At 52.3% G+C, this 41,208-nt stretch carries 31 protein-coding genes, 1 tRNA gene and 1 pseudogene (1 of these 33 cut by a window edge); 13 read left to right on the forward strand and 20 right to left on the reverse strand.

Features of this window, described 5'->3' with window-relative positions:
* The 8 genes from ACLJPQ_RS01740 to ACLJPQ_RS01775 form a co-directional block, all read right to left on the reverse strand.
* Positions 1–175, reverse strand: the 5' end (the start) of a protein-coding gene (locus ACLJPQ_RS01740) for a ComEC family protein (RefSeq protein ID WP_080184696.1). Its footprint begins 2,090 nt before the window's first position; 175 of the gene's 2,265 nt are visible here — the first part of the coding sequence; it begins with the start codon at positions 173–175; its stop codon lies off the left edge, out of view.
* Positions 176–404: 229 nt separating this feature from the next.
* Positions 405–689 carry an integration host factor subunit beta gene (gene ihfB / locus ACLJPQ_RS01745; RefSeq protein WP_000167332.1) on the reverse strand — a complete coding sequence of 95 codons (285 nt, stop codon included), beginning with the start codon at positions 687–689 and terminating at the stop codon, positions 405–407.
* A gap of 155 nt (positions 690–844) precedes the next feature.
* Positions 845–2,518 (reverse strand): 30S ribosomal protein S1, encoded by a 1,674-nt coding sequence (rpsA, locus tag ACLJPQ_RS01750; RefSeq protein WP_000140324.1) that lies wholly within the window; start codon positions 2,516–2,518, stop codon positions 845–847.
* A 113-nt stretch (positions 2,519–2,631) separates the two neighbouring features.
* Positions 2,632–3,315, reverse strand: coding sequence for a (d)CMP kinase (gene cmk, locus ACLJPQ_RS01755; protein ID WP_000125007.1), 684 nt, complete (start codon positions 3,313–3,315; stop codon positions 2,632–2,634).
* A gap of 172 nt (positions 3,316–3,487) precedes the next feature.
* A complete protein-coding gene (locus ACLJPQ_RS01760) occupies positions 3,488–4,249 on the reverse strand; it encodes a M48 family metallopeptidase (protein ID WP_000792301.1) in 762 nt (253 codons plus the stop codon).
* A 142-nt stretch (positions 4,250–4,391) separates the two neighbouring features.
* A complete protein-coding gene (aroA, locus tag ACLJPQ_RS01765; protein ID WP_080184697.1) occupies positions 4,392–5,675 on the reverse strand; it encodes a 3-phosphoshikimate 1-carboxyvinyltransferase in 1,284 nt (427 codons plus the stop codon).
* A 70-nt stretch (positions 5,676–5,745) separates the two neighbouring features.
* Positions 5,746–6,834, reverse strand: coding sequence for a 3-phosphoserine/phosphohydroxythreonine transaminase (gene serC, locus ACLJPQ_RS01770; RefSeq protein WP_000079591.1), 1,089 nt, complete (start codon positions 6,832–6,834; stop codon positions 5,746–5,748).
* Between the two features lie 185 nt (positions 6,835–7,019).
* Positions 7,020–7,712, reverse strand: a complete 693-nt coding sequence (locus ACLJPQ_RS01775) for a DUF421 domain-containing protein (RefSeq protein WP_000642866.1) — start codon at positions 7,710–7,712, stop codon at positions 7,020–7,022.
* Between the two features lie 136 nt (positions 7,713–7,848).
* Between ACLJPQ_RS01775 and ycaO the strand changes: the two genes are divergently transcribed.
* From ycaO to pflB, 3 genes are all read left to right on the forward strand, one after another.
* A complete protein-coding gene (gene ycaO, locus ACLJPQ_RS01780) occupies positions 7,849–9,609 on the forward strand; it encodes a 30S ribosomal protein S12 methylthiotransferase accessory factor YcaO (protein ID WP_080108363.1) in 1,761 nt (586 codons plus the stop codon).
* A 404-nt stretch (positions 9,610–10,013) separates the two neighbouring features.
* The gene (gene focA, locus ACLJPQ_RS01785; RefSeq protein WP_000642539.1) at positions 10,014–10,871 is read left to right on the forward strand and encodes a formate transporter FocA; all 858 of its coding nucleotides are present in this window, start codon (positions 10,014–10,016) and stop codon (positions 10,869–10,871) included.
* Between the two features lie 59 nt (positions 10,872–10,930).
* Entirely contained in the window at positions 10,931–13,213 is a 2,283-nt protein-coding gene (pflB, locus tag ACLJPQ_RS01790; RefSeq protein ID WP_001292799.1) for a formate C-acetyltransferase, read from the forward strand.
* 71 nt (positions 13,214–13,284) lie between these two features.
* Here pflB and sopD2 read toward each other — a convergent pair whose 3' ends face one another.
* Entirely contained in the window at positions 13,285–14,244 is a 960-nt protein-coding gene (gene sopD2 / locus ACLJPQ_RS01795; RefSeq protein ID WP_076937365.1) for a type III secretion system effector SopD2, read from the reverse strand.
* 131 nt (positions 14,245–14,375) lie between these two features.
* On the opposite strand from sopD2, the pseudogene ACLJPQ_RS01800 reads away from it, so the two are divergent.
* Positions 14,376–14,713, forward strand: a pseudogene (locus ACLJPQ_RS01800) (cytoplasmic protein).
* Between the two features lie 118 nt (positions 14,714–14,831).
* Positions 14,832–15,629: a pyruvate formate lyase 1-activating protein gene (gene pflA, locus ACLJPQ_RS01805; protein ID WP_000067928.1), complete on the forward strand. Its 798-nt coding sequence runs from the start codon at positions 14,832–14,834 to the stop codon at positions 15,627–15,629.
* A 291-nt stretch (positions 15,630–15,920) separates the two neighbouring features.
* Here the strand turns inward: pflA and ACLJPQ_RS01810 are convergent, their stop codons facing one another.
* The 10 genes from ACLJPQ_RS01810 to lrp all read right to left on the reverse strand — a co-directional run bounded on the left by ACLJPQ_RS01810 (position 15,921) and on the right by lrp (position 31,569).
* Positions 15,921–17,342: an APC family permease gene (locus tag ACLJPQ_RS01810; RefSeq protein ID WP_001134264.1), complete on the reverse strand. Its 1,422-nt coding sequence runs from the start codon at positions 17,340–17,342 to the stop codon at positions 15,921–15,923.
* Positions 17,343–17,559: 217 nt separating this feature from the next.
* Positions 17,560–18,708 (reverse strand): MFS transporter, encoded by a 1,149-nt coding sequence (locus ACLJPQ_RS01815; protein ID WP_000109271.1) that lies wholly within the window; start codon positions 18,706–18,708, stop codon positions 17,560–17,562.
* Positions 18,709–19,057: 349 nt separating this feature from the next.
* On the reverse strand, positions 19,058–19,921 hold the full coding sequence (locus ACLJPQ_RS01820) for a dimethyl sulfoxide reductase anchor subunit family protein (RefSeq protein WP_079898309.1): 864 nt from the start codon (positions 19,919–19,921) through the stop codon (positions 19,058–19,060).
* Between the two features lies 1 nt (position 19,922).
* Entirely contained in the window at positions 19,923–20,540 is a 618-nt protein-coding gene (gene dmsB / locus ACLJPQ_RS01825; protein WP_000213069.1) for a dimethylsulfoxide reductase iron-sulfur subunit DmsB, read from the reverse strand.
* Between the two features lie 10 nt (positions 20,541–20,550).
* Positions 20,551–22,995, reverse strand: coding sequence for a dimethylsulfoxide reductase subunit A (dmsA, locus tag ACLJPQ_RS01830; protein WP_000850262.1), 2,445 nt, complete (start codon positions 22,993–22,995; stop codon positions 20,551–20,553).
* 237 nt (positions 22,996–23,232) lie between these two features.
* Positions 23,233–24,525, reverse strand: a complete 1,293-nt coding sequence (serS, locus tag ACLJPQ_RS01835) for a serine--tRNA ligase (RefSeq protein ID WP_080185203.1) — start codon at positions 24,523–24,525, stop codon at positions 23,233–23,235.
* A 258-nt stretch (positions 24,526–24,783) separates the two neighbouring features.
* Positions 24,784–26,127, reverse strand: a complete 1,344-nt coding sequence (gene rarA / locus ACLJPQ_RS01840) for a replication-associated recombination protein RarA (protein ID WP_000067784.1) — start codon at positions 26,125–26,127, stop codon at positions 24,784–24,786.
* A 9-nt stretch (positions 26,128–26,136) separates the two neighbouring features.
* A complete protein-coding gene (lolA, locus tag ACLJPQ_RS01845) occupies positions 26,137–26,748 on the reverse strand; it encodes an outer membrane lipoprotein chaperone LolA (RefSeq protein WP_001519746.1) in 612 nt (203 codons plus the stop codon).
* 142 nt (positions 26,749–26,890) lie between these two features.
* Positions 26,891–30,940 carry a DNA translocase FtsK gene (gene ftsK / locus ACLJPQ_RS01850; protein ID WP_138010006.1) on the reverse strand — a complete coding sequence of 1,350 codons (4,050 nt, stop codon included), beginning with the start codon at positions 30,938–30,940 and terminating at the stop codon, positions 26,891–26,893.
* A 134-nt stretch (positions 30,941–31,074) separates the two neighbouring features.
* Positions 31,075–31,569, reverse strand: coding sequence for a leucine-responsive transcriptional regulator Lrp (gene lrp / locus ACLJPQ_RS01855; protein ID WP_000228469.1), 495 nt, complete (start codon positions 31,567–31,569; stop codon positions 31,075–31,077).
* A gap of 546 nt (positions 31,570–32,115) precedes the next feature.
* Between lrp and trxB the strand changes: the two genes are divergently transcribed.
* From trxB to infA, 5 genes are all read left to right on the forward strand, one after another.
* Entirely contained in the window at positions 32,116–33,084 is a 969-nt protein-coding gene (trxB, locus tag ACLJPQ_RS01860) for a thioredoxin-disulfide reductase (protein ID WP_000537406.1), read from the forward strand.
* 113 nt (positions 33,085–33,197) lie between these two features.
* Entirely contained in the window at positions 33,198–34,964 is a 1,767-nt protein-coding gene (gene cydD / locus ACLJPQ_RS01865; RefSeq protein ID WP_080185200.1) for a heme ABC transporter permease/ATP-binding protein CydD, read from the forward strand.
* Entirely contained in the window at positions 34,965–36,686 is a 1,722-nt protein-coding gene (cydC, locus tag ACLJPQ_RS01870; protein WP_001202256.1) for a heme ABC transporter ATP-binding protein/permease CydC, read from the forward strand.
* A 44-nt stretch (positions 36,687–36,730) separates the two neighbouring features.
* Positions 36,731–37,435 (forward strand): leucyl/phenylalanyl-tRNA--protein transferase, encoded by a 705-nt coding sequence (gene aat / locus ACLJPQ_RS01875; protein ID WP_001241650.1) that lies wholly within the window; start codon positions 36,731–36,733, stop codon positions 37,433–37,435.
* Between the two features lie 311 nt (positions 37,436–37,746).
* Positions 37,747–37,965, forward strand: a complete 219-nt coding sequence (gene infA / locus ACLJPQ_RS01880; protein WP_001040187.1) for a translation initiation factor IF-1 — start codon at positions 37,747–37,749, stop codon at positions 37,963–37,965.
* A 90-nt stretch (positions 37,966–38,055) separates the two neighbouring features.
* Here the strand turns inward: infA and ACLJPQ_RS01885 are convergent, their stop codons facing one another.
* Positions 38,056–38,967 carry a LysR family transcriptional regulator gene (locus ACLJPQ_RS01885; RefSeq protein WP_000597928.1) on the reverse strand — a complete coding sequence of 304 codons (912 nt, stop codon included), beginning with the start codon at positions 38,965–38,967 and terminating at the stop codon, positions 38,056–38,058.
* A 108-nt stretch (positions 38,968–39,075) separates the two neighbouring features.
* Between ACLJPQ_RS01885 and ACLJPQ_RS01890 the strand changes: the two genes are divergently transcribed.
* From ACLJPQ_RS01890 to ACLJPQ_RS01900, 3 genes are all read left to right on the forward strand, one after another.
* Positions 39,076–39,936, forward strand: a complete 861-nt coding sequence (locus ACLJPQ_RS01890) for a pirin family protein (RefSeq protein ID WP_000809969.1) — start codon at positions 39,076–39,078, stop codon at positions 39,934–39,936.
* Positions 39,937–39,955: 19 nt separating this feature from the next.
* Positions 39,956–40,633, forward strand: a complete 678-nt coding sequence (locus tag ACLJPQ_RS01895; RefSeq protein WP_000097893.1) for a hydrolase — start codon at positions 39,956–39,958, stop codon at positions 40,631–40,633.
* Between the two features lie 148 nt (positions 40,634–40,781).
* Positions 40,782–40,869: transfer RNA gene (locus ACLJPQ_RS01900), tRNA-Ser, on the forward strand.
* The last annotated feature ends 339 nt before the right edge of the window (positions 40,870–41,208 follow it).

Consider the following 41,208-nt stretch of genomic DNA (forward strand, 5'->3'; position numbering starts at 1 on the left):
ACATGAAAAAGAGCAAGGTTAATGCCGCGTAGCGCGCATAGTGATGGGGTATGAGGCAAAGCAAACATGCCAGACAAAACAGCACCGCGAGAATCCACGTGTCAGGTAATACTGGCAATATCATGAGCGGAAGTATGCCGCATACTACGCATACGCTGACCGTCGTTATCTTCATAGACACCTCCCTGTGCGGGAAAGTGTGCAGGTTCAGGACGCCATTGTCTGGAGGGGATTTTGTGCTATACGGCGCGGATTCCAGGTTTTTTACCTGATAAATGTAAGACGCAGCAAAAAATGCGAAACGTTTTCCAGTTTTCGGTCGAATAGCGTTTGCGCCTGACGGCGTATAAATGAAAAAAGCACCCTGACGGTGCTTTTTTCGGGTTCAAGTTTTGCGTTAAAACTTAACCGTAAATATTGGCGCGATCGCGCAGTTCTTTACCCGGTTTAAAGTGAGGAACGTATTTTCCTTCCAGTTCCACTTTATCGCCGGTCTTGGGGTTACGTCCGGTACGAGGCGCGCGGTAATGCAAAGAAAAACTGCCGAAACCGCGGATTTCAATACGCTCGCCCTGCGCAAGAGTCGAGGCCATATGCTCCAGCATCTCTTTTACCGCGTCTTCAACCGCCTTAGCGGGAATGTGAGATTGCTGGGTTGCAAGTCTTTCAATCAATTCTGACTTGGTCATGATTCCTCCGGTTCCTTAAAGGCAAATTGGCTGCAGCCGTGAGATTGATTAAGGGCGGCCGTAGCCGCCCTTAGTGCTTGATTACAGGCCGAAACCTGCAATCTGTCAAGTAATCTCGTTATACTTCGGACTAAAAGGCCCGAAGTTTCAGAGGATTACTCGCCTTTAGCTGCTTTGAATGCTTCAGCCATTGCGTTGTTAGAGAAGTTTGCATCTTCCTGTTTGTTAACAGTTGCGATGGCATCTTTCTCGTCAGCTTCGTCTTTCGCACGAACAGACAGGCTGATTGCGCGGTTTTTACGATCAACGCCGGTGAATTTAGCTTCAACGTCGTCGCCAACGCTCAGAACCAGAGTCGCATCTTCAACGCGGTCACGGGATGCTTCAGAAGCACGCAGGTAACCTTCAACGCCGTCAGCCAGTTCTACGGTTGCGCCTTTAGCGTCAACTGCAGTGACTTTACCGGTTACGATAGCGCCTTTCTTGTTCAGAGCAACCCAGTTGTTGAACGGATCTTCGGCGAGCTGTTTAACGCCCAGGGAGATACGTTCACGTTCTGCGTCAACCTGCAGAACAACTGCAGCGATTTCGTCGCCTTTTTTGTATTCACGAACTGCTTCTTCGCCTGCAACGTTCCAGGAGATGTCAGACAGGTGAACCAGGCCGTCGATGCCGCCGTCCAGGCCGATGAAGATACCGAAGTCAGTGATAGACTTGATTTTACCTTCAACGCGGTCGCCCTTGTTGTGGGTTTCTGCGAACTGCTGCCACGGGTTAGATTTGCACTGCTTCAACCCTAAGGAGATACGACGACGTTCTTCGTCGATATCCAGAACCATCACTTCCACTACGTCGCCAACGTTAACCACTTTGGACGGGTGGATGTTTTTGTTGGTCCAGTCCATTTCGGAAACGTGAACCAGGCCTTCAACGCCTTCTTCGATTTCAACGAAGCAGCCGTAGTCGGTCAGGTTGGTCACGCGACCGGTCAGTTTGGTACCTTCCGGATAACGTTTAGCGATAGCAACCCACGGATCTTCGCCCAGCTGTTTCAGGCCCAGGGATACACGGGTACGCTCGCGGTCGAATTTCAGCACTTTCACGTTGATTTCGTCGCCAACGTTCACGATTTCGCTCGGATGCTTAACGCGTTTCCAGGCCATATCAGTGATGTGCAGCAGGCCGTCAACGCCGCCCAGATCAACGAATGCACCGTAGTCAGTGAGGTTCTTAACGATACCTTTAACTTCCATGCCTTCCTGCAGGTTTTCCAGCAGCTGATCGCGTTCTGCGCTGTTTTCGGATTCGATAACGGCACGACGAGAAACCACAACGTTGTTACGTTTCTGGTCCAGCTTGATTACTTTGAATTCAAGCTCTTTGCCTTCCAGGTGCAGAGTGTCACGCACCGGACGAACGTCTACCAGAGAACCCGGCAGGAACGCGCGAATACCGTTCAGCTCAACAGTGAAGCCACCCTTAACTTTGCCGTTGATAACACCGGTAACAGTTTCAGCATCTTCGTAAGCTTTTTCCAGCGTGATCCATGCTTCGTGACGTTTAGCTTTCTCACGAGAGAGCAGAGTTTCACCGAAGCCGTCTTCTACTGCATCCAGAGCAACGTCAACTTCGTCACCAACCTGGATTTCCAGTTCGCCCTGGGCGTTTTTGAACTGCTCAGCCGGAATGGCAGACTCAGATTTCAGACCGGCGTCAACCAGTACTACGTCTTTGTCGATAGCAACAACAACACCACGAACGATGGAACCCGGGCGGGTTTCGATTTCTTTTAAGGATTCTTCAAAGAGTTGAGCAAAAGATTCAGTCATGTTTAATCTTCAGGTTTCATATTTAACGTCCACCTGGCTCCGTGCCGGATGGGGTTGTTTAACATACCCGCTGTCAATCCTTTGCAACGGGGGTACTACAAATTCGGTCGCATTTAAGCGAGAGCCAATTTTTGGCGCGCATATTGTAACGCTTTTTCAATCACTTGCTCAATGCTTAATCGGGTAGAATCCAAAACTAATGCATCAGCAGCAGGAACTAACGGCGCTACAGCGCGATTACGATCGCGATCGTCGCGTTCCTTGATCTCGGCCAAAAGGCGTTCAAAGTTAACACTAAAGCCATTCTCCTGCAACTGTAGCATACGTCGATGCGCACGTTCCTCCGAGGAGGCGTCAAGGAAAATTTTTACCGGCGCATCCGGGAAGACCACGGTCCCCATATCGCGTCCATCGGCGATTAAACCAGGCGCTTCGCGGAATGCACGTTGGCGGCGAAGAAGCGCTTCACGCACGCGTGGGAATGCCGCCACCTGGGATGCCGCGTTCGCGACTTCCTGCGTACGGATTTCGCCGCTAACGTCCTCGCCTTCCAGGATAACTTCCAGGTTGCCGTCCGTTGAGACGAAACGCACGTCCAGATGGGACGCCAGCGGCACCAGCGCATCTTCAGAGGCGAGATCGACATGGTGGTGCAATGCCGCCAGCGCCAGTACGCGGTATATCGCGCCGGAATCCAGCAGATGCCATTGCAATGCTTCCGCCATTGCTTTGCACAAGGTGCCTTTACCTGCACCGCTTGGGCCATCAATGGTTATTACCGGGGCAATTGCCGTCATCTTTATCTCCTTAAACAGGCGTACCGTTAACGTAAACGCCGCGCATTATACGCGCCAACGCTCGCGACCGTTAACGTTGCGTGCAAAAACCAGTTTTGTCTGTAATCAGATGCGGAATAATTGCGCAATTATAGCGGGCTGGCGAGAAACCAGCCCGAAAGATGACAATGATTTACTTTTTATCTTCGGCAATTCTGTCGCGCATATGCTGCGCGCGATCGGCTGAGGCCGGGTGGGAGTCCATCAATGATTTTGCATGACCTGCGTCCATTGTGGCGAATTTATCGAATGCCGTGACTAAGCCCTGGGTGTTAATCCCGCGTTTTTTCAGCAGATCGTAAGAGAAGTCATCCGCATCCGACTCCTGACTGCGAGAAAACGCCGAATTGATGACGCCTTCCGCCAGATCGCCCAATTGAGACTGGGAAAGCTGCGCTGCGACGCCGCTGGTGGCGGAAATCGCATCGCGAGCCGCCAGCGTGGCATAGGCGGTCTGCATTGCCTTGCGGGAGTGCCCTAAAGAGACATGGCCCAGTTCATGGCCCAGTACGCCTTCAATTTCATTATCGGTCATCAGATCCATCAGGCCGGAGTATACGCGAACGCAACCGTTCGCCATCGCCCATGCGTTGATATCGCTGGTCATATAGACTTTATAGCTAACCGGCGTACCGTCAATGTTGTTACCCAGCGCTTTGGCGATTTTGCTCAGACGTTTGGTGTATTTGCTTTTCGAACCTGCCAGTTGATTCTCGCTGTCCATTTGTTTACAGGCATTATTAGATAATGCCTTAACATCCGCATCGGACAGTGTGGCGGCTTTGTAGGCTGACATGCCTGAACTGGCGATTAAATTGCCATTCACGCCATTTTTACATCCTGCCAGTAGCGTGGCGGAAATCGCCACCGCCAGTAGTAATGATTTATTTTTCATACTAATCTTCCGTTGATAACTATTATAAAAAACACATAAATCAATGTGTTAAATCATCAACAAATTAGCATTAGTCATAATTATAAAAATAGTGCGAATACGGACTCGGCGCGCCAGCCCGTCGACTGGCGCAACAGAAGACTTAGGCAGGCGTACTCATTCGCGCCAGTTGTTCGAAATAATCAGGGAACGTTTTTGCAGTACATTTAGGGTCCAGGATCGTGACTGGCGTATCGGACAGTGCGACCAGTGAGAAACACATCGCCATACGGTGGTCGTTGTACGTGCCAATATCCGCGTGTTGGAGCTTCGCCGGCGGCGTGATACAAATATAGTCGTGCCCTTCTTCGACTTCAGCGCCCACTTTACGTAGCTCGGTCGCCATCGCGAACAGGCGATCGGTTTCTTTCACTCGCCAGTTATAAATATTGCGCAACGTCGTGGTTCCTTTCGCAAACAACGCCGTGGTGGCAATCGTCATCGCCGCATCCGGAATATGGTTCATATCCATATCTATGGCGTGCAATTCGCCGCGCGTGCAGGCAATAAAATCATCGCCCCAGGTAATGGTCGCGCCCATTTTCTCCAGCACATCGGCAAAACGAATATCGCCCTGCATACTTTTGCGGCCAATCCCGGTCACTTTTACCGTGCCGCCTTTTATCGCCCCAGCGGCGAGAAAATAGGACGCTGACGAGGCATCGCCCTCGACCAGATAGCGACCTGGAGAGTGATACTGTTGACCGCCCTTCACGACAAATTGTTGGTAGTGATGGTTCGCTATCTCCACGCCAAAGGTTTTCATTAAATTTAGCGTGATATCGATGTAAGGTTTTGATACCAGTTCGCCTTTAACGCGAATAATTGTGTCTTTAGGGGCCAGCGGCGCCGTCATCAGCAGAGCGGTCAGGAACTGGCTGGAAACGCTACCATCAACCTCAATGTCGCCGCCGGTAAAACCGCCGCGCAGACGCAGGGGCGGATAGTTTTCCTGCTCCAGGTAATCAATATTCGCCCCGCCCTGACGCAGCGAATCAACCAGATGGCCTATCGGACGCTCTTTCATACGCGGTTCGCCGGTTAACACTATCTCATTTTGCCCCAGACATAGCGCTGCCGCTAACGGACGCATCGCGGTTCCGGCATTACCGAGAAACAGTTCCAGAGCGCCTGGCGCACGTAATGCGCCGCCATTACCCGTGATATCACAGCGGGTGCGATCGGCAGAAAGGGTGTAATTGATCCCCAACGCGCTCAGGGCATTGAGCATATGGCGGACGTCATCGCTATCCAGCAGATTCGTCAGAACGGTTTTACCACAAGCTAAAGCCGCCAGGAGCAAAGCACGGTTTGAAACACTTTTGGAGCCAGGTAAATTAATGGCGCCATCGACCCGCGCGATGGGTTGTAACGTCAGGGATTCCATGAAACTCAACTCTCAAAAAACAGAAATAAAAACCCCACAGACTGGCCGTGGGGATGAAAAAAGAAACGTATTAGCCGTGGCGACGCTCAAAATCGATCATGAAATCGGTCAGCGCTTTTACCCCTTCAATCGGCATGGCGTTATAGATAGAGGCGCGCATACCGCCAACAACACGGTGCCCTTTTAAGGCGTGCAGACCGGCGGCGAAAGACTCTTCCAGAAAGACCTTGTCCAGCGTATTGTCCGCTAACTGGAACGGAACATTCATCCGCGAACGGTTGGCCTGTGCGACATCGTTACGGTAGAAATCGCTGTTATCAATCACACCGTACAGCAACTCCGCTTTTTGCTGATTGATTTTGTGCATCGCCGCCACGCCGCCCTGCGCTTTCAACCATTTGAACACCAGACCGGAAAGATACCAGGCGAAAGTCGGCGGCGTATTAAACATCGAGTCGTTATCATTCAGGACGGTGTAGTCGAGGATGGACGGGCAGCTCTCATGCGCCTTGCCTAACAGATCCTCCCGGACGATAACCAGCGTCAGTCCTGCCGGACCGATATTCTTCTGCGCGCCAGCATAAATTACGCCATAGCGAGAGACGTCCAGCGGCGCAGACAGGATGGTAGAAGAAAAGTCCGCCGTGACGACCACCTCCGGGCCAAAATCCGGCGTTTCATCGATGGCGATGCCGTCAATGGTCTCATTCGGGCAATAGTGCAAATAAGCGGCATTATCGGAAAGCTGCCACTCGCGCATCGGTTTTACGGCACGTTTGCCGTCCACGGTGATTTTGGCGTCGATAATCTGCGGCGCACAGTATTTTTTGGCTTCTTTGATGGCGCTCGCCGCCCAGTAACCAGCATCGACATAATCCGCCGTGGTTTTATCGCCCAGCAGATTGAGCGGCACGCCAGCAAACTGCCCGCGACCGCCGCCGTGACAAAATAAGACTTTATAGTTGGAGGGGATATTAAGGAGATCGCGAAAATCCTGCTCCGCCTCTTCAGCGACCTGGATAAACTCTTTGCCTCGATGGCTAATTTCCATTACCGACGTACCAAGACCGTGCCAGTCACGCAGTTCCTGTTGCGCCAGTTTAAGTACTTCCGCCGGTAGCATCGCCGGACCTGAACTAAAATTAAAGACCTGAGCCATTTCCCCTCACCACGCTGCATTGTTTCCTGCCTGACAGACATCAGGCAAACGTTATTCATGTGAATATCGGTTTTATCATTCAGTGACACGCGCCGCAATGGGTAAAACAATGCGAGGAGAAAATGCGGCATGCGTCACACAACAGAATCTTCCGGATTAACCGTATAAATCCGATATTTTCGCTGTTAAACAACGCGTTTAGCCCGGCTTGCCTTCGTCCATTCTGGATTTGCGCAGCGCGGACATAATTGCTTTTCCCCGGCGTTCATGCGTATCACTTCACTGCAACGTACGCAGGCATAGTCGCCAGCCTCCGGCGCCACGATAAAGCGTGGCGTACAGTGCTCAGGAAGAATGCTTAACCCCGGCTTAACGTCTTTATTTTCAAAGAAATAGACGCTGATTTGTCCGTTTGTCTCCAGGATGGCCAGTCTGACCTGCCCCAGTTGCTCAACGCCATTCAAGCGAAGCTCCATAAAAAACTCAAACTCCGTCATGTTTGAGCGCTGCAGTTTTTCCCACGCCAGTTCGCCGTCTTCAACAATGACCACCGACTTGCCTTCCAGCAGATCTTCCAACTTTTCACTATGCGCCATCAGCCACATGACCAGGCGATAGAGCAGCGCCAGGGTGATGAATACCACCAGAACAGGGAGCATCGGAACGTCATCATAAAACGCGACGTCGCCTGCCGCCGACCCCAATGTCAAAATGATCAGCACTTCAAAAAGCGACATTTGCCGTACGCCGCGTCGTCCTGTCACCTTTAAGAAAAGAAACACCAGAACAAAGGTGTAAAAGCTACGCAGCGCCACTTCCCCCAAAAACGCTACCGGCACGTTATCCAGCGCCATTCGTTGCAAATCAAATGCTTTCATTTTTTATGCTCTTCCTGTGAATTCCAGTGTAAAAGCATAGCCAATACTTTTATTTCCGCCGATGTCCCGGCGAGATAGCGCCCGTCACATAAAACCCGTATCATTGCGCGCTTTCCGTACGACAAAAGTGATTTTCATGACGCAAACATTTATTCCCGGCAAAGACGCCGCGCTGGAAGACTCCATCGCCCGCTTCCAGCAAAAGTTACTCGACCTCGGCTTTCACATCGAAGAGGCCTCCTGGCTGAACCCGGTGCCAAACGTCTGGTCAGTGCATATTCGCGATAAAGAGTGCGCGTTATGCTTTACCAACGGAAAAGGCGCGACCAAAAAAGCGGCGCTGGCCTCGGCGCTGGGCGAATACTTCGAGCGTCTGTCAACCAACTACTTTTTTGCTGATTTCTGGCTTGGCGAAACGATCGCCAACGGGCCATTCGTGCATTATCCGAACGAAAAGTGGTTCCCGCTGACTGAAAATGACGACGTACCGGAAGGCTTGCTTGATGCCCGTCTGCGCGCGTTTTACGATCCGGAAAATGAACTCACCGGAAGCCAGTTAATTGATCTTCAGTCCGGCAATGAAGCACGCGGCGTCTGCGGCCTGCCATTTACCCGTCAGTCCGATAACCAGACCGTGTATATTCCGATGAATATCATCGGCAACCTGTACGTCTCTAACGGAATGTCCGCCGGCAATACGCGTAATGAAGCCCGCGTTCAGGGACTGTCGGAAGTCTTCGAGCGTTATGTGAAAAACCGCATCATTGCGGAAAGTATCAGTCTGCCGGAGATTCCCGCAGAGGTGATGGCGCGTTATCCGGCGGTAATGGAGTCAATCGCCACGCTGGAAGCCGAGGGTTTCCCGATTTTCGCCTATGACGGCTCGCTGGGCGGTAAGTATCCGGTTATCTGCGTCGTGCTGTTCAACCCGGCTAACGGTACCTGCTTTGCTTCTTTTGGCGCCCATCCTGACTTTGGCGTTGCGCTGGAACGTACAGTGACCGAGCTACTCCAGGGACGCGGTCTGAAAGATCTTGATGTCTTCACCCCACCAACGTTCGATGATGAAGAAGTCGCGGAGCACACTAATCTGGAGACCCACTTCATCGACTCCAGCGGCCTGATTTCCTGGGATCTGTTCAAACAGGACGCCGATTACCCGTTCACGGACTGGAGTTTTTCCGGCACTACCGAAGAAGAATTCGCCACGCTGATGGCCATCTTTGCTGCTGAAGATAAAGAAGTTTACATTGCCGATTACGAGCATCTCGGCGTATACGCCTGTCGTATTATCGTACCGGGAATGTCTGATATTTATCCTGCCGAAGATCTGTGGCTGGCCAACAACAATATGGGTAGTCATCTTCGTGAGACTCTGCTTTCGCTGCCCGGTAGCGTCTGGAATAAAGAAGACTATCTCAATCTGATTGAACAATTGGATGAAGAAGGTTTTGACGATTTCACCCGCGTGCGTGAACTGCTGGGTCTGGCGACCGGAGCGGACAATGGTTGGTATACACTGCGCGTCGGCGAATTAAAAGCAATGTTAGCGTTAGCGGGCGGCGATTTGGAGCAGGCGCTAATCTGGACAGAATGGACGATGGAGTTCAATTCGTCGGTCTTTAGCCCGGCACGCGCAAACTATTACCGTTGCCTGCAAACGCTGCTGCTCCTGTCGCAAGAAGATGCGCGTCAGCCGCTGCAATATCTCAATGCTTTTATAAAAATGTATGGCGCAGAGGCTGTAGAAGCCGCCAGCGCCGCGCTTAGCGGTGAAGCGGCTTTTTATGGACTACCGGCTGTCGACCACGATCTACAAGCGTTCCCGGCGCATCAGTCCTTGTTAAAAGCGTATGATAAATTACAGCGCGCGAAAGCGGCATACTGGTCAAAATAAGGCCATATGAGTGACTTAGGGTAGGTTTACCCTCTCGGCTGCGTTATATTACGGGGCGCCTTTACGGCCCCGTTTTATTTATTTTCGCTAAACGGCGAAAAATGTAATAACAAGGTTAAATATTGGTTGTTGATATTAAATTAATTGACATAGTGATGTTACTTCATTTGTTGATTACTCCATATTAATTAACCGTGCAGCAGGAGGAGCCAGGAAAAAATTCAACTCTATTTATAATTTTTAAAATTTATTTTTATTAGGATAATCAAAAAGTTACACCGTAATTGCATAAAAGCCATGCGACTTACGGGCCTATAAGCCAGGCGAGATATGATCTATATCAAATTCTCATCTATAATGCTTTGTTAGTATCTCGTCGCCGACTTAATAAAGAGAGAGTTAGTGTGAAAGCTGACAACCCTTTTGACCTTTTACTCCCTGCAGCAATGGCCAAAGTGGCTGAAGAAGCAGGCGTCTATAAAGCAACGAAACATCCGCTTAAGACTTTCTATCTGGCGATTACCGCCGGCGTATTCATTTCAATTGCCTTTGTTTTTTATATTACTGCGACAACCGGTACTGGCGCGATGCCTTATGGCATGGCGAAACTTATCGGGGGTATCTGTTTCTCTTTGGGACTGATTCTCTGTGTTATTTGCGGCGCTGATCTTTTCACCTCTACTGTTCTGATCGTTGTAGCTAAAGCTAGCGGTCGCATCACCTGGGGGCAACTGGCTAAAAACTGGTTAAACGTCTATTTTGGTAACCTGATTGGCGCTCTGCTTTTCGTGTTACTGATGTGGCTTTCCGGCGAGTATATGACTGCCAACGGTCAATGGGGACTTAACGTCCTGCAAACCGCCGACCACAAAATGCACCACACTTTTATTGAAGCTGTCTGCCTCGGTATTCTGGCGAACCTGATGGTTTGTCTGGCCGTGTGGATGAGCTACTCAGGTCGTAGCCTGATGGACAAAGCGTTCATCATGGTACTGCCCGTCGCCATGTTTGTCGCCAGCGGTTTTGAGCACAGTATCGCAAACATGTTTATGATTCCTATGGGTATTGTAATACGCGATTTCGCTACACCGGAGTTTTGGACCGCAGTCGGTTCGTCTCCGGAAAGTTTTTCTCACCTGACCGTGATGAGCTTCATCACTGATAACCTGATTCCGGTCACGATCGGTAATATTATCGGCGGCGGTTTGTTGGTCGGGTTGACATACTGGGTCATTTACCTGCGTGGTAACGAGCATCATTAATCTGTTGATGCCCATTACACGCAGTAAATAAAAAATCCACTTAAGAAGGTAGGTGTTACATGTCCGAGCTTAATGAAAAGTTAGCCACAGCCTGGGAAGGTTTTACCAAAGGTGACTGGCAGAATGAAGTAAACGTCCGTGACTTCATTCAGAAAAACTACACTCCGTATGAGGGTGACGAGTCCTTCCTGGCTGGCGCTACTGACGCGACCACCAAGCTGTGGGACAGCGTAATGGAAGGCGTTAAACAGGAAAACCGCACTCACGCGCCTGTTGACTTTGACACCTCCGTTGCTTCCACCATCACTTCTCACGACGCTGGCTACATCAACAAAGCGCTTGAGAAAATTGTTGGTCTGCAGACTGAAGCTCCGCTGAAGCGTGCGATTATCCCGTTCGGCGGTATCAAAATGGTTGAAGGTTCCTGCAAAGCGTACAATCGCGAGCTGGACCCAATGATCAAAAAAATCTTCACCGAATACCGTAAGACCCACAACCAGGGCGTATTCGACGTTTATACTCCGGACATCCTGCGTTGCCGTAAATCCGGCGTTCTGACCGGTCTGCCGGATGCGTATGGCCGTGGCCGTATCATCGGTGACTACCGTCGCGTAGCGCTGTACGGTATCGACTACCTGATGAAAGACAAATTCGCACAGTTTACGTCTCTGCAATCCGATCTGGAAAACGGCGTAAATCTGGAAGCGACTATCCGTCTGCGTGAAGAAATCGCTGAACAGCACCGCGCTCTGGGTCAGATCAAAGAAATGGCGGCTAAATACGGCTGCGATATCTCTGGTCCGGCGACTAACGCTCAGGAAGCAATCCAGTGGACTTACTTCGGTTACCTGGCTGCGGTTAAATCTCAGAACGGCGCAGCAATGTCCTTCGGTCGTGTATCCACCTTCCTGGATGCGTACATCGAACGTGACCTGAAAGCAGGCAAAATCACCGAGCAAGACGCACAGGAAATGATTGACCACCTGGTCATGAAACTGCGTATGGTTCGCTTCCTGCGTACTCCTGAATATGATGAACTGTTCTCCGGCGACCCGATTTGGGCAACCGAATCTATCGGTGGTATGGGCGTTGATGGCCGTACTCTGGTTACCAAAAACAGCTTCCGCTTCCTGAACACCCTGTACACCATGGGGCCGTCTCCGGAGCCGAACATCACCGTTCTGTGGTCTGAAAAACTGCCGCTGAACTTCAAGAAATTCGCCGCTAAAGTCTCCATCGACACCTCTTCTCTGCAGTACGAGAACGATGACCTGATGCGTCCGGACTTCAACAACGATGACTACGCTATCGCATGCTGCGTAAGCCCGATGATCGTTGGTAAACAAATGCAGTTCTTCGGTGCGCGTGCAAACCTGGCGAAAACCATGCTGTACGCTATCAACGGCGGCGTTGATGAAAAACTGAAAATGCAGGTTGGTCCGAAATCCGAACCGATCAAAGGCGATGTTCTGAACTTCGACGAAGTGATGGATCGCATGGATCACTTCATGGACTGGCTGGCTAAACAGTATGTCACCGCGCTGAACGTTATCCACTACATGCACGACAAGTACAGCTACGAAGCCTCTCTGATGGCGCTGCACGACCGTGACGTTATCCGCACCATGGCGTGTGGTATCGCAGGTCTGTCCGTTGCTGCTGACTCCCTGTCTGCCATCAAATATGCGAAAGTTAAACCGATTCGTGACGAAGATGGTCTGGCTATCGACTTCGAAATCGAAGGCGAATACCCGCAGTTTGGTAACAACGACGCTCGTGTAGATGACATGGCGGTTGACCTGGTAGAACGTTTCATGAAGAAAATTCAGAAACTGACCACCTACCGTGGCGCTATCCCGACACAGTCTGTTCTGACCATCACTTCTAACGTTGTGTATGGTAAGAAAACCGGTAACACCCCGGATGGTCGTCGCGCTGGCGCGCCGTTCGGACCAGGTGCTAACCCGATGCACGGTCGTGACCAGAAAGGCGCTGTCGCTTCTCTGACCTCCGTTGCTAAACTGCCATTTGCTTACGCGAAAGATGGTATTTCTTATACCTTCTCTATCGTTCCGAACGCACTGGGTAAAGACGACGAAGTTCGTAAGACTAACCTGGCAGGTCTGATGGATGGTTACTTCCACCACGAAGCGTCCATCGAAGGCGGTCAGCACCTGAACGTCAACGTCATGAACCGTGAAATGCTGCTGGACGCGATGGAACATCCGGAAAAATATCCGCAGCTGACCATCCGTGTATCTGGTTACGCAGTACGTTTTAACTCCCTGACGAAAGAACAGCAGCAGGACGTTATTACTCGTACCTTCACGCAGACCATGTAATGGGTTTGACTGAAATTACGCCATAAAAAGCGTACAAAAAAGGCTCCATATCAGTGGGGCCTTTTTAATTTTTATAAAAGCATATTTCGACAACCAGAATTTTTACTTATAAATAAAGTGTTATTATGTGATCTATATATTCTTCTCAGAATAGCATCAATTTCTCTTTTATTATTTTGATACTCCTCATAATCCTTATTTAATGCATCAGAAAACAGCATGGTGTTAGCTTCTGTAAAATCACATGACAATGACGGTATATATCCATGTAGCAGATAAATAAGTGTTGGATGAACCATATCAAACAAGACTTCTCCCTCTAATTCCCGGTAACCTATTTTACAAAATTGGGTAGAAATCTCAAAAGACCCCATTTGAAGACAACGTAGTTTATTCTTCTCATCCTCAGTAAGCGTACCATTCCATTCAACACATGCCATTTTTCGATTTTCTCCAGATCGCATAAGCTTATAAACTTCATCCCTAATTTCATCATCCTCATTAACTTTCTGCCTAAGGTCAAAAGCAAAGTTTTCTAATAATTCTGGATAGCAAGCAATTTTTTCTCCATACTTAATACATGCTTTAAAAAACAACTCTTCCTCATCTTCTTCCATCACTTTAAAAATACAGTTTTCTGAAACGTTGAGGATACGATGCAAATTACATTTATCAATAACCCTGCCATCAATCTCAAATAAAACTTGTGTCTGACTCACATCAAAACGCATAACAAAGCGGTCTTGTTGAGATGGATTAGCATATTGTTTTAATTGTGCAAAGGCATATATCTTCTCCATGCCGATTGTATCAACATTAAGTTCAGCTTGATTTTCACGTTCACATCCATGGATGAGTGTATATAATACCTCCAGCACCTCTCTTTTTTTGTGTGTTCTGAAGTAGTCCTTAAATCTATCCCATAACCCCATGTATAGCGCTTCTTCTTTATTAGGACTCATCAAACGGGCTAGCCGTGAAGCATTAACTTCATAGTTATGACGATTACCAAAACTTAACGTAACTGGCATAATAACTCCCTTGATTATTTACCGCGAAAGCAAAATCCAATCCGTTGCTCTCATTTTTTTGATTAAAACCACACTCTATTTAAGAGATTGAATCAGCCTGGGTTTAGAAATGACATCAGATTTACACCTGATTGCGCGTTGAATGCGACGCCAGGCGCTGTACAGCGCATAACGTTCTTTGGACACATCTGAATTATGTTGAGAATTATTTTCGTTCTGACCACAACAAAACGGCGCCAACCATTCGAAAAAAGAGGCGGATCATAAACAGCAAAACCAGGACGCTATGGATGATACACTTACAGTATGTATTGCGGTTGAGGCGTTAAACAGAGGTACCGGACTGATGAATGAGCCACAATTTCTGGCGGTGCGAGTTATGCAGCATAGATTTGCCGTATATTTTATACTGAATAGAGGTAAAATAGCTCCATTGCAGCACATTCTGGAACAGCCACACATTCTGTAGTCCAAAATTTACGCTCGCAGTACCGCTTTTTTACAGGATGCAACCCCCTTACCAGGGTGCTCAACATGCCCGGAATGTGTCCATAAACCCCATGTTATTTAGAGCTAGCCGAAGCGATATGAGTAACTTAACCGATTGTATTACAAATGAAAGTGTTGCAGTAACTGCTGATAAAAAGCCGGTTATTGGTCGCATTCACTCCTTTGAGTCCTGTGGCACCGTTGATGGCCCAGGCATCCGCTTTATTACCTTTTTTCAGGGCTGCCTGATGCGCTGCCTGTATTGCCATAACCGCGACACATGGGATACGCATGGCGGTAAAGAAATCACCGTTGAAGACTTAATGAAAGAGGTGGTGACCTATCGGCATTTTATGAATGCTTCTGGCGGCGGCGTGACGGCATCCGGCGGCGAGGCCATTTTGCAGGCAGAATTTGTACGCGACTGGTTTCGCGCCTGTAAAAAAGAAGGTATCCACACCTGTCTCGACACCAACGGCTTTGTGCGCCGTTATGACCCGGTAATTGATGAACTGCTGGACGTTACCGATCTGGTGATGCTCGATCTCAAGCAGATGAATGATGAGATCCACCAGAATCTGGTCGGTGTCTCTAATCACCGGACGCTGGAATTCGCGCAGTATTTATCAAAGAAAAATGTGAAGGTCTGGATCCGTTACGTTGTCGTTCCCGGCTGGTCTGACGACGATGATTCCGCGCATCGCCTGGGCGAGTTTACCCGCGATATGGGTAATGTCGAAAAAATCGAACTGCTGCCCTATCATGAGCTGGGCAAACATAAATGGGTGGCAATGGGCGAAGAATATAAACTGGATGGCGTGAAGCCGCCCAAAAAAGAGACTATGGAGCGTGTAAAGGGTATTCTTGAGCAGTATGGTCATAAAGTAATGTATTAATCGCCTGCTATCTTACCCGCTTTTAAACGGCTGCCCATGAGGGTAGCCGTTTTGCTGTCTGGATAACGCTCTTACCGCTAAAATACCCGACCCCGCCGTCAGACAGGCCTGGTTAACAATATTGCGCTTACCAGGTATCAAATACAGAGTCGCTTATCTGCTGCTGGGTTGAAGGTCTGACAACTATTGCTGACCCGGCACCTGTTAATACCGTGGTCTCCGCCTGGAACCCAGGCACCTGTAACCTTAAAAGGCGCTCGCCTGGCAGGAGCGCCGTGGAAAAGAACGTCGTTATGTGTTTCTACGCGCCAGCAGTGGGAAAATTAATCCCAACCCGACCAGGACAAAAGGCGTCACGATGTTCAACGTCAGCTGGAATGTCCACTCCGGCGTGAACGCCTCCATTTTGGGGAAAATACCGGTAAGGCAGGCAAACGCGGTGAAGGCAAAACACCATATTCCCACAGTTAACGCCAACGCCCGGTTGCGAATAAACACATATTCAGGTTTATACTTTTGCGCCAGTCGAATGACGGCAATAAAGGCGACAAATACCCACAGATAGCGCAGCGGCATAACAACTGAGTTGAGATTAAGCAGCCATTTGTACAGGTTGTTCATATCGCCGATGCCAAGCGTTGGCAACATAATCAAGATAGCGACCAACACTAATGTCAGCAAATAACCGTTAACTGGCGTACCTGAAGCGTTAGTACGACATAAGCGCTGCGGGATATATTTACTGTCTGCATCACCCAGTAAGACTTTCAGTGGCGCATCAATAGAAAACACCAGCGCGGCGATTTGCCCCAGAGTATTGGCAATGGCATAAATCACCATTAATGAATTACCCATATGGTAATACTCACCCAATTTCTGGAATGCATAATATTGCCCATTGGTCATTAAATCGTCAGGTATATGCCGGGAATCAAACATCATTCCCATCGCCAACGAACCGAGGATAGCGCAGACCGCAACCATGACGGCTAAAAAGAGCATCCCCTTCGGAAATTCTTTTCCTGGATTCCGCGTCTGGTTGACATAAGGCGAGATCTTCTCTGCCCCACCAACCGCAAAGACCAACATAGAGATGGTGGTGATATAGGTAAAATCGATATGAGGAATAAATGACTGCCAGGTGATGTTAGTGGTCGCAATTTCAACGTTTGTAATTGCTGGCGCGGTCACTGCCATCACAACATATAAAATTGACATGATAAACATGGCAATCCCGGCCACAGACCCAACAACCTTTAGCGATTTCATCCCCCTGGAAGCAACCCACATAAAGAAAACAAACAATGCCAGCGTCAGCCCCTGCAAGGCAACGACGGTATATTCTTTTATCAACGAGCCGTCGCCTTTTAAAGCCCATCCCAATGCAATGAGTATCGCCTGCGGCTTTTGCGCCAGGTAGGGAATATGCACGACCCAATAGGTCCATGCCGCAAGGTAAGCCAACCCCGGCCCCATCGTATGCTTAATCCAGGTACTGACGCCCCCTTTTCCCTCTTTGAAGGTTGAGCCCAGTTGCCCCACGATTAAGGCATAAGGAATAAAATAGAGCGCAAAAATAAACACCCAGGAGAAGACAACCACTAACCCCTGGTTAGCATAGTTATTGACAACATTGCCGAATCCCCAAACGGTAATAAACGACATCAGGGCGATGTTGTACCATCGCAACTGTTTTTCCTGCACATTCGGCATAACGCGATCCTTCGTGAACACAATGCTATTACTATAAATGAAGCGGGGGATTATGCGCGGTAAAGACGAAGAGAGAAAATAGAGGAGCGCAAAATTATAACCTTCGGCACATTTTATTTTTCAGTAAAGCAAGAAAATTATGCAGGTCAATTATTTTACGTAAAACATAAACAAAGAGTATGCAAGACTCACGTCCTGCATACGATTCAGAGAACAGTCAGATGTGGGCGACAGGATTAGGCGTCTGGCCGGCGTTACGTAACAGCATCAGCAGATAAATAAACGATACGCTGGCGATCATAATAAACAGCAGATTATCTGAATAATTCTGCATTAACATCGCAGCAAAAGACGGCCCCAACAGGCTCCCTACCGTATAACTTAACAACAGCGCCTGGTTCATTGCCACAAGCTGGTGATGTTCGACTTTTTCACAGGCCCAGGCCATTGCGACGGGATAAAGCGTAAAACCCGCCGCCCCCAGAATAAACAGAGCTGGCGCCATCGCCGCCTGGGTTAACATGGCAATACTACCGAGTATGACAACGAATACCTGTACGCGTAATACCAGCAAGCGACCAAATTTGTCCGCCAGACGTCCCATTGGCCATTGCCCCAAAATACCGGCGCTCACCAGCACCGCCATCCAGAAACCGATGCTGGCGTTAGCCATCCCCTGATGCTTCAGATATAACGGCATCAGACCATATAATGAACCAAGAACAATGCCGGAAATAATACAACCATTCACGCCAAGACGCGCCTGGCGTAGCTTCAGCATGGCGCTAATAGAAGAGGAATGACGCGCCTGCGTTTGCTGATTTACAATCCGGGTAAAGAGTAGCGGCAGAATTCCCGCCAGAATCATTCCGGTCACCCAGGGAAGGACGTGCAGCAATTCACCAGATACTTTACTGACCAATAATTGTCCAAGGAAGGTCCCCATGTAATAGACCATCATATAGGCAGCCAGCAGGCGCCCACGATTATGCGAGGTTCCGCTGCACATCAACGCGCTTTCGACAACCACCCAAATCATGGCGCAGCCGATACCGGCAATAAAACGCCAGCTCATCCAGCTCCAGAACCCCACCATCACCCCCAAACCGACACAACCCGCGGCGAAGATCAGCGAGGCAAGATAATAGCTACGGTTAAACCCAATGCGTTTAATTAAATACCCGGTAAATAACGTCCCGACCAGATTGCCGGTAAAATAAGACGAGCTGACCATCCCCACCTGCCAGGTCGGAAGGTTTGCCTGAGCAAGCCACAGCGGCACAAGCGTATTCAGTACCGCAATGGCCAGGGTCAACAAAAGTAGCCCGCACAGCAAAAGCATGACGGGACGGGTATAGGTGGACATGAATAAAAACCGTGAGGAAGTTCAAATTTCATGCGCATCATGCCATCGCCAAAAACATTGTCAATCGGCTCCGCATGGGCGATCCGCAAGTTTTGAGACTATCGATTTGATTTACTTATTCTGTACGTGAATATATTGAAAGACTAAAAATTCATCCCCTTGTTTTTATTGATCTAACCCGCAAAATCGGCGTTTTGTTCAGTCGAAAAATTTCATGGTTCCTTTAGCTTCGTTTTCTTCTCTATGGATTTATATGCGCCTTCTCCGCCCCGGTTATATTCCTTAGATTGATGGCGGCTAAAGACGTATTCGGCCTGCACGTTCTGCAGGCCGAATGCGCGTCAACGCGTTAGCTGGCTACCGCCATGCCCACGGTCATATGCAGCCCATAGAATACGCCGCGGCCAATCAATTCCCCCGCCAGCATCAGAATGAAGGCGACAGAGAGCAACGGTACCGCAGGTTGATACCCTTTTAACTGTGGCACAATCCAGCAGCACAACGCCGCCGCAAGCAGCACCATACGCCAGGCCATCAGCGAGCCATAATCCGGCACCAGAGCAGACGCCTGCTGAATGGAACTGTGAATCGTCGCCAGTTCCGCGCCCTGCATGGCCACCATAATGGCAATAACCACCAGCGCCAGCACCGACACCGCAGGCAACAAACGCATCGCCCAACCGTTCACGCCTGCGATGCGCAGCAGCAGATAACCCAGTAGCGGGCCACCCATAAAGAGCGTCAGGAAGAAGCCCAGCGGCGTCCAGACGCTATACCAGGTCGGTACTGTATCGATGCTGTTATAGACGCGTACCATCATCCAGACGAAGACGACGCCCAGTACCATCGTGATAATCAGCCAGAGTGTGCGCAGTGCCGGCGGCAGCTTTTTCAGTACCGCCAGCAGCCAGCCAATCCCGCCGACCGCAAAAAACACCGAGCCGCTGGCAATTTCATTGCTCAGTGCGGAAGCACCCACGCGGTTAAGCGAGTTAAACGCGCGCATCGGCGAGCCCAGATGCAGCATCGAGGCGATAAAGCCAATCCCCATCAGCACCCACAGACCAAACATACAGGCGATCACCCGCTGCTGCGTTTCCGCGCGCAGGCCGCCCTTCATCAGCGCCAGAGCCAGAACAATAAAACCACCGGCCACGCACTGACCAAAGACCGTGAAGATCATCAACGGCCATTCATGCCATCCACTTCCCATCTTATACCTCCTTCGGATTGGCCAGATAACCGGTAGTATCCCCGGTCGGGCGGCTGTTGGCGTTGGGTTTAATCACAATATTCGGCTTCGTGAAATGCGCGCGCGGCAACGGCGCGACGGCAGCCAGCTCACCGTGTTTTTTACGCAGTTCGTCTATCGGGCCAAAATCCAGCGCCCGCAGCGGGCAGGATTCCACGCAAATCGGTTTCTTGCCTTCCGCCACCCGGTCATAACAGCCGTCGCACTTGGTCATATGACCTTTGGCCGCGTTGTACTGCGGCGCGCCGTACGGGCAGGCCATGTGGCAGTAGCGGCAGCCGATACAGACCTCTTCGTTCACCACCACAAAACCGTCATCGCGCTTGTGCATCGCGCCGCTCGGACAGACTTTGGTACAGGCCGGGTCTTCGCAGTGGTTACAGGAGATGGAGAGATAGTAGGCAAAGACGTTCTGGTGCCAGACGCCGTTATCTTCCTGCCAGTCGCCACCCGCATACTCATAAATGCGGCGGAAGCTGACATCCGGGGTCAAATCTTTGTAGTCCTTGCAGGCCAGTTCGCAGGTTTTGCAACCGGTGCAACGGCTGGAATCAATAAAAAATCCATACTGGGTTGTCATCGGTTACTCCTTACGCCTTTTCAACCTGAACGAGGTTCGTATGTGACGGGTTCCCCTTCGCCAGCGGAGAAGGACGTTGGGTCGTCAGTACGTTAATACATCCGCCCTGATCCACGCGTTTTGCATCCGGGTCATACCATGCGCCTTCTCCCAGGGCGACCACACCCGGCATCATGCGCGGCGTCACTTTAGCCTCGATATGTACTTCGCCGCGATCGTTGAAGATGCGGACTTTATCGCCATTGTTGATACCGCGTTTCTGCGCATCCATTGGGTTAATCCACATTTCCTGGCGACAGGCGGCTTTCAGTACGTCTACGTTGCCATAAGTGGAATGCACACGCGCTTTATAGTGGAAACCCGTCAACTGCAGCGGGAATTTATCCGTTAGCGGATCGTTATAGTTTTCAAAACCTGGCGTGTAGATCGGTAATGGATCGATCACGTCGCCTTCCGGCAGCTCCCAGGTAGCGGCGATATCCGCCAACGCCTGTGAATAGATTTCAATCTTGCCCGATGGCGTTGTAAGTGGATTCGCTTGCGGATCTTCGCGGAAGTCTTTATAGGCGACATGGTGGCCTTCGGGGTCACGCTGTTTGAAGATGCCTTGCTTACGGAACTCCTCAAAGGTGGGCAGATTCGGAATGGATTTACGCGACTGTTCGTACAGATGACGCATCCACTCTTCTTGCGTCCGTCCTTCGGTAAACTGTTGTTCCACGCCAAGACGTTTCGCCAGTTCGCTGGTCATCTCATAAATCGTCTTACACTCGAAGCGCGGTTTAATTGCCTGGTCAGTGAAGATAACGTAAGACATGTTTCCGCAGGAGGCATCCAGCGCAAAGTCCATCTGCTCAGAAGCAGTGCAATCCGGTAACAGAATATCGGCGTATTTTGCCGACGAGGTCATATGACAGTCGATAACGACGATCATTTCGCATTTCTTGTCATCCTGCAGGATTTCGTGGGTGCGGTTAATCTCAGAGTGCTGGTTAATCAAACAGTTGCCAGCATAGTTCCAGATCATTTTAATCGGCACGTCCAGCTTATCTTTCCCCCGCACGCCATCACGCAGCGCCGTCATTTCCGGGCCGCGTTCAATGGCATCGGTCCACATAAACATGGAGATGCTGGTTTCAACCGGGTTTTCTAACGTGGGCATACGTTCAAATGGCAGGGCATAAGACCCTTCGCGCGCGCCGCTATTACCTCCGTTAATCCCAACATTACCCGTCAGGATCGCCAGCATCGAGATGGCGCGCGTGGCGATTTCTCCATTAGCATGACGTTGTGGTCCCCATCCCTGGCAAATATAGGCGGGTTTAGCGCTGCCGATTTCTCGCGCCAGCTTAATAATGCGATCCGCCGGGATACCGGTAATTTGCGCCGCCCACTCCGGCGTCTTCGCGATACCGTCTTTACCCTGGCCCAGAATATAGGCTTTGTAGTGACCGTTTTTCGGCGCGCTGGCAGGCAAGGTTTTTTCGTCATAACCAACGCAATATTTATCCAGGAACGGCTGATCGACCATGTTCTCGGTGATTAAGACATATGCCAGACCATTGACCAGCGCCGCATCGGTACCTGGACGAATCGGAATCCACTCATCTTCGCGACCGGCGCCGGTGTCGGTGTAACGAGGATCGATAATGATCATCCGCGCGTTTGATTTCTGCCGCGCCTGTTCAAGATAATACGTTACGCCGCCCCCGCTCATGCGGGTTTCGCCAGGGTTATTACCAAACAACACCACCAGCTTACTGTTTTCAATGTCGGATGGACTATTGCCATCCGCCCAGCCGCCATAGGTGTAGTTCAGACCCGCTGCGATTTGCGCGGAAGAGTAATCACCGTAGTGGTTAAGATAACCGCCGCAGCAGTTCATCAGACGAGCGACCAGCGTTTTTCCCGGCGGCCATGAACGTGTCAAAGTGCCGCCCAGCGTTCCCGTGCCATAGTTCAGATAAATGGACTCGTTGCCATACTCTTTGATAAGACGCTGCATATTGGTGGCAATGATATCGTAGGCTTCGTCCCAGCTAATACGCTCAAATTTACCTTCGCCGCGCGCGCCGACGCGCTTCATCGGATACTTGAGCCGATCCGGGTTATAGACGCGACGACGCATAGAACGACCGCGCAGGCAGGCGCGAACCTGGTGCAGGCCATCGTAATCATCGTTTCCGGTATTATCCGTTTCTACATATTTGATTTCGCCATCCACAACATGCATACGTAGCGGACAACGGCTGCCACAGTTTACCGTACAGGCGCTCCAGACGACTTTCTCGTCGGTTTTCGTCGGGCTTATCGCCTCTGCGGCGTTAGCGATGCGGGTAAATGGCAGGGTAAATGCGCTACTGGCCATCGCCAGGCCGCCTATCGCGGTGGTTTTGACTAAACCACGACGGCTCACCTCGGCTGCCAGCACGGCATCAGGGATCTTAGTTTTCATAAGGGCTCACTCTGCTGCTCACAATAAAAAAAACAATAAAACGATGTATAGAATTTTATATAGCGATAGCATCGCTATAAAGTCTGATATATATCGAAAAAGTAGAAAAATAGTGTTAAAAACTGACCTTCATTCGAAATCAGTATTACCCCTAATAGGGTAGGGATTATTGTCCGGTATCAAACTGGCATAAAAAAAGCGCCCGAAGGCGCTTTTTAGAAGAGGAGAAAGCGAGGATTAGCCGATATATTCCAGTCCGTTCATGTACGGACGTAATACTTCCGGCACTTCAATGCGGCCATCAGCCTGCTGATAGTTTTCCATCACGGCCACCAGGGTACGACCTACCGCCAGACCAGAACCATTCAGGGTATGGACCAGACGGGTCTTTTTGTCGGACTTGCTGCGACAGCGTGCCTGCATACGACGCGCCTGGAAGTCCCAGACGTTAGAGCAGGAAGAGATCTCGCGGTAGGTATTCTGCGCCGGAACCCAGACTTCGAGGTCATAGGTTTTGCAGGCGCCGAAGCCCATATCGCCAGTGCACAGAATGATTTTACGATACGGCAGTCCCAGTAGCTGGAGCACTTTTTCCGCGTGGCCGGTCATCTCTTCCAACGCAGCCATAGAATCTTCCGGGCGAACGATCTGCACCATTTCCACTTTGTCAAACTGATGCATACGAATCAGGCCACGGGTATCACGACCATAAGAACCTGCTTCAGAACGGAAACAAGGCGTATGCGCCGTCATTTTAATCGGCAGCTGATCTTCGTCGATGATTTCATCGCGTACCAGATTGGTCAGCGGAACCTCCGCCGTCGGGATCAAAGCATAGTTGCTGCTGTCTGCTTCTTCTTCCAGCGGACGGGTATGGAACAAGTCGCCTGCGAATTTCGGCAGTTGACCGGTGCCATACAGCGTGTCGTGGTTAACCAGATACGGCACGTAGTTTTCGCTATAGCCGTGCTGTTCCGTATGCAGATCCAACATGAACTGCGACAATGCGCGATGCATACGCGCAATCTGTCCTTTCATCACCACAAAACGGGAGCCGGTCAGCTTAACCGCGGCGGCAAAATCGAGGCCGGAGTGCATTTCCCCTAAGGTGACGTGATCGCGGATTTCAAAATCAAACTCACGCGGGGTACCCCAGCGGCTGACTTCAACGTTGTCGTTTTCATCTTTACCTACCGGCACTTCAACCGCAGGCAGGTTTGGGATGGTCAGCGCGATATCGCGGATCTCCGCCAGCAAGGTATCCAGCTCGGCTTTCGCCGCATCCAGCTCTTCGCCCAGTTTATTCACTTCCAGGCGTAAAGGCTCAATATCTTCCCCGCGCGCTTTCGCCTGGCCGATGGATTTCGATCGAGAATTACGCTCCGCCTGCAGGTTTTCCGTGTTGACCTGCAAAACTTTACGACGCTCTTCAAGAGCGCGCAGCTTATCTACATCCAGCTTAAAGCCCCGGCGTGCCAGTTTTTCAGCGACTGCGTCTGGCTCATTACGCAGCAGATTGGGATCGAGCATGCTTATCCTGTGCTTATCGAATAATAAAAGGAAACGCGATCAATTGATGATCGCCTCTGATTGTATTGATGAACGTAAACCGCGTTTACGTAATAGCGACGTTTTCGCCTTACCTGACCGACGACAGCAACAACGCATCCATTGCGCTATACCCGCGGACCTCATAAGCAACGTGCTATCAGGCATAACGAGATTCATCATCAACGCCATGATACCTGGAGCATCATATTTAGAGATAACCTTACCGCAACGTTTACACTAGCGGTAGCGTTTTGTGGGGCTATTTTGATCCTGTTCAGCCAGCCAGGCGAGCTTTTCGCCAATCTTGCCTTCCAGACCACGATTTGTCGGATGATAATAGCGCGTTTGCGCGATTTCCGGCGGGAAGTACACTTCACCCGCAGCATAGGCATTGGGCTCATCGTGGGCATAGCGGTACTCCTGACCATACCCCATCTCTTTCATCAGTTTGGTTGGCGCATTACGCAGATGGACAGGAACGTCATAATCAGGACGCTCGCGCGCGTCGGCCAACGCAGCCTTAAAGGCGGTATAGACGGCGTTGCTCTTCGGCGCGCAGGCGAGATAAACGATAGCCTGCGCGATCGCCCTTTCGCCTTCAGCCGGGCCAACGCGGGTGAAACAATCCCATGCGGCAATGGCGACCTGCATCGCGCGCGGATCGGCATTACCCACATCTTCCGAGGCAATCGCCAGGCAGCGACGCGCCACGTACAGCGGATCGCCTCCCGCGGTAATGATACGGGCATACCAATAGAGGGCGGCATCCGGCGCGCTGCCGCGCACTGATTTATGTAAGGCGGAAATAAGATCGTAGAAGCGATCGCCTTTGTTATCAAAACGCGCGCTGCGCTCGCCGGCGATCTCGGCCAACAAGGCGGGCAATAAAACGCGTTTGCCGCTGTCATCCGCCTCCGCCATATCAGCCATCATTTCCAGCGTATTTAAGGCGCGCCGCGCGTCGCCATTGACCAGCTCAGCAATCGCTCGCCGTGTCTCATCCGGTAACACGATATCCTGATCGCCGTAACCACGCGTTTTGTCCTGCATCGCCTGGTCCAGTACTTGCTCAATATCGTCAGTGGTCAACGATTTCAGCAGATAGACCCGCGCTCGCGACAATAGCGCCGAGTTCAGTTCAAAAGAGGGATTTTCCGTGGTCGCGCCGATAAAGGTGATAGTGCCATCTTCGATATGCGGTAAAAAGGCGTCCTGCTGGCTTTTGTTAAAGCGATGCACTTCATCGACAAACAGGATGGTACGGCGACCAGCATTACGATTCTGGCGGGCGCGCTCGATAGCTTCACGAATCTCTTTTACCCCAGAAGTGACGGCGGAAATACGCTCGACATCGGCGCTGGCGTAGCGGGCGATCACTTCAGCGAGCGTGGTTTTCCCCGTCCCTGGCGGCCCCCATAAAATCATGGAGTGCAGATGCCCGGCCTCAATAGCGCGAGGCAACGGCTTACCTGCGGCCAGCAAATGCTGCTGGCCGATATACTGCGCTAAATTTTCCGGCCGCATTCGCGCGGCCAGCGGTTGAAACGTATTATCAGAAAAATCGAGCGACAGATTGCTCACTCATCGCCTCTACTTACGTTGGTCGTCTATCGTTACCCCTTGCGGCGGAGTAAACGTAAATTTTGACGGATCAACAGCGCCGTTTTGCTGGGATTTTAGCTGATAGGCGCTACGCTGATCGTCTTGTTCTACGGCGCTAAACTGGTGGATAGTCCCGTCGCGTCCCACATTGATGGTGAACTGTTTCAGATTGCCGTTGCTGGCTTTCGGCGTCAGCACAAAATTATCGCCATCCTGCTTAATATTATATTGCTGCCAGTCGCTGGCCTGGTTGCGGGCAATCAGCATAAACGGTGTATTTCCGGTGGCATCTTTCAACCACGTGGCGGTAGCCTGTTCTACAAACGGGTTATAGAACCATAACGTTTTGCCGTCAGAAACCAGAATACTCTCGTCAGGTTGCGTCATATGCCAGTTGAATAGATTTGGCCGCTTAACCCATAAATCCCCCTGTCCCTCCTGCACCGCGGCACCGCTGCCATCGGTGACTTTTTGAGTAAAGGTGGCATGAAAGCTGCTCACTTTATCCAGACGGCTTTTCAGAGAGCTGGCGGCGTCAGCCCATACGCTGCTGGCTACAACGCTTGAAAGTAATGCACAGGCGATTGCCATTTTTTTCATCATTATTCCTCAGGTTTCGACACTCCCGACCAGGAGCTCCTTTTGCTTTCTATTCCAGGCCAAAAATCAGCATGAGGAAAGAAGAAAATACTGAATTTTGTTGCCGGATGGCAGCCTGCACAGCGCCATCCGGCTTACAGGTTTACTCAAAAGGCGGCGGAGCCAGCACTTCACGATTACCGTTATGCCCCTGAGCGCTGACAATACCCTGCGCTTCCATCTGTTCGATAATACGCGCCGCACGGTTATAGCCGATGCGGAACTGACGCTGAACGCCGGAAATGGACGCTTTACGCTTCTGGGTGACGAAATTAACGGCCTGATCGAATAGCGCATCTAATTCTTCGCCGCCGTCAAAACCGCCACCGCCACCTTCGCTTTCGCTGTCGGAGGTAATGCCATCCACATATTGCGGACGACCGCGCGCTTTCCAGTCCTGCACCACCGCATGGACTTCCTGGTCACGCACAAACGCCCCATGGACACGTACCGGCATGGTGGAGTTTGGTCCGGAATAGAGCATGTCCCCCATTCCCAATAGCGACTCAGCGCCACCCTGATCAAGAATGGTGCGGGAGTCGATCTTACTGGATACGGTAAAAGCGATACGGGTTGGTATGTTGGCTTTAATTAAACCAGTAATCACATCGACCGACGGACGCTGCGTCGCCAGTACCAGGTGAATCCCCGCGGCGCGCGCTTTCTGCGCCAGACGCGCGATCAGCTCTTCAACTTTTTTACCGACGGTCATCATCAGGTCGGCAAATTCATCAACCAGTACCACGATATACGGCAGTTTTTCCAGAACCGGATGCTGAACATCCATACTGTCGCCCGGCTTCCAGTACGGGTCCGGAATCGGACGCCCCATGCGGGCCGCTTCGGCGATTTTCTCGTTATACCCAGCCAGATTACGCACGCCGAGCGCGGACATCAGCTTATAGCGACGCTCCATCTCATTGACGCTCCAGCGTAACGCGTTAGCCGCGTCTTTCATGTCGGTAACAACTTCCGTCAGCAGATGCGGTATACCTTCATAGACCGAGAGTTCTAACATTTTCGGGTCGATCATGATAAAGCGAACGTCTTCCGGCTGCGCTTTATACAGCATACTGAGGATCATGGCGTTAACCCCGACCGACTTACCGGAACCGGTCGTACCGGCCACCAGCAGGTGAGGCATTTTCGCCAGATCCGCCACTACCGGATCGCCCGCGATATCCTTACCTAACACCACGGTAAGCGGCGACGGATTCTCGCGGAATTTGGCGTTATCCAACACTTCGCGCAGATAAACGGTTTGCCGTTTCTTGTTCGGCAATTCCAACCCTACGTAAGGTTTGCCTGGAATGACTTCCACAACACGTACGGCTACCGTTGACAAGGAGCGCGCCAGATCCCGGGAAAGGTTGGAGATACGCGCCGCTTTAACGCCCGGGGCCAGATTCAGTTCAAAGCGAGTAATGACCGGGCCTGGCGAATAGTTCACCACATCAGCTTTAATGCGGAAATCCGCCAGACGCGCTTCAACCAGACGCGCCATTTGTTCCAGCGCAAAGGTATCTACCGGTTCAACTTCGCTCGGCGGCGGCGTCAGAAGATCTAACGAAGGCAGCGGCGTCGTCGGACGCTGTAATGGACGACTGTCGCCGTTACGCATCAACAGCGGGTGGATCAGGCTGTCTTGCGGCGCTGTCGGCTGTTGCGGCTGCTGATACTGCGGTTGCGGCGCTACCGGCTGTTGCGGCTGCTGATACTGCGGCTGCGGCGCTACCGGCTGTTGCGGCTGCTGATACTGCGGCTGCGGCGCTACCGGCTGTTGCGGCTGCTGATACTGTGGCTGCGGCGCTACCGGCTGTTGCGGCTGCTGATACTGCGGCTGTGGCGCTGTCGGTTGCTGCGGCTGCGGCGCTACCGGCTGTTGCGGCTGCTGATACTGCGGCTGCGGCGCTACCGGCTGTTGCGGCTGCTGGTACTGTGGCTGAGGCTGCGGCGCTACCGGTTGCTGAACAGGCGTTGACTCGGGCATGACACCCGGCGTGAACAGCGGTTCGTGCGGACCTTCATCAACCAATACTTTCATTGGCGAGAAATCCAGATCGTCCAGTGAGAACGGCTGCGCGCCAGCGGGTTGCTCGCCGGAATAGCGCTGCTGTTGCGAAGCGGCAAACTGGCGGGCTAATTCAGCTTCCGCAGCGGTATCGTCATCTTCTGTCTGTTGAGTATCATGCTGATACGTCTCACCATAACGATGCTGCTGCGACTGCGCAAACTGACGAGCTAACTCGTCCTGATGCATTGCATCTATTTCTTCATCTGTTAGCTGCGCGCCCGTCTCGTACTGATTGCGCTCCGCCTCGCGGGCTTTTTCTTCTGCAATCCTCTGTGACGGCAGCTTAATACCGTACGATGCCAGTTCCCGTCGGGTCGGCACGCGAACGCGGTTCGGACGCGGCAGTTGCGGACCAATCCCCTCTTTCACCTGCGGACGCGGCGCGCCGCCGGTAGCCAGACTAAATGCAGGCGCAGCGGCCGCGGCGCCTGCTGCCAGGGCGCCACTCTTAATACCTGCGTCAAGCGACGCGGCGGCGGCTACCGCTTCCACTGGCGGTATGGACGGCGCGACAGATACCGTAGGTTTGACCGGCACGTTCTCTTTTACCGGCTCCGGAATCGGTTGATACCATGCCGCCAGTTGTTCGCGCTCACGGGCGCGTTTCTCTTCCACCTCTTCAAAATAGTAAAGCGGAGGACGGGCAGGTCTGGTCTCTTCTGTGTCAGGTTCAGGCTCGGTGGCAACCGGCTGTTCGATAACCGGCGGCGGCATGTGAGAAGGTTCAGCCGCTATCGGCTCCGGCTGATGGGTCGGCTCCGGCTGCCAGTGTTGTTCGGCATCCGGCGCCTGCCATTGCGGCTGTGTTTCCTGCGGCGCAAGAGAGTCATATTCTGCTGCGGTCGCTGGCGTCGCGGCGTATTGCGGCGCGGAAGCGACAGGCACAGGTTGCTGCCACGGCGCACTTTGCGCCTCCTGCGGTTGAGCATATTGCGGATGCGGCTGATACCCCTCCGGCGCAGGCGCGATAACCGGTTCGCCGGTTTGCGGCCCCGGTACGGGCTGCCACTCCACGGTCGGTTGCGCGACAACCGGCTCAGCCCCCGGCATGGGCGGCGTTTGCATTATGGGATCGGCGGACGCTGCCCACGTCTGGGTGACGGCAGTTGCGGCCGCAGCGGCGGCGACCGGTTCGGTGACAGAATGGCCGTTTAACAGCGGATCATATTCATCATATTCCGGCTGCGTCGCACGGTTGCCCGAAAACAGAACGTCGTCCGGATCGGCAGCGACGCCGCGCGCACTATACTGAATGTCCTCGTCATCATCCATCCGTTTGCCGGAAAAGAGCGCGGCATCGGTCTGACGGCCCCGTGGATTGCTGAATTTTTCAGCCAGTCGCTTACGACGCGCCAACGCGCCGCGCAAAATACGCGCCCGGCGAGATTCACGCTGCACGCCGTCGGTTTCTTCATCGTATTCGTCATCATACTCTTCGTCGTCAACCCACGTATCATCACGCCGGGTACGGTTGCTGGCGAAGGTCAGTATATTAAGCAGCCAGCCGCCTAATTTTTCGGCGATACTGACCCAGGACCAGCCGGTAAAGAGCGTCAGCCCGGCAGCCCAAATACAGAGAAGCATTATCGTTCCGCCGCTACTATGCAACAACGGCTGCAGCGTGGTGCTTAACAGGCTGCCAATTACGCCGCCAGAGGCGAAATACCAGATATCGTCAGCATTAATGGCCGCCAGACCGCAGGAAGTGAGAATCAGCGCCAGCACGCCGATAAGGCGTAGCGACACAGCAAAATAGTCGATGTAATCATCCGTAGACTGATGACGCCACGCAAACCAACACCCGCCGACAATAATGACAGGGATGGTGTAGGCCATTACGCCAAAAATAAAGAACAGTGTATCGGCCAGCCACGCGCCCGGCGCGCCGCCTAAATTATGGATGGGTTCATGCCAGGCGGTTTGCGACCAACTGGGGTCCGAAGGGTTAAAGCTCAACAAGGCCGCCATCAACCAGACGGCAAAAAGGGCAATAAGTATCAACAACGCTTCCAGAAGTCGGCGCCCGCTGCTTAACTTCGTCAATGTGACGTCTTTGTCTTCAGTATATTCCTGGCTCAAAAAAGGCTCTCCAGGTTCCAGGCTTTTCCCGCCCGATGCTAAAACGGACAACAGCACCGGGTTGCCCCGGCACTGTTGCTGTATGGATTAACAGGAGTGTAATCAAACTACGGCGATTTTGCACCTGTTCCGTGTTAGCGTGTCTTAATAACCAGACGATTACTCTGTTTTACCTCTTCCATCACTACGTAAGTTCGGGTGTCGTTCACACCTGGCAAGCGCAGCAACGTCTCTCCCAATAGTTTTCGATACGCTGACATATCCGGTACACGGGTTTTCAACAGGTAGTCGAAATCGCCGGAAACCAAATGACACTCCTGAATCTCTTCAAGCTTTTGCACGGCGGCATTAAACTGTTCAAACACATCCGGCGCGCCGCGATTTAAGGTAATCTCAACGAATACCAGAAGTGACGCATCCAGATAATGCGGGTTCAACAGCGCCGTATAGCCCTGGATAAACCCCTGTCGCTCCAGCCGACGCACACGCTCAAGGCAAGGTGTCGGCGAAAGTCCTACTCGTTTAGAAAGCTCGACGTTGGAAATACGCCCATCCTTTTGCAGTTCATTAAGAATGTTACGATCGATACGGTCGAGATCTTTGCCAGGGCGCTTCTTGCTATCTACCATTATTATTGTCTCTCTGTATTCCTTCCCTACTCCTGCCTGACTCTACTCACATCACTGTTCAGAGTCGCTGCCCATCACAATAGACCGAAACCCAGAGGGATTAACGGCGCGCAATGCCTGGTCTATGGTGAGAAGACCGTTGCCTCGCGGCAGCTATCGACATCACGAATGGCGTCTGTCCACGCCATGCGTAGATTTCACTAGCCCGGTAAACATGGTATTTACATGCATGATTATGCAGCACATACATAACACAGTTTTTTTCTTCCTCGAATGTTTTCGCAAAACAGCAGGTGATTGTCAAAGCAAAACATCGATTTTTAGTACAACATGCCAGTTATTCATTAGAGAGGGCGGTAAACTGTCATTTCGTCACCTTATAAGTTACCGATTTTAATTAAAGTTTGTGATGATAACGCCGCTGTCGCGGTCGTTCATCGGTTCATGCTATTACACATATTGTTAACAAAATCGTTATGCTCTTTTTTTACGTCTGTAAATTCCCTACAATTCTGCTCATTGTCTGCCAACAACTATGGGGATCTCATGGGCACGACCAAACACAGTAAGCTGCTTATTCTGGGCTCAGGACCGGCGGGATATACCGCGGCGGTGTATGCCGCGCGCGCAAATTTACAGCCGGTACTTATTACCGGTATGGAAAAAGGCGGTCAACTGACTACCACGACGGAAGTGGAAAACTGGCCCGGCGATCCAAACGATTTGACCGGCCCGCTGCTAATGGAACGCATGCATGAACATGCGGCAAAATTTGAAACCGAGATAATTTTTGATCACATCAACAAAGTGGATCTGCAAAATCGTCCGTTCCGTCTGACAGGTGACAGCGCAGAGTACACTTGTGATGCGTTGATCATTGCGACCGGCGCTTCCGCGCGCTATCTGGGGCTGCCATCGGAAGAAGCCTTTAAAGGGCGCGGCGTTTCCGCCTGCGCAACCTGCGACGGTTTCTTCTACCGCAATCAGAAAGTGGCGGTGATCGGCGGCGGCAACACCGCGGTTGAAGAAGCGCTTTATCTGTCCAACATCGCTTCGGAAGTGCACCTTATCCATCGCCGTGACGGTTTCCGCGCTGAAAAAATCCTCATTAAGCGCCTGATGGATAAAGTCGAAAATGGCAATATCATTCTGCACACCAACCGGACGCTGGAAGAAGTGACCGGCGATCAGATGGGCGTCACCGGTCTGCGTCTTCGCGACACGCAGCAGAGCGATAATATCGAGACGCTGGACATCGCCGGACTTTTCGTAGCCATCGGTCATAGCCCAAACACGGCGCTCTTCGAAGGCCAGCTTGAGCTGGAAAATGGTTATATCAAAGTTCAGTCCGGCACCCATGGCAACGCCACACAAACCAGCATCCCTGGCGTATTCGCGGCGGGTGACGTTATGGATCATATTTACCGTCAGGCGATCACCTCTGCAGGTACGGGCTGTATGGCGGCGCTGGATGCTGAACGCTATCTCGATGGTCTGGCCGACGCGAGCAAATAGTTTTTACAAATCAGTAACAAAAGTAAAAAAGGCGACTATAAGTCGCCTTTATTTTTGCGTCGTTGTAACATTGCCCTGCCTGAAATTCCAATAACTCACCTGCTAAGCGTGCAATGAATAAAACCCGTCAAAAAGAGCTGACCCGCTGGTTAAAACAGCAAAGCGTAATCTCCCAACGGTGGTTGAATATTTCCCGCCTGTTGGGGTTCATGAGTGGCGTATTAATTGTCGCTCAGGCCTGGATCATGGCGCGTATCCTGCAACATATGATCATGGAGAACATTCCACGGGAAGCGCTGTTGCTCCCTTTTATCCTGCTGATACTGGTCTTTGTCCTCCGCGCCTGGGTGGTGTGGTTGCGCGAGCGCGTCGGTTTTCATGCCGGACAACATATTCGCTTTGAGATCCGCCGTCAGGTGTTGGATCGTCTGCAGCAAGCCGGCCCAGCCTGGATTCAGGGCAAGCCCGCCGGTAGCTGGGCGACGCTGGTGTTGGAACAGATTGACGATATGCATGACTATTATGCGCGCTATCTGCCGCAAATGGCGCTTGCCGTTTGCGTACCGCTCTTAATCGTGGCGGCGATTTTCCCGTCAAATTGGGCGGCGGCGCTGATTCTGCTGGGCACTGCCCCGCTCATTCCCCTATTTATGGCGATGGTGGGGATGGGCGCGGCTGACGCCAACCGCCGCAATTTCCTGGCGCTTGCCCGGCTAAGCGGCCATTTTCTTGACCGTCTGCGCGGGATGGAAACGCTGCGAATTTTCGGTCGTGGAGAAGCGGAAACCGAGAGCATTCGCGCAGCATCGCAGGATTTTCGTCAGCGCACGATGGAAGTACTGCGCCTCGCATTTTTATCTTCCGGCGTGCTGGAATTTTTCACCTCGCTTTCTATTGCGCTGGTCGCCGTTTATTTTGGCTTCTCTTACCTGGGCGAGCTGAACTTTGGTCATTACGGTACCGGTGTGACGCTCGCCGCCGGGTTCCTCGCCTTGATCCTCGCGCCGGAGTTTTTCCAGCCATTACGCGACCTCGGCACGTTTTATCATGCTAAGGCGCAGGCGGTTGGCGCGGCGGATAGTCTGAAGACGTTTCTGGAAACGCCCCTCGCCCACCCGGCGCGCGGCGAAGTTGAGCTGGCGGAAAACGAGCCTGTAACCATTGACGCAGTCAATCTTATTATCACCTCGCCAGAAGGCAAAACGCTTGCCGGGCCGCTGAATTTCTCATTAGCGGCAGGAGAACGCGCCGTCCTGGTAGGACGCAGCGGTTCCGGTAAAAGCTCTCTGTTGAATGTATTATCCGGTTTTCTCTCCTATCAGGGATCTTTGCGTATTAACGGTGTCGAGCTTCGCGATCTCTCGCCGGAATCCTGGCGCCAGCATCTCTCCTGGGTTGGGCAAAACCCGCAATTACCTGCGGCGACGCTACGCGAAAATGTATTACTGGCGCGCCCGGAGGCCAGCGAGCAGGAACTTTATGCCGCGCTTGACGCCGCATGGGTAAGCGAGTTTTTACCGCTGCTGCCGCAAGGAGTAGACACCCCGCTCGGCAATCATGCCAGCAGACTTTCCGTCGGCCAGGCACAGCGTGTAGCGGTCGCCCGTGCGCTACTTAATCCCTGTCAACTGCTACTGCTGGATGAACCGGCGGCAAGCCTGGACGCTCACAGCGAGCAACGCGTCATGCAGGCGTTAAAAGCGGCGTCAAAACGCCAGACCACATTAATGGTGACGCATCAGTTGGAAGATCTCTCCGACTGGGACGCTATCTGGGTTATGCAAGATGGCGCGATTGTCGAACAAGGCAGTTATGCCGAACTCAGCGCCGCCAACGGCGCTTTTGCGACGTTATTGGCTCACCGTCAGGAGGATATTTAAATGCGCGCGCTACTCCCTTATCTGACGCTTTATAAACGCCACAAATGGATGCTAACGCTGGGAATTGCGCTGGCAATCCTGACCCTGCTTGCCAGTATCGGGCTGCTGACGCTTTCCGGCTGGTTCCTGTCCGCGTCCGCTATCGCAGGCTTCGCGGGAATTTACAGTTTTAACTATATGCTCCCGGCGGCCGGCGTGCGCGGCGCGGCCATTACCCGTACCGCTGGTCGTTATTTTGAACGTCTGGTAAGTCATGACGCCACGTTCCGCGTGCTGCAACATCTGCGTATTTATACCTTTAGCAAACTTTTACCGCTCTCCCCCGCGGGTCTGGCGCGATATCAGCAAGGTGAACTGCTGAACCGCATCGTTGCCGACGTCGACACGCTGGACCATCTCTATTTGCGCGTCATCTCCCCGCTGGTCGGCGCTTTTGTAGTGATTATGATTGTCACCCTGGGGCTTAGCGTTCTCGACGTGACGCTGGCGATCACGCTGGGCGGCATTATGCTGTTGACGCTGTTTATTATGCCGCCGGTGTTTTATCGCGCCGGCAAAAATACCGGCCAAAATCTGACGCATCTACGAGGTCAGTATCGCCAACAGCTCACGTCATGGTTACAGGGCCAGGCGGAACTCACCATTTTTGGCGCCAGCAAACGCTATCGGGCGCAAATGGAAGCCACCGAATTACAATGGCATGAGGCCCAACGCCGACAGTCTGAACTAACCGCCTTATCGCAGGCGTTAATGCTGCTGATTGGCGCGCTGGCGGTGATGTTAATGTTGTGGATGGCCTCCGGCGGCGTTGGCGGCAATACGCAGCCCGGCGCGCTCATCGCGCTGTTTGTCTTCTGCGCGCTGGCGGCTTTCGAGGCGCTTGCGCCCGTTACCGGCGCATTCCAGCATCTGGGGCAGGTTATCGCCTCTGCGCTTCGTATCACTGAATTAACGGAGCAAAAACCGGAGGTGACCTTTCCGCAGGCAGAAACTCCCGCGCCGGAAAAGGTCACACTCACCCTGCGGGACGTTTCGTTTCGTTATCCCGACCAGCCGATTAATGCGCTCAATGCCCTCTCATTACAGGCTAATCCTGGCGAGCATGTCGCTATTCTGGGGCGTACCGGCTGCGGAAAATCAACGCTGTTGCAGCTACTCACCCGCGCCTGGGACCCGCAACAAGGCGAAATTCTGCTCAACGATCTTCCGCTATCCTCGCTGAGCGAATCCGCCTTACGCCGGACTATCAGCGTGGTGCCGCAGCGTGTCCACCTGTTCAGCGCCACGCTGCGTGATAATTTATTACTGGCGGCGCCCAATGCCAGCGACGAAGCCCTTTCCGACATGCTGCGTCGCGTCGGCCTCGAAAATCTGCTCGAAGATAGTGGGCTTAATAGCTGGCTCGGCGAAGGCGGTCGCCTGCTATCCGGCGGCGAACTTCGTCGTCTGGCCATCGCCCGCGCGCTGTTGCATGATGCTCCGTTAATGCTGTTGGATGAGCCCACTGAGGGGCTGGATGCGACCACCGAGAGCGAAATGCTGGAATTACTTGCCGATGTGATGCGCGAGAAAACCGTCCTGATGGTGACGCACCGTTTGCGCGGCCTGGCCCGTTTTGATCAAATCATCGTAATGGACGACGGGCGCATCATTGAGCAAGGCACTCATGCAGAATTGTTAGCCGGACAAGGGCGCTATTATCAGTTTAAACAACGTCTGTAAGCTATTATTGAACGATCCGACTTGCGTACTGGAGTTTCGCCGTCATGCGTCTGGTTCAGCTTTCCCGACATTCTATCGCCTTCCCTTCGCCGGAAGGCGCTTTACGCGAGCCTAACGGTTTACTGGCGCTGGGCGGCGATCTCAGCCCTGCCCGGTTGTTAATGGCCTACCAGCACGGGATTTTCCCGTGGTTTTCGCCGGGCGACCCGATTCTGTGGTGGTCGCCCGATCCGCGCGCCGTGCTGTGGCCTGAAAAGTTTCACCTCAGTCGCAGCATGAAGCGCTTTCACAACGCATCCCCTTACCGCGTGACGCTCAATTACGCTTTCGATCGGGTCATTGATGGATGCGCCAATCACCGTGACGAAGGCACCTGGATAACGCGTGGTATTGAGGAAGCCTATCGCCGATTACATGAATTGGGCCACGCGCACTCCATTGAAGTGTGGCGCGATCGGGAACTGGTCGGCGGGATGTATGGCGTCTCGCAGGGGGCGCTGTTTTGCGGCGAATCGATGTTTAGCCGCCAGGAGAATGCCTCTAAAACCGCACTGCTGGTTTTTTGCGCTGAATTTACCCGTCACGGCGGTAAACTTATTGATTGTCAGGTACTTAATAGTCATACCGCCTCGCTCGGCGCCATTGAAATTCCACGTCGTGACTACCTCGATCACCTCGCGGCCTTACGCCAACAGCCGCTGGCCTCCCGTTTTTGGGTGCCGCGGACATTATTTTTGCCCCGGAAGTGAATGTTTTCGGCACATTTTTTATTGGGGTGTTATAATTGCTGCCGCAGAATTGGTTTAGCTCATTATCCCGCAGCCCGTTGTCAGGTAACGCCCATCGTTTATTTCACCGTTCCCTTATATGTTGCGCTTATGTCGATACATCAGGCGGTAGTATCAGGGAAAAGGTGTATAACGCGGCGTTGTCGTGTGTCGCGGAATCATGTGCTAAACCTGGTTTGCTGTGTTTTAAACGCACAAATCTTTACTTATCAAAAGAAGTTCGGCATTATCTTGCCGGTTCAAATTATGGTAGTGATACCCCAGAGGATTAGATGGCCAAAGAAGACAATATTGAAATGCAAGGTACCGTTCTCGAAACGTTACCTAATACCATGTTCCGCGTAGAGTTAGAAAACGGTCACGTGGTTACTGCACACATCTCCGGTAAAATGCGTAAGAACTACATCCGCATCCTGACGGGCGACAAAGTGACCGTTGAGCTGACCCCGTACGACCTGAGCAAAGGCCGCATTGTCTTCCGTAGTCGCTAATTGTCTCCTCACGCCCTGAAGGGCGGCTGGATAAAAGGTCGGTTTAACCGGCCTTTTTTGCGTCCATTAAGTCGATGAATGACGAGCAGGTTACTCTTCCACCATCCGCGCATACTCTTCCGTCAAAAAATCGACCAACGCGCGTACGGAAGGTAATAATCCTCGCCGGGATGGGAACACAGCATGAATAACCTCCCGCCGGGGCTCCCACTCTTCCAGCACCGCGACCAGTTCACCGGCGGCCAGTTGTTCTTTCACCATTAAGACAGGTAACTGCACAAGCCCCACGCCCGCCATCGCCGCCTCGCGTAGCGCCAACATGTCGGTGGTAATCATACGCGGGGTAAAATGGACTTCCGCACGCGCGCCCTGCGGGCCGTAAAGTTCCCAGCGGTGGATATGCTTGCCGGATGCAAGACTTAGCCCTGGCCAATGGCTCAACTCCGCCGGCGCGGAAGGGATTCCCATCCGTGCGATAAGATCCGGGCTGGCAAACAGGCGATGCCCTCTGTCAGCCAGGACGCGCATCACCAGGTCGCTATCCTCAAACGGGCGCGGCCTGACGCGAATCGCCACATCCACCCCCTCCCCTACGACGTCCACCCGACGATTGGTTGCTTCAAGCTGTAGCGAAACATCAGGATAACGCGCCATAAATTTCGCCAGCATTGGGCCGATGTGTACATGCAGCAGCGTCACCGGGCAGGTCAGCTTCACGATACCGCGAGGCTCTACCTGCAATGCGGCAATGGCATCCTGCGCCGCCTGAGCTTCCACCAGCATCGCTTTACAGTGCTCATAGAATGTTTGCCCCACTTCGGTAACGTTAAACTGCCGGGTGGTTCGCTGAATCAATCGCACGCCCAGCCGTTCCTCCAGTTGCGCAATACGCCGGCTCAGTTTTGATTTTGGTTCATCAAGCGCACGCCCCGCCGCGGCAAACCCACCCTCTTCGACCACATGCACAAACCACGCAAAATCATTGAGATCCGTTTTTATCATTACATTGTCCTATTAATGGAACGGTATGAGCCATTTTAGCCACTACCGAACCTTTTGTCATGAATATAAGCTTATTCACATCAAGACAACGCCACTGAGGAGAACACCATGAAACAGATTACAGGCGTCTATACCGCACCTCGCCCGCACTGGGTTGGCGATGGATTTCCGGTTCGTTCACTCTTTTCTTATCAGTCACATGCGCAGCAGTTGAGTCCATTCCTGCTGCTGGATTATGCCGGGCCGCACACCTTTACGCCGGGTAATGAAAAACGCGGCGTTGGGGAGCATCCACACCGCGGTTTCGAGACCGTGACGATTGTTTATAGTGGCGAAGTCGAGCATCGGGACTCTACCGGTCGCGGCGGCGTTATCGGCCCGGGCGACGTTCAGTGGATGACCGCAGGCGCAGGCATTTTGCATGAAGAGTTCCATTCCGACGCGTTTACCCGTCGGGGCGGCGAACTGGAAATGGTGCAGTTGTGGGTTAACCTTCCAATGAAGGACAAAATGACCACCCCGGGTTATCAAAGCATTACCCACGATGTTATCCCGACCGTTACGTTGCCGGATGACGCCGGAGTCGTGCGGGTCATCGCAGGGCGTTATGAAGAGACAAAAGGCCCGGCGCACACTTTCTCGCCGCTCAATGTCTGGGATATGCGCCTGCAACGCAATCGCCAGCTTACATTGGCACAGCCGGAAGGATGGAGCACCGCGCTGGTGGTACTGAAAGGCAATATCACGGTGAACGGCACGACGCCGGTCAACGAAGCGCAACTGGTGGTGTTGAGCCAGCAAGGGAAAACGCTGCACCTTGAGGCCAGCAGCGACGCCAGCGTATTGCTGTTATCAGGCGAGCCGCTGAATGAACCGATTGTGGGTTACGGCCCATTTGTTATGAACACGAAACAAGAGATCGCAGAAGCAGTCCGCGATTTCAACTCCGGCCGTTTTGGCCAAATCTGAAAACATGAAGGAGAACACGATGTCAAGTCCTGCTAATTTTAATGGTTTGCGCCCGGTAATTGATGTTAACGATTCCGTGATGCTTTTAATCGATCATCAAAGCGGTCTTTTCCAGACCGTAGGCGATATGCCAATGCCGGAATTACGCGCTCGCGCCGCGGCGTTGGCGAAGATGGCGACGTTAGCGAAAATGCCGGTCATTACCACGGCATCCGTACCGCAAGGTCCGAACGGCCCGCTGATCCCGGAGATCCACGCTAATGCGCCACATGCGCAGTACATTGCGCGCAAAGGTGAAATTAACGCCTGGGATAACGAAGATTTCGTTAAGGCGGTAAAAGCGACGGGTCGTAAGACGCTGATCATTGCCGGGACGATTACCAGCGTGTGTATGGCATTCCCGGCCATTAGCGCGGTAGCGGAAGGTTATAAGGTATTTGCCGTGATCGACGCATCCGGTACCTACAGTAAGATGGCGCAGGAGATCACCCTGGCGCGTATCGTACAGGCTGGCGTCGTACCGATGGATACTGCCGCAGTCGCCTCTGAGCTGCAAGGCACCTGGAACCGTGAAGACGCCGCCGCGTGGGCCGACGTTTATACTCAGGTATTCCCGGCCTATCAACTGCTGATCGAAAGCTACAGCAAAGCGCAGGATGTGGTGAAAAACAACGAAATGTTGGATTCACAGCGCTAATTTGCCTCCCCGCGCCAGTTTGGGCGGGGATTATGTCTATTGCATGAGCAAACGACAGTGAATATGTAAATTCTGCTTGACCGTTTTAGCGCAACTCCCTATAGTAGCGCCCCGTTGCCCCCCAAGTGGTCAGGCAGCAATACAATATGGTGAGGTGTCCGAGTGGCTGAAGGAGCACGCCTGGAAAGTGTGTATACGGCAACGTATCGGGGGTTCGAATCCCCCCCTCACCGCCATATTCAAGTTGAGAGCCTGTACAGAAGTACGGGCTTTTTGCTTATATGTATCCCCCAAACCAAGGGGGGATGAGAACCACCGACCGGGGTTCGACAACTGGCGCAGCCAGTTGGACAGACCGGGCGCGCAGCGAACGGGCTGCCCCGAAGGGGCGAGCAAAGCGAGTCAATCCCCCCCTCACCGCCATATTTAAGAAAGAGCTCGTACGAATGTACGGGCTTTTTTCACATAAAGCCACCCTACAGGGGGGATGAGAACACCCGACCGGGGTTCGACAACTGGCGCAGCCAGTTGGACAGACCGGGCGCGCAGCGAACGGGCTGCCCCGAAGGGGCGAG

The organism is Salmonella sp. SAL04213 (assembly GCF_046550535.1).
GTDB classification, from domain to species: Bacteria; Pseudomonadota; Gammaproteobacteria; order Enterobacterales; family Enterobacteriaceae; genus Salmonella; species Salmonella enterica.

What these genes read in the sequence shown, in the direction of transcription:
- ycaO (WP_080108363.1), top strand. Translation starts at nt 7,849, where the DNA reads ATGACGCAAACATTTATTCCCGGCAAAGACGCCGCGCTGGAAGACTCC.
- ACLJPQ_RS01820 (WP_079898309.1), bottom strand. Translation starts at nt 19,921, where the DNA reads ATGGGAAGTGGATGGCATGAATGGCCGTTGATGATCTTCACGGTCTTT.
- pflA (WP_000067928.1), top strand. Translation starts at nt 14,832, where the DNA reads ATGAGTAACTTAACCGATTGTATTACAAATGAAAGTGTTGCAGTAACT.
- trxB (WP_000537406.1), top strand. Translation starts at nt 32,116, where the DNA reads ATGGGCACGACCAAACACAGTAAGCTGCTTATTCTGGGCTCAGGACCG.
- dmsA (WP_000850262.1), bottom strand. Translation starts at nt 22,995, where the DNA reads ATGAAAACTAAGATCCCTGATGCCGTGCTGGCAGCCGAGGTGAGCCGT.
- cydD (WP_080185200.1), top strand. Translation starts at nt 33,198, where the DNA reads ATGAATAAAACCCGTCAAAAAGAGCTGACCCGCTGGTTAAAACAGCAA.
- rpsA (WP_000140324.1), bottom strand. Translation starts at nt 2,518, where the DNA reads ATGACTGAATCTTTTGCTCAACTCTTTGAAGAATCCTTAAAAGAAATC.
- ACLJPQ_RS01890 (WP_000809969.1), top strand. Translation starts at nt 39,076, where the DNA reads ATGAAACAGATTACAGGCGTCTATACCGCACCTCGCCCGCACTGGGTT.
- sopD2 (WP_076937365.1), bottom strand. Translation starts at nt 14,244, where the DNA reads ATGCCAGTTACGTTAAGTTTTGGTAATCGTCATAACTATGAAGTTAAT.
- serS (WP_080185203.1), bottom strand. Translation starts at nt 24,525, where the DNA reads ATGCTCGATCCCAATCTGCTGCGTAATGAGCCAGACGCAGTCGCTGAA.
- ACLJPQ_RS01810 (WP_001134264.1), bottom strand. Translation starts at nt 17,342, where the DNA reads ATGCCGAATGTGCAGGAAAAACAGTTGCGATGGTACAACATCGCCCTG.
- ACLJPQ_RS01815 (WP_000109271.1), bottom strand. Translation starts at nt 18,708, where the DNA reads ATGTCCACCTATACCCGTCCCGTCATGCTTTTGCTGTGCGGGCTACTT.
- ACLJPQ_RS01775 (WP_000642866.1), bottom strand. Translation starts at nt 7,712, where the DNA reads ATGAAAGCATTTGATTTGCAACGAATGGCGCTGGATAACGTGCCGGTA.
- dmsB (WP_000213069.1), bottom strand. Translation starts at nt 20,540, where the DNA reads ATGACAACCCAGTATGGATTTTTTATTGATTCCAGCCGTTGCACCGGT.
- pflB (WP_001292799.1), top strand. Translation starts at nt 10,931, where the DNA reads ATGTCCGAGCTTAATGAAAAGTTAGCCACAGCCTGGGAAGGTTTTACC.
- lrp (WP_000228469.1), bottom strand. Translation starts at nt 31,569, where the DNA reads ATGGTAGATAGCAAGAAGCGCCCTGGCAAAGATCTCGACCGTATCGAT.
- aat (WP_001241650.1), top strand. Translation starts at nt 36,731, where the DNA reads ATGCGTCTGGTTCAGCTTTCCCGACATTCTATCGCCTTCCCTTCGCCG.
- ACLJPQ_RS01895 (WP_000097893.1), top strand. Translation starts at nt 39,956, where the DNA reads ATGTCAAGTCCTGCTAATTTTAATGGTTTGCGCCCGGTAATTGATGTT.
- cydC (WP_001202256.1), top strand. Translation starts at nt 34,965, where the DNA reads ATGCGCGCGCTACTCCCTTATCTGACGCTTTATAAACGCCACAAATGG.
- cmk (WP_000125007.1), bottom strand. Translation starts at nt 3,315, where the DNA reads ATGACGGCAATTGCCCCGGTAATAACCATTGATGGCCCAAGCGGTGCA.
- infA (WP_001040187.1), top strand. Translation starts at nt 37,747, where the DNA reads ATGGCCAAAGAAGACAATATTGAAATGCAAGGTACCGTTCTCGAAACG.
- lolA (WP_001519746.1), bottom strand. Translation starts at nt 26,748, where the DNA reads ATGAAAAAAATGGCAATCGCCTGTGCATTACTTTCAAGCGTTGTAGCC.
- ACLJPQ_RS01760 (WP_000792301.1), bottom strand. Translation starts at nt 4,249, where the DNA reads ATGAAAAATAAATCATTACTACTGGCGGTGGCGATTTCCGCCACGCTA.
- serC (WP_000079591.1), bottom strand. Translation starts at nt 6,834, where the DNA reads ATGGCTCAGGTCTTTAATTTTAGTTCAGGTCCGGCGATGCTACCGGCG.
- aroA (WP_080184697.1), bottom strand. Translation starts at nt 5,675, where the DNA reads ATGGAATCCCTGACGTTACAACCCATCGCGCGGGTCGATGGCGCCATT.
- ACLJPQ_RS01885 (WP_000597928.1), bottom strand. Translation starts at nt 38,967, where the DNA reads ATGATAAAAACGGATCTCAATGATTTTGCGTGGTTTGTGCATGTGGTC.
- ihfB (WP_000167332.1), bottom strand. Translation starts at nt 689, where the DNA reads ATGACCAAGTCAGAATTGATTGAAAGACTTGCAACCCAGCAATCTCAC.